The 56,203-nt window shown below is 71.4% G+C and carries 50 protein-coding genes and 1 riboswitch (2 of these 51 cut by a window edge); of the genes, 20 read left to right on the top strand and 30 right to left on the bottom strand.

Going from position 1 to position 56,203, the window contains the following annotated elements:
* Nucleotides 1-147: the final stretch of an Rv0361 family membrane protein gene (locus tag ABD093_RS16955; RefSeq protein WP_343925977.1), read on the top strand. The gene continues 336 nt to the left of window position 1, outside the view; only the last 147 of its 483 coding nucleotides appear in the window; its start codon lies off the left edge, out of view; the stop codon is at nt 145-147.
* An 82-nt stretch (nt 148-229) separates the two neighbouring features.
* Nucleotides 230-1,444, top strand: a complete 1,215-nt coding sequence (locus ABD093_RS16950) for a DNA recombination protein RmuC (protein WP_226851068.1) — start codon at nt 230-232, stop codon at nt 1,442-1,444.
* A 21-nt stretch (nt 1,445-1,465) separates the two neighbouring features.
* On the opposite strand, the gene ABD093_RS16945 is transcribed toward ABD093_RS16950, so the two are convergent.
* Nucleotides 1,466-2,470: a 4-hydroxy-3-methylbut-2-enyl diphosphate reductase gene (locus ABD093_RS16945; RefSeq protein WP_343925974.1), complete on the bottom strand. Its 1,005-nt coding sequence runs from the start codon at nt 2,468-2,470 to the stop codon at nt 1,466-1,468.
* Between the two features lie 262 nt (nt 2,471-2,732).
* On the opposite strand from ABD093_RS16945, the gene xseA reads away from it, so the two are divergent.
* Nucleotides 2,733-4,040: an exodeoxyribonuclease VII large subunit gene (xseA, locus tag ABD093_RS16940; RefSeq protein ID WP_343925972.1), complete on the top strand. Its 1,308-nt coding sequence runs from the start codon at nt 2,733-2,735 to the stop codon at nt 4,038-4,040.
* A gap of 80 nt (nt 4,041-4,120) precedes the next feature.
* Nucleotides 4,121-4,423 (top strand): exodeoxyribonuclease VII small subunit, encoded by a 303-nt coding sequence (locus tag ABD093_RS16935; protein WP_193119500.1) that lies wholly within the window; start codon nt 4,121-4,123, stop codon nt 4,421-4,423.
* Nucleotides 4,424-4,492: 69 nt separating this feature from the next.
* Here the strand turns inward: ABD093_RS16935 and ABD093_RS16930 are convergent, their stop codons facing one another.
* Complete coding sequence (locus tag ABD093_RS16930) at nt 4,493-5,131, bottom strand: DUF4245 family protein (RefSeq protein WP_343925970.1); 639 nt, start codon at nt 5,129-5,131, stop codon at nt 4,493-4,495.
* Nucleotides 5,132-5,267: 136 nt separating this feature from the next.
* On the opposite strand from ABD093_RS16930, the gene ABD093_RS16925 reads away from it, so the two are divergent.
* Nucleotides 5,268-6,179 (top strand): carbohydrate kinase family protein, encoded by a 912-nt coding sequence (locus ABD093_RS16925; RefSeq protein ID WP_319021715.1) that lies wholly within the window; start codon nt 5,268-5,270, stop codon nt 6,177-6,179.
* Between the two features lie 137 nt (nt 6,180-6,316).
* On the top strand, nt 6,317-7,732 hold the full coding sequence (locus ABD093_RS16920; RefSeq protein ID WP_343925968.1) for a class II fumarate hydratase: 1,416 nt from the start codon (nt 6,317-6,319) through the stop codon (nt 7,730-7,732).
* Between the two features lie 281 nt (nt 7,733-8,013).
* Here ABD093_RS16920 and ABD093_RS16915 read toward each other — a convergent pair whose 3' ends face one another.
* The 3 genes from ABD093_RS16915 to ABD093_RS16905 all read right to left on the bottom strand — a co-directional run bounded on the left by ABD093_RS16915 (nt 8,014) and on the right by ABD093_RS16905 (nt 11,978).
* The gene (locus ABD093_RS16915) at nt 8,014-8,931 is read right to left on the bottom strand and encodes an endonuclease domain-containing protein (RefSeq protein ID WP_343925966.1); all 918 of its coding nucleotides are present in this window, start codon (nt 8,929-8,931) and stop codon (nt 8,014-8,016) included.
* A 520-nt stretch (nt 8,932-9,451) separates the two neighbouring features.
* On the bottom strand, nt 9,452-10,912 hold the full coding sequence (gene phoH2, locus ABD093_RS16910) for an RNA 5'-3' helicase PhoH2 (protein ID WP_226849824.1): 1,461 nt from the start codon (nt 10,910-10,912) through the stop codon (nt 9,452-9,454).
* Between the two features lie 307 nt (nt 10,913-11,219).
* On the bottom strand, nt 11,220-11,978 hold the full coding sequence (locus tag ABD093_RS16905) for an isoprenyl transferase (RefSeq protein WP_193116856.1): 759 nt from the start codon (nt 11,976-11,978) through the stop codon (nt 11,220-11,222).
* A 249-nt stretch (nt 11,979-12,227) separates the two neighbouring features.
* On the opposite strand from ABD093_RS16905, the gene trhA reads away from it, so the two are divergent.
* On the top strand, nt 12,228-13,181 hold the full coding sequence (gene trhA / locus ABD093_RS16900) for a PAQR family membrane homeostasis protein TrhA (RefSeq protein ID WP_193116855.1): 954 nt from the start codon (nt 12,228-12,230) through the stop codon (nt 13,179-13,181).
* Nucleotides 13,182-13,213: 32 nt separating this feature from the next.
* Here the strand turns inward: trhA and ABD093_RS16895 are convergent, their stop codons facing one another.
* Entirely contained in the window at nt 13,214-13,714 is a 501-nt protein-coding gene (locus tag ABD093_RS16895; protein ID WP_193116854.1) for a hypothetical protein, read from the bottom strand.
* Nucleotides 13,711-14,622: a mycothiol conjugate amidase Mca gene (mca, locus tag ABD093_RS16890; protein WP_343925962.1), complete on the bottom strand. Its 912-nt coding sequence runs from the start codon at nt 14,620-14,622 to the stop codon at nt 13,711-13,713. Before mca ends, ABD093_RS16895 begins: the two co-directional genes overlap by 4 nt.
* 208 nt (nt 14,623-14,830) lie before the next feature.
* On the opposite strand from mca, the gene ABD093_RS16885 reads away from it, so the two are divergent.
* A complete protein-coding gene (locus ABD093_RS16885; RefSeq protein WP_343925960.1) occupies nt 14,831-15,223 on the top strand; it encodes a DUF4307 domain-containing protein in 393 nt (130 codons plus the stop codon).
* Nucleotides 15,224-15,553: 330 nt separating this feature from the next.
* Nucleotides 15,554-16,042 carry a transcription elongation factor GreA gene (gene greA, locus ABD093_RS16880; protein ID WP_193116851.1) on the top strand — a complete coding sequence of 163 codons (489 nt, stop codon included), beginning with the start codon at nt 15,554-15,556 and terminating at the stop codon, nt 16,040-16,042.
* A gap of 131 nt (nt 16,043-16,173) precedes the next feature.
* Here the strand turns inward: greA and ABD093_RS16875 are convergent, their stop codons facing one another.
* Nucleotides 16,174-17,505 carry an AI-2E family transporter gene (locus tag ABD093_RS16875; protein ID WP_343925958.1) on the bottom strand — a complete coding sequence of 444 codons (1,332 nt, stop codon included), beginning with the start codon at nt 17,503-17,505 and terminating at the stop codon, nt 16,174-16,176.
* Between the two features lie 155 nt (nt 17,506-17,660).
* Between ABD093_RS16875 and ABD093_RS16870 the strand changes: the two genes are divergently transcribed.
* A complete protein-coding gene (locus tag ABD093_RS16870) occupies nt 17,661-18,599 on the top strand; it encodes an ABC transporter ATP-binding protein (RefSeq protein WP_343925956.1) in 939 nt (312 codons plus the stop codon).
* Entirely contained in the window at nt 18,584-20,296 is a 1,713-nt protein-coding gene (locus ABD093_RS16865; protein WP_343925954.1) for a hypothetical protein, read from the top strand. The genes ABD093_RS16870 and ABD093_RS16865 overlap by 16 nt, the downstream gene beginning before the upstream one ends.
* A 471-nt stretch (nt 20,297-20,767) precedes the next feature.
* On the opposite strand, the gene ABD093_RS16860 is transcribed toward ABD093_RS16865, so the two are convergent.
* The 7 genes from ABD093_RS16860 to glmS all read right to left on the bottom strand — a co-directional run bounded on the left by ABD093_RS16860 (nt 20,768) and on the right by glmS (nt 27,785).
* Nucleotides 20,768-21,217 (bottom strand): GNAT family N-acetyltransferase, encoded by a 450-nt coding sequence (locus ABD093_RS16860; RefSeq protein WP_343925952.1) that lies wholly within the window; start codon nt 21,215-21,217, stop codon nt 20,768-20,770.
* Nucleotides 21,218-21,341: 124 nt separating this feature from the next.
* On the bottom strand, nt 21,342-22,037 hold the full coding sequence (tsaB, locus tag ABD093_RS16855; protein ID WP_343925950.1) for a tRNA (adenosine(37)-N6)-threonylcarbamoyltransferase complex dimerization subunit type 1 TsaB: 696 nt from the start codon (nt 22,035-22,037) through the stop codon (nt 21,342-21,344).
* Nucleotides 22,037-22,753 (bottom strand): tRNA (adenosine(37)-N6)-threonylcarbamoyltransferase complex ATPase subunit type 1 TsaE, encoded by a 717-nt coding sequence (gene tsaE / locus ABD093_RS16850; protein WP_377802340.1) that lies wholly within the window; start codon nt 22,751-22,753, stop codon nt 22,037-22,039. Before tsaE ends, tsaB begins: the two co-directional genes overlap by 1 nt.
* A complete protein-coding gene (alr, locus tag ABD093_RS16845) occupies nt 22,750-23,922 on the bottom strand; it encodes an alanine racemase (protein WP_343925948.1) in 1,173 nt (390 codons plus the stop codon). The genes tsaE and alr overlap by 4 nt, the downstream gene beginning before the upstream one ends.
* A gap of 13 nt (nt 23,923-23,935) precedes the next feature.
* Nucleotides 23,936-25,423: an NAD(P)H-hydrate dehydratase gene (locus tag ABD093_RS16840; protein ID WP_343925946.1), complete on the bottom strand. Its 1,488-nt coding sequence runs from the start codon at nt 25,421-25,423 to the stop codon at nt 23,936-23,938.
* Complete coding sequence (locus tag ABD093_RS16835) at nt 25,420-25,863, bottom strand: holo-ACP synthase (RefSeq protein WP_343925944.1); 444 nt, start codon at nt 25,861-25,863, stop codon at nt 25,420-25,422. Before ABD093_RS16835 ends, ABD093_RS16840 begins: the two co-directional genes overlap by 4 nt.
* A 53-nt stretch (nt 25,864-25,916) precedes the next feature.
* On the bottom strand, nt 25,917-27,785 hold the full coding sequence (glmS, locus tag ABD093_RS16830; RefSeq protein WP_343925942.1) for a glutamine--fructose-6-phosphate transaminase (isomerizing): 1,869 nt from the start codon (nt 27,783-27,785) through the stop codon (nt 25,917-25,919).
* Nucleotides 27,786-28,086: 301 nt separating this feature from the next.
* On the opposite strand from glmS, the gene coaA reads away from it, so the two are divergent.
* Nucleotides 28,087-29,043 carry a type I pantothenate kinase gene (gene coaA / locus ABD093_RS16825; RefSeq protein WP_343925940.1) on the top strand — a complete coding sequence of 319 codons (957 nt, stop codon included), beginning with the start codon at nt 28,087-28,089 and terminating at the stop codon, nt 29,041-29,043.
* Nucleotides 29,044-29,400: 357 nt separating this feature from the next.
* Here the strand turns inward: coaA and glmM are convergent, their stop codons facing one another.
* Nucleotides 29,401-30,747: a phosphoglucosamine mutase gene (gene glmM / locus ABD093_RS16820; RefSeq protein ID WP_343925938.1), complete on the bottom strand. Its 1,347-nt coding sequence runs from the start codon at nt 30,745-30,747 to the stop codon at nt 29,401-29,403.
* Between the two features lie 141 nt (nt 30,748-30,888).
* Here glmM and ABD093_RS16815 point away from each other — a divergent pair, with 141 nt between their 5' ends.
* Nucleotides 30,889-34,242: an SNF2-related protein gene (locus ABD093_RS16815; protein ID WP_343925936.1), complete on the top strand. Its 3,354-nt coding sequence runs from the start codon at nt 30,889-30,891 to the stop codon at nt 34,240-34,242.
* On the opposite strand, the gene ABD093_RS16810 is transcribed toward ABD093_RS16815, so the two are convergent.
* The 4 genes from ABD093_RS16810 to truA form a co-directional block, all read right to left on the bottom strand.
* A complete protein-coding gene (locus ABD093_RS16810; RefSeq protein ID WP_343925934.1) occupies nt 34,235-35,545 on the bottom strand; it encodes a CoA transferase in 1,311 nt (436 codons plus the stop codon). The two genes, ABD093_RS16815 and ABD093_RS16810, sit on opposite strands and share 8 nt — an antisense overlap.
* Nucleotides 35,546-35,693: 148 nt before the next feature.
* Nucleotides 35,694-36,206, bottom strand: a complete 513-nt coding sequence (rpsI, locus tag ABD093_RS16805) for a 30S ribosomal protein S9 (protein WP_193116837.1) — start codon at nt 36,204-36,206, stop codon at nt 35,694-35,696.
* A gap of 50 nt (nt 36,207-36,256) precedes the next feature.
* Complete coding sequence (rplM, locus tag ABD093_RS16800; RefSeq protein ID WP_343925932.1) at nt 36,257-36,700, bottom strand: 50S ribosomal protein L13; 444 nt, start codon at nt 36,698-36,700, stop codon at nt 36,257-36,259.
* A 349-nt stretch (nt 36,701-37,049) separates the two neighbouring features.
* Nucleotides 37,050-37,934, bottom strand: coding sequence for a tRNA pseudouridine(38-40) synthase TruA (truA, locus tag ABD093_RS16795; protein WP_343926001.1), 885 nt, complete (start codon nt 37,932-37,934; stop codon nt 37,050-37,052).
* Nucleotides 37,935-38,232: 298 nt separating this feature from the next.
* Between truA and ABD093_RS16790 the strand changes: the two genes are divergently transcribed.
* The 3 genes from ABD093_RS16790 to ABD093_RS16780 all read left to right on the top strand — a co-directional run bounded on the left by ABD093_RS16790 (nt 38,233) and on the right by ABD093_RS16780 (nt 41,422).
* Nucleotides 38,233-39,072, top strand: a complete 840-nt coding sequence (locus tag ABD093_RS16790; RefSeq protein ID WP_343925930.1) for a 5'-3' exonuclease — start codon at nt 38,233-38,235, stop codon at nt 39,070-39,072.
* Between the two features lie 80 nt (nt 39,073-39,152).
* Nucleotides 39,153-40,508 carry a phosphoribosylamine--glycine ligase gene (purD, locus tag ABD093_RS16785; protein WP_343925928.1) on the top strand — a complete coding sequence of 452 codons (1,356 nt, stop codon included), beginning with the start codon at nt 39,153-39,155 and terminating at the stop codon, nt 40,506-40,508.
* Entirely contained in the window at nt 40,505-41,422 is a 918-nt protein-coding gene (locus tag ABD093_RS16780; protein ID WP_343925926.1) for a phosphoribosylaminoimidazolesuccinocarboxamide synthase, read from the top strand. The genes purD and ABD093_RS16780 overlap by 4 nt, the downstream gene beginning before the upstream one ends.
* Before the next feature lie 27 nt (nt 41,423-41,449).
* Here ABD093_RS16780 and ABD093_RS16775 read toward each other — a convergent pair whose 3' ends face one another.
* The 4 genes from ABD093_RS16775 to ABD093_RS16760 form a co-directional block, all read right to left on the bottom strand.
* Complete coding sequence (locus ABD093_RS16775; RefSeq protein ID WP_343925924.1) at nt 41,450-43,975, bottom strand: ATP-binding cassette domain-containing protein; 2,526 nt, start codon at nt 43,973-43,975, stop codon at nt 41,450-41,452.
* Entirely contained in the window at nt 43,965-44,600 is a 636-nt protein-coding gene (locus ABD093_RS16770) for an ECF transporter S component (RefSeq protein WP_343925922.1), read from the bottom strand. The genes ABD093_RS16775 and ABD093_RS16770 overlap by 11 nt, the downstream gene beginning before the upstream one ends.
* Nucleotides 44,597-45,385, bottom strand: a complete 789-nt coding sequence (locus tag ABD093_RS16765) for a YkoF family thiamine/hydroxymethylpyrimidine-binding protein (protein WP_343925920.1) — start codon at nt 45,383-45,385, stop codon at nt 44,597-44,599. The genes ABD093_RS16770 and ABD093_RS16765 overlap by 4 nt, the downstream gene beginning before the upstream one ends.
* 38 nt (nt 45,386-45,423) lie before the next feature.
* Nucleotides 45,424-45,532: riboswitch (TPP riboswitch) on the bottom strand.
* Nucleotides 45,533-45,671: 139 nt separating this feature from the next.
* Complete coding sequence (locus ABD093_RS16760; protein ID WP_343925918.1) at nt 45,672-46,388, bottom strand: MBL fold metallo-hydrolase; 717 nt, start codon at nt 46,386-46,388, stop codon at nt 45,672-45,674.
* A gap of 327 nt (nt 46,389-46,715) precedes the next feature.
* On the opposite strand from ABD093_RS16760, the gene purS reads away from it, so the two are divergent.
* Both purS and purQ read left to right on the top strand, forming a co-directional pair.
* On the top strand, nt 46,716-46,985 hold the full coding sequence (purS, locus tag ABD093_RS16755) for a phosphoribosylformylglycinamidine synthase subunit PurS (RefSeq protein ID WP_193116828.1): 270 nt from the start codon (nt 46,716-46,718) through the stop codon (nt 46,983-46,985).
* Nucleotides 46,985-47,710 carry a phosphoribosylformylglycinamidine synthase subunit PurQ gene (gene purQ / locus ABD093_RS16750; protein ID WP_193116827.1) on the top strand — a complete coding sequence of 242 codons (726 nt, stop codon included), beginning with the start codon at nt 46,985-46,987 and terminating at the stop codon, nt 47,708-47,710. Before purS ends, purQ begins: the two co-directional genes overlap by 1 nt.
* 412 nt (nt 47,711-48,122) lie before the next feature.
* Here purQ and ABD093_RS16745 read toward each other — a convergent pair whose 3' ends face one another.
* Together ABD093_RS16745 and ABD093_RS16740 are read right to left on the bottom strand one after the other, a co-directional pair.
* The gene (locus ABD093_RS16745) at nt 48,123-49,415 is read right to left on the bottom strand and encodes a class I SAM-dependent methyltransferase (protein WP_343925915.1); all 1,293 of its coding nucleotides are present in this window, start codon (nt 49,413-49,415) and stop codon (nt 48,123-48,125) included.
* Nucleotides 49,416-49,419: 4 nt separating this feature from the next.
* Complete coding sequence (locus tag ABD093_RS16740; RefSeq protein WP_343925913.1) at nt 49,420-50,466, bottom strand: pirin family protein; 1,047 nt, start codon at nt 50,464-50,466, stop codon at nt 49,420-49,422.
* 94 nt (nt 50,467-50,560) lie between these two features.
* Here ABD093_RS16740 and ABD093_RS16735 point away from each other — a divergent pair, with 94 nt between their 5' ends.
* Nucleotides 50,561-51,667: a serine hydrolase domain-containing protein gene (locus ABD093_RS16735; RefSeq protein ID WP_343925911.1), complete on the top strand. Its 1,107-nt coding sequence runs from the start codon at nt 50,561-50,563 to the stop codon at nt 51,665-51,667.
* 221 nt (nt 51,668-51,888) lie between these two features.
* Here ABD093_RS16735 and ABD093_RS16730 read toward each other — a convergent pair whose 3' ends face one another.
* Nucleotides 51,889-52,713: a MerR family transcriptional regulator gene (locus ABD093_RS16730; protein WP_343925909.1), complete on the bottom strand. Its 825-nt coding sequence runs from the start codon at nt 52,711-52,713 to the stop codon at nt 51,889-51,891.
* 34 nt (nt 52,714-52,747) lie between these two features.
* On the bottom strand, nt 52,748-53,143 hold the full coding sequence (locus tag ABD093_RS16725) for an MmcQ/YjbR family DNA-binding protein (RefSeq protein WP_193116823.1): 396 nt from the start codon (nt 53,141-53,143) through the stop codon (nt 52,748-52,750).
* Nucleotides 53,144-53,205: 62 nt separating this feature from the next.
* Between ABD093_RS16725 and ABD093_RS16720 the strand changes: the two genes are divergently transcribed.
* Nucleotides 53,206-54,192, top strand: coding sequence for a nucleoside hydrolase (locus ABD093_RS16720; protein WP_343925907.1), 987 nt, complete (start codon nt 53,206-53,208; stop codon nt 54,190-54,192).
* Between the two features lie 105 nt (nt 54,193-54,297).
* Here ABD093_RS16720 and ABD093_RS16715 read toward each other — a convergent pair whose 3' ends face one another.
* Together ABD093_RS16715 and ABD093_RS16710 are read right to left on the bottom strand one after the other, a co-directional pair.
* Nucleotides 54,298-55,329, bottom strand: a complete 1,032-nt coding sequence (locus tag ABD093_RS16715; protein WP_319021530.1) for a MaoC/PaaZ C-terminal domain-containing protein — start codon at nt 55,327-55,329, stop codon at nt 54,298-54,300.
* On the bottom strand, nt 55,326-56,203 hold the 3' portion of the coding sequence (locus ABD093_RS16710; protein WP_343925904.1) for a 3-oxoacyl-ACP reductase. The gene runs 481 nt beyond the window's last position; only the last 878 of its 1,359 coding nucleotides appear in the window; its start codon lies beyond the right edge, outside the window — the gene reads right to left on this strand; the stop codon is at nt 55,326-55,328. The genes ABD093_RS16715 and ABD093_RS16710 overlap by 4 nt, the downstream gene beginning before the upstream one ends.

Raw genomic sequence — 56,203 nt, 5'->3', positions numbered from 1 at the left:
GGGGACCGGGCGACGGTGCGCGTCTCGGAGACGCTGACCGATGGTTCCGACGTCTCTGAAGGGGCCTTCGACTGCATCCTCGTCCGCCAGGACGGCTCCTGGCTCCTCGATGACATCCAGATCGTCGAGGAGACGGACGAGAGCTGAACGACCGCTCCGGACGCCCGGTGCACAGGCCGGGCAGGCGTGGCGTCGCTCGTCCGTCACACCCCCGTGATGTGCTGACACCATGACCGGTACACAGATGCTCCTGCTGGGAATCGCGCTGGGTGCGGCGCTCGGAGCCGTCGTCAGCTGGCTCGTGATGCGCGAGCGTGTCCGGACGCTCGACCAGCAGCAGCGCGCCGGGACGGACGCCTCCGGTCACCTGCTGCGTCTGGCCGACGAGCGCCACGAGCGCGATGTCGCCCGCCGCGACGCGGCCGAGGAGGAGCGCGAGGTCGAGCTGCAGCGCACACTTGCCCCCATCACCACCACCCTCGCCCACCTGGAGCGCTCGTTGGCCCGCTCCGAGGCCGCCCGGCTGGAGGCCGAAGGGGCGCTGCGCTCCCACCTCGCGCAGCTCGCGCAGCGGGCGCAGTCCCTGGAGACCGGCACCAGCGCACTCACCGCAGCACTTCGAGCCCCGACGGCGCGCGGCCGCTGGGGCGAGGTGCAGCTGCGCCGGATCGTCGAGGCCGCCGGGATGCTCGAGCACGTGGACTTCACCGAGCAGCTCGCCGGCACACGGGCCGACGGGAATGCCGGGCAGCGGCCCGACCTGGTCGTGCATCTCTCCGGGGACCGGCACGTGGTGATCGATGCGAAGGCCCCGATGGACGCCTACCTCGACGCGACCGAGGAGACCGATCCCGTGCGCGCCTCGACCCGTCGGAAGGCTCATGCGAAGGCGCTGCGCCACCACGTCGGCGTCATCTCCTCCAAGGCGTACTGGAAGGCGCTCGGAGACACCCCGGAGTTCACCGTGCTGTTCGTGCCCAGCGACGGGGTGCTCGCCGCAGCGCTGGAGACGGACCCGACCCTGCTGGACGACGCCTTCAGCAAGGACGTCGTGATCGCCTCCCCCGCCACGCTCGTGGCACTGTTGCGCACGGTCGCGCACACCTGGCGCACCGACGCTCTGAACCGTGATGCCCGCGAGGTGCTCGACGCGGGTCGCGAGCTCCACCACCGCCTGGGCACGTTCACCGGTCACCTGGGCAAGGTGGGCCGCTCGCTGGACTCCTCGGTCGCCGCGTTCAACGAGGCCGTCGGATCCTTGCAGACCCGGGTTATGGTCACCGCTCGCCGCTTCGAGGACCTGGGCCTGACCGGCACCGCGGTCGACGAGGTCGACCAGCTCACCCGTCGCGCCCGCACCTTGGAGGAGGCAGAGATCGCGGATCTCGCCGCGCCCGCGTCGGCCCCGAAGTCCCTGCCCTCGCGTGAGAACCGCGCGGGCTGAGCGGCCTGCGCGATCTGCAGGTCAGGACTCTGCGGTGGCGCCGTCCCCGGTGGGCTTCGTACGGCGGTCGGCCACACCCCGGGTCTTCATCTCCTGGCGCAGCTCGCGCGGCAGGGAGAACATGAGGTCCTCGGTCGCAGTGCGCACCGGCTTCACGTCGCCGTAGCCCCTCTCCGAGAGCTCGGCCAGCAGCTGCTGGACCAGCACGTCGGGCACGGAGGCACCGGAGGTCACACCCACGGTCCCGACGCCCTCGAACCACTCGTCGCGCAGCTCGGACACGGAATCGATGCGGTGGGAGGCCTTCGCACCGGCCTCCTTGGCGACCTCCATGAGGCGCACGGAGTTCGACGAGTTCGGGGAGCCGACGACCAGCACCAGATCGGCGTCCGGGGCGATCTTCTTGATCGCGACCTGGCGATTCTGGGTGGCGTAGCAGATGTCGTCGCTGGGCGGGGCCTGCAGCGTGGGGAAGCGTTCGCGCAGGCGGTCGACGGTCTCCATCGTCTCGTCGACGCTGAGGGTGGTCTGCGAGAGCCAGACGACCTTCTCGGGGTCGCGCACGGTCACGTTGACCGCATCCTCGGGCGAATTGACGATCTGCACGTGCTCCGGGGCCTCGCCGGCAGTGCCCTCGACCTCCTCGTGGCCCTCGTGGCCCACCAGCAGGATGTCGTAGTCCTGCCGTGCGAAGCGCACGGCCTCCTTGTGCACCTTGGTCACCAGCGGGCAGGTGGCATCGATGGTGCGCAGGTTCCGCTCCTCGGCCATCTCCCGCACCCTCGGCGAGATGCCATGGGCGGAGAAGATCACGAGGGCACCCTCGGGGACCTCGTCGACCTCCGTGACGAAGACGGCGCCCTTCTCCTTGAGACGGTCCACCACGAACTTGTTGTGGACGATCTCGTGGCGCACGTACACGGTCTCGTCGAAATGCTCGAGCGCTCGTTCGACGGCGACCACAGCCCGGTCGACTCCCGCGCAGTAGCCGCGCGGTTCGGCAAGAAGGACGGTTCCATTGCTCACCGCTCCATCGTAGGAGGTGGCGCCGGACAACGGCAGAGAGGTGCGGCAAGACTCACCACACCTCCACAGGGACGTCACCGGTACGAGGGCCACGCCGGGCAGGGTTCCCTCAGCGCGAGTGCCTCGCGAGCGTCTCGCGAACGCCTCGCGGGGCCATGCCGATGCCGCCGACCCGCATCCGACGCTTCCTCCCCACCGGTCCGTCGTCCCCGATCCGGCGCTCGACGAGCGAGCTGTCCCACCGGCGTGCCAGAGTGTTCCCATGACCGAGACGAGTTCCGCGCAGGAGGCAGGCGACGGCGACGCCCCCCGGCCCGCACCGGCCGCCACCGCCGCTCAGACCACGGCGGAGAATCCCTGGCCGCTTCGACAGCTGTCGGTGAAGGTCGGCGAGTACGTGGCCCGGATGTCCCCGCTGTGGGTCGAAGGCGAGATCGTCCAGCTCAACCGCCGCCCCGGAGCCGGGCTGAGCTTCATGACGCTGCGCGACATCGATGTGGACATGTCGTTCTCGGTCCCGATCCGTGAGCACGTGCTGCGCGCGCTGCCCATCGAGCCGGTCGCGGGTGCGCGAGTGGTCGTCCACGCCAAGCCGACCTTCTGGACCAAGCGCGGATCGCTCCAGCTGGAGGCCGACGACATCCGCCCCGTGGGCCTCGGCGAGCTGCTGGCCCGCCTCGAGCAGCTCAAGCGAGTCCTCTCCGCCGAAGGGCTCTTCGCGGCCGCCCGCAAGCAGCCGCTGCCATTCCTGCCCCGGGTGGTGGGGCTGATCTGTGGGCGTGAATCCGCCGCCGAGCGCGACGTGGTCGTCAACGCCCGTCGCCGCTGGCCCGCCGTGGAGTTCGAGATCCGCGAGGTCGCGGTCCAGGGCGTCAAGGCGGTGCGAGAGGTCTCCGCCGCGCTGAAGGAGCTCGATGGCCGGGACGACGTCGACGTCATCATCATCTCCCGCGGCGGCGGCTCCCTCGAGGACCTGCTCCCGTTCTCCGACGAGCAGCTCACCCGCCTGGTGGCCGCGGCGAAGACACCTATCGTCTCCGCCATCGGCCACGAGGTGGACACGCCCCTCATCGACCTCGCCGCCGACGTCCGCGCCTCCACCCCCACCGACGCCGCCAAACGCGTCGTCCCCGACATCCAGGCCGAGCTGGACCAGCTCGACCTGGGACGCACCCGCCTGCGCTCGGCGATCCGGGCCCGGCTCGAGCGGGAGCAGTCCGCGCTGGACGCGATGCGGTCGCGGCCCGTGCTGGAGAACCCCGCCACGATCCTCTCCGGCCGGGCCGACGAGATCCGGTCCCGGATCGCCCTGGCCCGCACGCTGGTCGGAGCCCGCCTCGACCGGGCGGCCGACGAGATCGACCACCTCGGTCGCCAGGTGCGCTCCCTGAGCCCGCTGGCGACCCTCGAGCGCGGCTACGCCGTGGTCCAGAGCCCCGACGGAACGATCGTGCGCTCCCCCGACGCGACCGCTGTCGGTGATCCGCTCTCCGTCCGGGTCGCCGGCGGGCGCTTCGGCGTCGAGCACGTCGACACCGACCCGTACACGCCCCCGGCACCCCCGACCTGATACCAGGCTCAGGCATCCGCCCTGCTCCGGCATCTGCCCTGCTCCAGCACCCGTTCCGATCCAGCGTCCGAGGAGTCCCCATGACCCAGTCCCCCGCCGAGAACCCACCCCTGGACCCCGAGGTGACCGCATCGCCGGCCCCCGAGGTCACACCTGCTGATGATGCGCCGCTCCCCGCGGACATCGCCGAGCTGTCCTACGAGGCCGCCCGGGACCAGCTGGTCGAGGTGGTGCGCCGACTCGAATCCGGGCAGGGCGGGCTGGAGGACTCCATCGGGCTGTGGGAGCGCGGCGAGATGCTCGCCCGCCGCTGCCAGCAGTGGCTCGACGGCGCGCGGGTCCGCCTGGACGACGCGGTCAACGCCCGCCGTCAGGACAGCTGACCCACGCCGCCGAGCTCTGCCCGTGAGACGAACTCGGCCGCTGAGACGAACTCAGCCCGTGTGACGAGCTCAGCCCGTGATATCGGCGAGCGCGGCCTCGGCCAGCACGGCCAGCTCCTCGCGGTCCGTCTCGCCGTGGACCAGCAGTCCGAAGTCCTCGCCCTCGCAGGAGATCCCGACCGTCTCGGCGCCGTCCTCGCCGCCGCTGAGCGCCTTGCAGTCGGTGCCGCCGATCGTCAGCTCCTCCTCGACCACGGTTCCGGGGAGCGCGGCGGACAGCATCGTGGCGCTCACCTCGGACTCCTCGGTGAGGGTCACCAGCGAATCGCTCGGAGAGGTGTAGTCCACCTGCCAGCGAGGAGTGTCGCCGTCAGCGAAACGGGCGGACCGCTCCGACCACTCCTCCCCCATCGCCGGCGCGGCGACGGGGAAGCCGGCGACGTCCTGCGCCCGCTCGGCGCTCGCCGCGACGTCGAGCTCCGAGTTCTCCAGCGGGGTGCGGTCGCTCGTGCTCCCCACCCCGAAGAATGCGATCGCGATGACGACCACGAGGGCCATCGTGAGCGCGATCGCCCACACCATGTTCCGCAGCACGGTGTTCTTCCGGGACGGCAGCTCGTAGGCGGACTTCGGCTGCGGAAGCGGCTGCGGAAGCCCCGAAGAAGACTCGTCGGGCGTCTCGGGGGCGTCGTCAGGGGGCACGTGCATATCCCCTATTGTGCCGGTGCAGCGAACGCCCGTTCACAGGATGGTGCCGGGCCCGTACGAGGCGGTCGCCTCGCCGCTGACCGTGGCACCGCCCCTTCCGTTCGCCCAGACCGGGGAAACCTGCAATGATCGTGCGGTGACTGCGAGATTCCTCATCGCCGGAGAAGCCCTCACCGACATCGTCGTCGAAGCCGACGGTTCGCGTCGTGAGCATCCCGGTGGATCCCCCCTGAACGTGGCCGTGGCCCTCAGCCGCCTCGGCCACGATGCCCACCTGCTCACCCGCATCGGCCCGGACCCCCGGGGCGATGCGATCCGTGCCCACCTCGCCGACTCCGGGGTCCGGCTGACCCCGGGAAGCTCGATCCAGGACCGCACGTCGACCGCCGAAGCCACGCTCGACGCAGACGGCGCCGCGACCTACACCTTCGATCTGGTGTGGGATCCGGACCCGTCGGGTCTGCCCGGCGAGGTCGACGCGGTGCACACCTCCTCGATCGCCGCCGTGATGTCCCCCGGGGCCACGACCATCGAGGACGTGCTGCGCCGCAGCCGCGACCGCTCCACGATCAGCTACGACCCCAACGCGCGCCCCACTCTCATGGGCGACCCGGCCTCGGTCCGCGGACAGGTCGAGGCGAACATCGCCCTCAGCGACGTCGTGAAGGCTTCCGACGAGGACGTGGCCTGGCTGTACGGCACCGACGACCTCGAGGACGTCGTCGCGTCCTGGTTGCACCAGGGCCCGTCCCTGGTGGTCATGACACGCGGCGGCGAGGGTGCCGTGGGCTTCAACGGCTCCGGCCGGGTGCAGGTCGCGCCGGTCGTGGTCGACGCCGTCGACACTGTCGGCGCCGGAGACACCTTCTCCGCCGGCATCCTCGATGCCCTCGCGGCGAAGAGCCTGCTCGGTGCCGAGCACCGGGAGCAGCTGTCCACGCTCCCCTCGGACGAGATCGCCAGCGTGCTGCGTCGGGCCGCGATCCTCGCCTCCATCACCGTCTCCCGGGCCGGGGCGAACCCGCCGTGGAGCCACGAGCTCGGCTGAACCGGCTCCAGCACCGGCTCAGTCCCGCACACACCCCGTCGACGTCAGATCTCACGTCGTCCCCACGTCCCGATCTTCTTCCTCACCGACCACTCAGAAACCGCACCACCGAACGACCACACCAGGGAGGCACATCCATGTCCCAGTCCACGCCCGCCGCCTCGCAGGACGGCTACCGCATCGAGCACGACACCATGGGCGAGGTGCGGGTCCCCGCCTCGGCCCTGTACCGGGCACAGACCCAGCGTGCGGTGGAGAACTTCCCGATCTCCGGACAGGGCCTGGAGCCCGCCCACATCCACGCCCTTGCACAGGTCAAGAAGGCTGCTGCCCGCGCCAACCAGGACCTCGGCGTGCTGGACGGCGCCATCGCCGATGCGATCGTCGCTGCGGCGGACGCCGTCATCGCCGGAGGCCACGACGACCAGTTCCCGGTGGACACCTACCAGACCGGTTCCGGCACCAGCTCGAACATGAACATGAACGAGGTGCTCGCGACCCTCGCGTCCACCGACTCCCTCGAGGTCCACCCCAACGACCACGTGAACTGCTCGCAGTCCTCCAACGACGTCTTCCCCACGTCGGTGCACGTGGCCGTCACCGCCGGCGTCGTCGAGAAGCTGCTGCCCGCCCTCGCCCACCTCGCCGAGTCGCTCGAGACCAAGGCCGAGGCATGGAAGGCCGTCGTGAAGTCCGGCCGCACCCACCTGATGGACGCCACCCCGGTCACCCTCGGCCAGGAGTTCGGCGGGTACGCCGCCGCGGTCCGCTACGGCATCGAGCGCGTCGAGGCTGCCCTGCCCCGCACGGCAGAGGTCCCCCAGGGCGGCACCGCCGTGGGCACCGGGATCAACACCCCCGCCGGCTTCCCGCAGAAGGTCATCGCGAACCTCGCCGAGCAGACCGGACTGCCGCTGACCGAGGCCCGCAACCACTTCGAGGCGCAGTCCGCCCGTGACGGCCTGGTGGAGATGTCCGGTGCGCTGCGCACCATCGCCGTGTCGATCACGAAGATCTGCAACGACCTGCGCTGGATGGGCTCGGGGCCCAACACCGGCCTGGGCGAGATCTCGCTCCCGGACCTGCAGCCGGGCTCCTCGATCATGCCGGGCAAGGTCAACCCCGTGATCCCCGAGGCCGTGCTCATGGTCTGCGCGAAGATCGTGGGCAACGACGCGGCCATCGCCTGGGGCGGTGCCCAGGGCGCCTTCGAGCTCAACGTGCAGATCCCGCTGATGGGCACGAGCCTGCTGGAGTCGATCCGTCTCCTCGCCAACGCGAGCACCGTGCTGGCCGACAAAACGGTCGACGGGCTCACCGCCAACGAGGAGAAGGCCCGCTTCTACGCCGAGGCCTCCCCCTCGATCGTGACCCCGCTGAACAAGATCATCGGCTACGAGAGCGCCGCGAAGATCGCCAAGCACGCCGTCGCCGAGCAGATCTCGGTGCGCGAGGCCGTGGTCGCGCTGGGCTTCGTGGAGCGCGGCGAGGTCACCGAGGAGCAGCTCGACTCAGCCCTGGACGTCCTCTCCATGACCGCGCCGAAGGCCTGATCGACGCCCTGGCGGCCCGCTGACCGCCCTCAGCGGGTGCCGGGCACGCCAGGCGCCGGGCCCGCCAGGCACCAGACCCGCAAGGCTGGCGTAGACGGGCTGATGGTGATGTGACCTGGCGATATCGACAGGTCACCTCACCATCGGCCCAGCCGTGTCGCATCGGATCGAAAGCCGGCAGGGCAGGGCAGGCCATGCCAGCTCAGGGCAGGCCAGCCCAGGGCAGGGCAGTACCAACCACACAGCACCGGACCAGACCGCCGTGGCACCGAACCAAGCTGTCATCGGGGCAGGGCACGGCGGTGGTCCCGACGTCGGAGCATCGTCTGCAACATTTGCGCGGTTGCTTTCCAGTTCAGGAACACCTGCTCCCACGTCAGCCTCGTGACCCGGAACCCGTGTGCCGACAGCGCCAGATCTCTCCGTCGATCCTCCTGATACTGATCTGGATCGTCGTGGAACTGCCGACCGTCGCATTCGATCACCCAGTTGGTGCCCAGGAGCAGATCGACCCGGACGTCGGGCAGCAGCTGCACCTGGCTGCGGACCTGGACGCACCGTTCCTCCAACCACCAGCGCACCGCCGTCTCCGTACCGGACTGCGCATCGGAGCGGACTCGGGACAATGGCAACCGGTAACGCTGAGGGAGACCCGTAAGCAGACGCTCCCGTTCGACGGGGCTGAGGAGATGCTGATTCAGCGCGGACTCGACGAGGATCGCCGTCTTGACGACCGGTAGGCAACGAGCGGCGTGGCCCAGGATCTGAGGGACGTCGGGGACCGGATCGACATCCACCCACGCCCGTAGACGCGGCGCGTGCAGCACCAGCGGTTGCAGGGTGCTCTGAGGCCCGCCATCCTCCGGGTCCTTCAGCGGGATCAGCGTCTTCGTCTCAGGGTCGAGCCGACGTCGTATCGGGATCGCAAGCGCCGCTGACGACGCCTCGACTGATCGAGGACGATACGCATGGACACCGCTCCCGAGGGGCACCCATAGTCCGTGGAGAGCTGCAGCATCCAGGCACGTGGGGCGCACACCCAGCTCCAGCACCGCGACGAGATCCTCCGGAGCCTCCGGGGTCACGTACCACTGTCCCACCGCCCTGATCTGCCCGGAACGCAGCCAGGCACGACGGCGACGGGGACCCGGCTCGATGCTCGTCAGCTGAGTCTTGAGGATTACGCCCTGAATCTGCATACCGAGAGCAGACCACTCCCGCATGGTCGCCTGGGAAGCGTCGCGAGTTGTGTGGATGACGTGGCATTCGGGAGGAGAGGTCGGCACCGTCCATCGCCCTGCCACTGCCCCGAAACTGGCCGTAGCTGAGCATGGGGCCATGTCGCCGGGCGGCCCACGGGCCAACGTCGGTCACGCCATTTTCCACGCGCCGTGGCCGGTCCGCTCCCTGCGCCAGGCGAGCGCGGCCCCAGCACCCCAGGTTGCCGCTCCACCCCGGCAATCGGGACAGTCGCCTCCCCCGCGCTGAAGGGAGCGAACGTGGGCGGGCCGTAGGTGAGGGGAGGTGGCTGATGTGCCAGCTCCCGTCACCAGCGGTCCGTCCGCGTTACGGCCAGGCTCGGCTAGCTCAGCACTGAGCCCAGCCCGGCCTTGGCCTCAGCCCCTCGGAGCCCGGCTCCCGGCTCCCGACTCCCGGCTCCCGGCTCCCGGCTCCCGGCTCCCGGCTCCCGGCTCCCGACCCAGAACATCGGCTCTCGGCTCAGAACACCGGCTCGTCCAGCACGTGGGTGACCAGCTCGGCGACCTTGGAGCGCTCGGAGCGCTGCAGGGTCATGTGCGCGAAGAGCTCCTTCTCCTTGAGCGCTTCGACGACCGAGGCGATGCCGTCGTAGCGGCCGATGCGGAGGTTGTCCCGCTGGGCCACGTCATGGGTGAGCACGACGCGGGAGTTCTGGCCGACGCGGGAGAGCATCGTCAGCAGCACGTTGCGCTCCAGGGACTGCGCCTCGTCGACGATCACGAAGGCGTCGTGGAGGGAACGGCCGCGGATGTGGGTCAACGGCATCACCTCGAGCATGCCGCGTGAGAGCACCTCGTCGATGACGTTCTGGGAGACCATCGAGCTGAGGGTGTCGAACACGGCCTGGCCCCAGGGCCCCATCTTCTCGCCCTGGTCACCGGGCAGGAAGCCGAGCTCCTGGCCGCCCACGGCGAACAGCGGGCGGAACACCATGATCTTGCGCTGGGTGCGCCGTTCGAGGACGGCCTCGAGGCCGGCGCACAGGGCGAGCGCGCTCTTGCCGGTGCCCGCGCGACCGCCCAGGGAGACGATCCCGACGGACTCGTCCTGGAGCAGATCGATCGCGACGCGCTGCTCGGCGGAGCGGCCCGAGACACCGAAGACTGTCTGGTCGCCCTGGACGAGCGTCACCTGGTGATCGCGGGTGACCCGTCCCAGCGCCGAGCCTCGCGGGCTGGTGATCGTCAGCCCCGTGTGCACGGGCTGGTGGGCGACCTCGGAGATCTCGACCGTCTGACCGTCGTAGAGATCGGTCATGGTCTGCTCGTCGACCGAGGTCGTGACCATGCCTGTGTACCCGCGGTCCCGGGCGAGCTCGGCTCGGTACTCCTCAGCATGGATCCCGGAGGCGGAGGCCTTGATGCGCATCGGCAGGTCCTTGGAGACCAGCACGACGTCCTTGCCCTCGAGCTGCAGGTTCTTGGCGACCGCGAGGATCCGGGTGTCGTTGTCCCCGAGGCGGAAGCCGTCAGGCAACGAGGCGGTGTTCATGTGGTTGAGCTCCACCTGCACGTGCCCGCCGTCCTTGCCGATCGGCAGCGGCACGGAGAGGTTCCCGTGCTGCTCCCGCAGATCGTCGAGCAGGCGCAGCGCCTGCCGAGCGAAATAGCCGAGGTCCGGGTGGTGCCGCTTCGCCTCGAGCTCGGTGACGACCACGATCGGCAGCACGACGTCATGCTCGGCGAAGCGGTGCAGCGAGAGCGGGTCCGACAGCAGCACCGAGGTGTCCACCACGTAGGTGATCACACCCGTCTCCACGCCCGAGAGGATCTGCTGCGCTCCCCCGGGACGCAGCGACGGCACCACCGGCGAGCCGTCCCTGTTCGCGGCTCCGATCACCCCCGACCTGAACCTCGTACCGGAGCCTGCGATGTCCGTCTGTGCGGACATCGTCTCGCGGGCTGTGGTGGTGTCGTCCATCGGAGCCTCCCGAAATCGCGCGGATGCCTGGACCCTAGCGGGGTCCTCACCCGCTCACGGGCACGTCCCGCCGTCGGCGGGTTCGACGTTCACCCGATCGTCATCGGGAGTTCTGCCGAGCTCCCGATGACCCCAGTGTGCCACCGGTCGCATGCCCAGGGCGGGAGGTGCGGACACTCGATGTGCAGCCGTCGGGCCGGTCCGGGCCGACACCAGGGCCGAGGTCCGAGCCGCAGACGTACGGCGACAGGCATCGGGTGCCGGGCCCAGGCACCAGCGACAAGCGACAGGCGTCAGGCGCCGACCATCAGGCGCCGAAGCGTCGCTCTCGTCGGCAGAAGTCGCGCAGCGCGCGCAGCAGGTCGATCCGACGGAAGCCCGGCCAGTAGGTCTCGCAGAACCAGTACTCGGAGTGGACCGACTGCCACAGCAGGAAGCCGGAGAGCCGTTGCTCGCCCGAGGTGCGGATGATCAGATCGGGATCCGGCTGACCCCGGGTGTAGAGGTGCTCCGCGATCGAGTCGACGCTGATCGCCGCGGCGATGTCCTCCGGGGACCTGCCCTGCGCACCGAGGTCGCGCACCAGCTCCTGCACGGCGTCGACGATCTCCTCGCGGCCGCCGTAGCCGATGGCGACGTTGACTGTGAGCTCGGAGTCCGGGGCGGCGCGCTCCTGGATCCGGGCGATACCGGCGCGGACGTCGTCGGGCAGGGCCTCGGCGGTGCCGGTGAGCCGTACGCAGTAGCCGGCCCCGGCGATCTGTTCGACGGTCGAGGCGATGATCTCGTAGAGCGCGACGAGTTCCTCGGGCGGGCGGCTGAGGTTGTCGGTGGACAGCATCCACACGGTGACCAGGGGGATCTTGAGATCTTCGCACCAGGAGAGGAACTCGACGATCTTCGCGGCGCCAGCCCGATGGCCGTGCTCGGTGGACTCGCCGGCCTCTTTCGCCCAGCGACGGTTGCCGTCGACGATGACCCCGAGATGCTGCGGGAGCTCGAAGGCCTCGAGCTCCTTCGTGAGCCGACGTTCGTAGACGCGGTACAGAAGGCCGTCGTCATCCATTGCAGCCTCCGATCCCCCGGGTCGGATGCGGTGACCCGGCCGCCCTGGGGCGCCTGGCCCGTGCACGGCACGCGCTGTGCGGCCCGACCCATGACGCCGCACCCCTCCAGTATCGACGATGCCCGACCCCGACCTCGCCGTTTCCTCGCAATCCACACCGGATCGTCACGTGGAGCGTCACCTGGCGCACGCCGTGGAGCACGTCGAGGAGAGCCCCGAGGTTACGTTGCCGTAGGTTACGATTTCGCCATGACTAACGGGCCGCGACCCGAGGACTCCGACCGCTCCTCGACGACCACTCCATCGGACGACGCGAGACGGCAACCCGCCGCTGCGTCCAGCTCCTCACCCGCAGCCCGGACGGCCCTGTCGGCCGAGGATCCGGCGCTGCAGGAGGCCGCGGAGGCAGTGGCCGAGTCCGGCGCTCCGAGCATCGACCCCGACGCCGAGACCCCCTCGATGTTGCCCTCGACGCAGCTCCCCTCGGAGCAGATCCCCACGGCAGAGACTCACCCCTTCGCCCCGAGGACCTTGACGCGGGCGATGGCCGCTCGGGCCACCCAGCTCGGGCTGCAGCTGCCGAAGCCGCGGATGCGCGGCGTGCTCCACCTGATCGCGTTCCCCACCTCGCTGGTGGCCGGGCTGCTGCTGGTCGCCTTCGGCGAGACTCTCGCAGTGCGTCTGGCGTGCGCCGTCTTCGTGCTGACCGCGGGGATGCTGTTCGGCGTCAGCGCCGTCTACCACCGCGGCACCTGGACACCTCAGCGCGCCATCATGCTGCGCCGCTTCGACCACGCGAACATCTTCCTCATCATCGCCGGCACGTACACCCCGATCGCGGTGTCGATGCTCGCCCCGCGCCAGGCGATCACCCTGCTCAGCATCGCCTGGGGCGGTGCGCTGGTCGGCGTGTGCTTCCGTCTGTTCTGGACGAACGCCCCGCGCTGGCTGTACGTCCCGGCCTACGTCGCCCTGGGCTGGGTGGCGGTCTTCTACATGCCCGCGCTCCAAGCCTCCGCCGGCTGGTCCGTCGTCTGGCTGCTGTCCATCGGCGGCCTGGCCTACACGGTCGGCGCCGTCGTCTATGCGCTCAAGAAGCCCAACCCGTCCCCGGCCTGGTTCGGGTTCCACGAGATCTTCCACGCGGGCACGCTGATCGGCTTCGGCTGTCACTTCGCGGCGGTCGCGACCGCCGTCGTCTGAGCGACGCGGCGCGGCGCAGTCTCCGAGTCACCTCAGCGGCGGTCGTCGCCGCCCGGTTCGTCGGTGTCATCATCGGCGTCGTGATCGGCGTCGTGCGCCGGCGAGGGCCGGGGATCCGCAGGGATCCCCGCCACGTCGCCAGACGTCTCCAACGAACTCTCCTCCGCCGTCCCCCGCGGGGCCTGACCCTCGGTGTCATCAGCGCCGGAAGGACCGCCCGAGCTCGTGGACCCCGCAGCGTCGTCCGGGGCGTCCTCCCCCTCGGCAGCCGCTGCCGCGGCGTCGCGCTCGGCCTGCTCGGCGTCCATGCGCTCCTGCACTGCGGCGCGGGCCTTCACGCGTCGCGTGCGTCGGGTCATGTCGAGCACCAGCAGCACCACGGCCACCGCGAGGATGAACATCGCGATGAAGCCGGGCAGGCCCGGAGAGACGGTGACGGAGTTGAAGCCGCTGCCATCCGAGGGGCCGCCGTCCGAGGGGAACGGACCGGCCAGGAGCACGCCGGCCGCCGACGAGAGCTGCGCACCGATCATGCGCGAGCCTCGATCGACTCGTCGCGCAAGCCGGCGAACAGGTCGTTCTCCGGCAGCTTCACGCCGATCCGGGAGATGTGCAGCTCGTAGTCCTCGGTGCCCCACACCGCGGTCTCCACATCATGGGAGATCCGGAAGAACGGGCCGTCGGGATCCACCTGCGTGGCATGTGCGCGCAGGGCGTCGTCGCGCACCCCGAGGTACTCACGCACGTCGATGCGCGTGGTCAGCAGCCGGTCCGTCGACTCGTCGAAGCGCTCCATCATCTGCTCGAGCTCCTCGTTCGGAGCGCCGGCGGCCCGCAGATGCCGGGCGACGGCGGAGAACCGCTGACGATGGAACCCGTTGATGTAGTAGAGCTTGGCGACCTCCCAGGGCTCTCCGAGCTCCGGGGCGAACTCCGGATCCGCGGCGAGGCCGAAGGCCGCGACGCTGATCCGGTTGGTCTGGATGTGATCGGGGTGGGGGTAGCCGCCGTTCTCGTCGTACGTGGTCAGCACGTGCGGGCGCAGCCGACGGATGGCCTCCACCAGCGGGCGGGCCGCCTCCTCGGGGCTCAAGGTGGCGAAGCTCCCCTCGGGGAGCGGGGGCAGCGGGTCGCCCTCAGGCAGGCCGGAGTCGATGAAGCCCAGCCATTCGTGGTCCACGCCGAGGATCTCCTGGGCCGCGGCCATCTCCTGCCGGCGCACCGCCGGCAGGACGTCGCGGGTCAGGGCAGGATCGTCGCGCAGCCGTGGGTTCAGCACGTCCCCGCGCTCCCCTCCGGTGCACGTGATGACCGTGACCTGCGCACCCTCTCGGGCATAGCGAGCGGTCGTGCCGGCACCCTTGGAGGACTCGTCATCCGGGTGCGCGTGGACGGCCATCATCCGCAGGGTCTCATCGGGCGCAGGCAATTGGACGGTCACGGTTCTCCTCGGATCATCGGCTCGGGGACGAGGCACCCCGGGGCCCGGCAGCGGCATCTCGGGCGTGCCGTTCCAGCGTCCGATCGTACGCCACCGGGCCTGGGGGTTCACGGGGCGGCGGGCACAGGGCCGACGGACGTGACCGGGCCCTCCCGCCGCCCGCGCTCCCCTGGGAGGTCGGCGACCAGAGGTCTGGGAGGATGGCCCCATGAACGGCACCCTGCAGCGCCCGGCCGATCGCTACGGCGCACCGACGATCTCGAAGCGCACCTCCCGGATCCTCGTCGCCCTCGTCGCTGCTGTCTTCCTCGCCGTGGTCGCCCTGGTCGGCTACTGGGTCGCGAGCCCGCCCATCCGTGCCGACATGGTCGGCTACGACCACGTGGCCGACGATGTCATCGCCGTGCAGTACTCGCTCACGATGGATCCCGGCACCGAGGCCACCTGCCGCATCCAGGCCCTCAACGAAGGCCGCGCGCAGGTCGGATTCGTCAAGACCACCATCCCCGCGCAGACGGAGCGCCAGACGGTGCACTCCGTGGAGATCTCCACCCAGGGCGAGGCCGTCTCGGCCGAGATCGTGGCGTGCGAGCCCGCCTGATCGATCCCGCCTGATCGGTCCCACCCGACCGATCGCACCCGACCGATCTCGTCGGCGTCGCCCCCGCCTGAACAACCTCGCCCGCTCGCGGCGACCCCCAGGAAGCGCACATCCCCGGAACGGGCGCTCGAATTACTCGCAGCGCGAAACTCCTTGAACATTCGGGGAACCCTGAATTGTGCGGTGTAGGGTATCCCGAAACCGGCATCGAGCCGGTGATCATCACCCGCACCACGGGGCGCATGAGGACATGTGCCCCGTGATTCGCGTATAGGGGGCTCTTTCATGATGTCCCCGATGCGCACGATCCCAGACGACAGGAGTGAACCGATGAGCAGCCAGCCGAATGGCGCCTGGCTCACCCAGGACGCGTATGACCGCCTCACCCAGGAGCTCGCAGAGCTCGAGGGACCGGGCCGTACCGAGATCGCGGAGCGCATCGCCGCTGCCCGTGACGAGGGCGACCTCAAGGAGAACGGCGGCTATCACGCGGCCCGTGAGGAGCAGGGGAAGCAGGAGTCGCGCATCGCCGACCTCCAGCGTCTCCTCAAGAACGCCGTGGTGGGCGAATCGCCGAAGGACGACGGTGTCGTCGAGCCCGGCATGGTCGTCGTCATCACGATGGCCGGCAAGGAGCGCACGTTCCTGCTCGGAAACCGGGAGATCGCGGAGAACGCGGACCTGGAGGTGTACTCCTCCGAGTCGCCGCTGGGCGGCGCGATCCATGGCTCGAAGGTGGGCGACACGGTGGACTACACCGCGCCGAACGGGAAGTCGTTCGCGATCGAGATCCTGAGCGCGAAGCCCTACACCCCGTGACGTGATGCGCCGCGTGCGCAGCGCTCCGTCCGGAGCATGACGAGAATGGCCCCCGATCCGGCATCAGCCGGGTCGGGGGCCACTCTCGTGCCCTGGGAGGTGCTCCGGGTCCGCAGGCCCGGAGCACCTGGTTACTCCTGAGTCGGTTTCGTCGGGAACTCGGGGGCCTGCTCGGGCGCCTGCTCCGACGGGGCTGCGGACGTCGCTGCCGACGGCACGTCGGACCCGGTCACCGACTGCGCCGGTGAGTCGCTCGCGTCCTGGTCCTCGGGCCCGCCGACGCCAGCATCAGCATCGTCGAGATGCGGGTGATACCCCGTGGCGATCGCCGCGAAGTGCTCCTGGGATGCCCTGTCCACACCCAGCTCCGGGCTGGGGTCACGGCCCACGATGTACAGCAGGGTGGCGTTCACGAACGCGATCAGCGGGATCGCGAACAGGGCGCCCGGGATCCCGGCGATCATCGCGCCGCCGGCCACGCCCAGGAACACCGCGAGCGGGTGCAGCTCGACGGCCTTGCCCATGAGCAGCGGCTGGAGGACGTTGCCCTCGAGCTGCTGCACGAGCAGCACGATGCCCAGCATGATCAGGGCGAAGATCCAGTTCTGCAGCACCAGCACGAGCAGTACGGCGATGATGCCTGAGGCGATCGCGCCGACCAGCGGGATGAAGGAGAACAGGAACACGAGCAGCCAGATCGGCACCGCGTAGGAACCCAGGCCGAGGGCGACCATGCCGATCGAGATGCCCACGGCGTCCACGGCGGCCACCAGGATCTGGGTGCGCACGTAGGCCGACAGCGCCTTCCAGCCCCGTCGGAACGCCTCATGGGTGCCGGTCCGGGCGGCCGGCGGCATGAGGCCGACGACCCAGCGCCAGATCGTCGGCCCGCTCGAGAGCAGGAAGAAGAGCGTGAACAGCATGATCAGGACGCCGGTGACGAGGTTGCCGAGCACCGCGGCCGTGCTGACCGCCGAGTTGAGCAGCGTGTCCGCGTTCTCCTGCAGCTTGGCCAGGCCCTCGTCGAGGGCCGAGTTGATCATCGGGGTATCGATCTGGAAGGTCGTCTTCGCCCACTCCGACACGGATTCGAAGCCCGTGACCAGCTTGTCCTGGATATCCGCCCACTTGGCGATCAGCTGCCGTCCGGCGAGGGTGAACATTCCCGCGACCACGAGGAGCAGTCCGAGCAGGGCGACCCCGCTGGCCGCCGCGCGGCCCAGGAACGTATAGCGGGTGAGCAGCTTGACCACGGGGGTCAGCAGCACGGCGAGGAGGACCGCGAGCAGCACCGGGATCACGATCCCGGTCACCTGGAGCAGGCCGTAGAGGACCAGGGTCGTGGTCGCGACGATCACGAGGATCCGCCAGGACCAGGCGGCCAGCCGTCGGATGCCGAGCGGGATCTCTTCGACCTCCTGAGACAGGCCAGGCGCGCGCGGAGAGGGGCGCAGCTTCGACATGGGATTCCTTCCCTCGGTACCAGGACAACTCCTGCGCATCCTAGTTGCCCAGCGCCCTCCGGGACGCCTCCCGGGGCGCGCACCCGACGAAGGTCGGGCCTGTCCTCACCGACCGGGGGACCCCGCGTCGACCAGCCGCTCGGTAGCGTGATCCCATGCACTCAGCCGACCCGTCCTCCTCGATCCCGTCCGGCTCCCCCGATCCGTCCGCGGCCGGTCCGTCAACGGCCGATCCGTCCGCGCCTGTCCCGTCCGGCTCCCCCGATCCGTCCGCGCATGCGCCGGCGGCGCCGGTCACGGGAGCCGCGGCGCCCGTCGGAGCCGACACCGCCCTCCCGACGCAGTCCGCGCTGTCGATCCGCGGGCTGCGCAAGACCTTCGGCAAGACCGAGGTCGTCCACGGGATCTCCCTGGACGTGCCGCGCGGATCCTTCTACGGGATGGTGGGCCCCAACGGTGCGGGCAAGACCACCACTCTCTCGATGGCGACCGGTCTGCTGCGGCCCGACGCCGGCACCGCGCACGTCCTCGGCACGGATATGTGGGCCGACCCCACCACGGCGAAGGCCCAGCTGGGAGTGCTCGCCGACGGCCTGCGCACCTTCGACCGGCTGACCGGGCGCGAGCTGCTGACCTACGTCGGCCTCATCCGTGGCATGGAGGCCGACGTCGTCGACCAGCGCAGCGCATCGCTGCTGGCCGCCCTGGACCTCGAGGGCGAGGACGGCAAGCTCGTCGTCGACTACTCCGCCGGCATGACCAAGAAGATCCTGCTGGCCTGCGCGCTGCTGCATGCTCCGCGCCTGCTGATCCTCGACGAGCCCCTCGAGGCCGTCGACCCGGTCTCCGCGCAGGTGATCCGGAAGATCCTCACCGCCTACGTCGACGGCGGCGGCACCGTGGTGCTGTCCAGCCACGCGATGGAGCTGGTCGAAGGTCTGTGCAGCCACGTCGCGATCATCGCGGACGGCGTGCTGATGGCCGACGGGACGCTCGACGAGGTCCGCCAGGGCGGCAGCCTCGGGCAGACGTTCATCGATCTCGTGGGCGGTGGCGACGTCGCTGAAGGGAGCCTGTCGTGGTTGGAGTCCTGAGCAGCGAGCACACCGCGACCGCCTCCGCAGCAGGCGTCCACCACGGCGCGGTCTCCCAGAAGTCCCTGATCCGCCTCCTGGTGACGCTGAAGTGGACCCTGTGGAAGCGCTCCTACCGCAAGAACATCGGCAAGCTCGTCGGGACGATCCTCGGCGGCCTGTATGCGCTCGGCGGTCTCGTCGGCCTGGTGTTCGCCTTCCTCGGCGCGACGCTGTGGAGCGGCGAGGGTGATCTGTTCCCGATGATCATCCGCGGTCTCGGCGCCCTGACCGTTCTGCTGTGGTTCCTGATCCCCGTGCTGGCCTTCGGCCTCGACGACACGCTGGATCCACGCCGCTTCGCCCTGTTCCCGCGCAACGGCAAGGAGCTGCAGCCCGGGCTGCTCGCTGCGGCCATGCTCGGCCTGCCCAGTCTGTTCACCCTGGTCGCGCTGGTCATCGCCACCGCCTTCGAGGTGCTGTGGCTGGTGCTGTTCGGGCAGGGCGTGGGATGGATCATCGCCGCCCTGGTGCTGCTGATCCCGGCGAACCTCGCCGGCCTCGCCCTCTGCCTGCTGCTGCCGCGCGCCTGGTTCGCGCACTCGGCGAGCCGCGCCTCGTCCCGCAGCGGGCGCGAGCTGGGCGGGATCATCGGCATGCTGGCCATGTTCGCCGTGATCTACGGCTTCTCCCTGGGCATGCAGAAGGTCTCGGAGATCGACGTCGACTTCGTGATGCGCTGGCTGCCCACCGTCATCGATGTGCTGACCTGGACCCCCTTCGGCGCACTCTTCGCGGTGCCCATGGACCTCGCCGAGGGTCATATGGTGCCGGCGCTGCTGCGCCTCGTGATCGGGGCGGGGACGATCGCGCTGACCTGGCTGTGGTGGCGTCGTTCGCTGGACGCCTCGCTGACGTCGGCTCTGACCGGTGACGCCTCCTCCGGGACCACGAAGGTCTCCGCCCTGGTGCCGCGCTTCGTGAAGCCGTCGGCCTTCGGAGCGATGATGGGCAAGTCGCTGCGCTACTGGCGCCGCGACACCCGATACCTGGCCGCGATCGGCATCTATCCGCTGATCATCGTGTTCCTCGTGGCGATGGGGATGATGCTCCCGGAGTCGCGGTCGATGATGCTCGGCATGGTGGTGCTGATGTGCGGTATCAGCGGGATCACCCTGTGCAACGAGATCGGGTTCGACGGCCCCTCGGGCTGGGTGAACATCACCGCGAACGTGCCGGCACGGGCGAACCTGCTGGGCCGGGTCGCGGCGATGGCCCTGCTCATGGTGCCGCCGGTGATCGTGATCTCCGTGGCGATGCCGCTGCTGTACGGCCTTCCTGACCTCATCCCGCTGGTGGTGCTGGCCAGCCTCGGCACGATGGGCACCGGGTGGGGCGTATCCGTCGCGATCGGGGCCATCCTGCCGTACCCGGCATCGGCCCCCGGCACGAACCCGATGAAGGACAAGTCCGCCTCGAGCACGAACGCGATGCTCACGATGACGATCGCCATGGTCGCGGTGTTCGTGCCGCAGATCCCGACGGTCGGCCTGGCGATCTGGGGGCTCGTGGTGGGCAGCGATCTGCTGCTGCTCGTCGCCGGGATCCTCTCGCTCGCCGTCGGCATCGTCGCCTTCCTGGTGGGCCTGCGCATCGGAGTGGCGCGGCTGACCAGCCGCTATCCGGATCTGTTCCAGAAGGTGCGCGACTTCCTCTGAACGCACGCTCCGGCCCGCCCCACCCAGGGCTCCTGCGGACCTGCCCGCTCACGCCCCCAGCCGATGCGCCCGATCAGGCCCGGCCAGGCCCCTCAGCCGATGCGCCCGATCAGGACCGACCAGGCCCCTCACCTGACACGATCGATCAGGCCCGACCAAGCCCCTCAACAGACACCGTCGATCAGGCCTGACCAGGGCCCTCGACCGACACGCCCGCCCAGTCCACCGAAACGTCCCGCTCGCGGCACGAAACGGCGGATTCGGCAGGCGCCCACGGGTGTGTCGCGGGCATCTGCCCGAGCGGAGGCGCGTTCCGACGAGTGGCGCGACGACGGCGGGTAGGACGGGTGCCTGCGAGGAGCACGACGCACGCCCGCAGCACGAAGCAGTCGCGCAGCGTGACGCTGGCCCGCAGCACGACACGAGCGCGCAGCGTGACGCTGGCCCGCAGCACGGTGCAGGCGAGTCGGCTCAGGCTCGGAGGTCGCGCTGCATGACCAGGGCGTCGATGCGTCGGCCGCGGATCCGGTAGTAGCCCTTTCGGCGGTCGATCTCCTGGTAGCCGGCCCGGGTGTAGAAGGACCTGGCCCGATCGTTGTCCTCGCGCACCTCGAGGAGAAGCCGCTCCGCTCCCCCACGCCGCGCCTGCTCCTCGCACCAGGCGAGCAGGGCGCGGCCCATGCCGACGCCCTCGCGCAGGGTGCCGATGGTGTGCAGGTCCGCCAGGTCGCCGGCCAGCATGATCCCGGCGTAGCCGAGCAGCTCTCCGCTCGCGTCAGCACCCGCGGCGGCAATCACGTAGCGCCGGTCGGGGTGCTCGATCTCCTCGGCGAGCTGGAAGACATTCCAGGCCTCGTCGGGGAACAGCTCGAGCTCGGCGAAGGCGATCTCCTCGACATCGGCGGGGGTCGCGAGGCGCAACGCCCATGCCTCCGGGGTCGTGCCGTCGGGCGATGATATTGCCCCAGCCCCAGCACCAGTCGGAGCGCCAGTGCCAGCACCAGCCCCGGTGCCGTCTCCGGTCGTCATCTCCGCTGCCCCGAGCTCAGCGACCCAGGGCGCTCTTGCGCGCGGTGGGCTTGGCGGCGTCTGGCTCGCGCAGGTACATCGGCTCGGTGCTGGAGAGGTCGATTCCCTGGCCGGCCAGCTGGGCGGCGGCGAGGATCAGGTGCCCCGCGTCCACATGGGCCATCTCCACGGTGGCCGGGAGCAGCTCCGGGTAGATCGCGGTGCCGGAGCCGACGAGCAAGTCGCAGGCGGTCAGCTCAGCCGAGACCTCGGCCGGGAGGTCGACCGCGGGCTCGCTGGTGCGGGTCACCGTGCCGCCCTCATCGCGACGGTAGCGGGCGTGGTAGACCTCGCGGCGCCGTGCGTCCAGTGCCACGCCGACGGTCGCCGGCGAGACATCGGCGGTGGCCAGGGCCTGGTGGGCGAGGGCATCGAGCGAGCTGAGCCCGTGCAGCGGGATCCCGAGCACGCCGGCGATGCTGCGTGCGACGACCAGCCCCACGCGGAGACCGGTGAACGGGCCCGGGCCCCGCCCCACGACGATCCCGGTGAGGTCGGAGCGCTGTACGCCCACCGCCTCCATCGCCTCGTCGACGAGGGACAGCAGCACCTCGTCATGATGACGCGAGCGCTCGTCCGCTCGCACGGTGAGGATCTCCGGTGTCGTACCGTCGAGGGCGCCGCGCGCCACGGCGACGCTCACGGCCCCGGAGGTGTCGATTCCCAGCAGCATCAGCGGTTCTCCTCAGTGGTCGATCCGGCCGCGTGACCGGTCGGGGCATCCCCCGGTGAGTCCGGCGCGGCGGAGCCGTCGGTCTCCACGGCGTCCGGCGGGGACAGGGCACCGAGCAGCTCGGCACGGGAGCCCGTGTCCCAGCGCGGCCCAATCGGGGTCAGGCGCAGGGTGCGGGGCTCGTCGGGGTCATCGGGGTCATCGACCTGGTCGGGGCGCTCGAGCTCGAGCAGCAGGTAGGAGTCCACGAGATGCTCCACGCGACCCCGCCCCCATTCCACGACCGTGACGGCCTCGTCGAGGTCCGCCTCCAGGTCGAGATCGTCGATGTCGCCGTCGGCTCCCAGCCGGTAGGCGTCCACGTGCACGAGGGCAGGGCCGCCACGGAGGCTCGGGTGCACCCGCTCGATGACGAAGGTCGGGGAGGCGACAGGCCCGCGCACCTCCAGCCCGGCACCGAGGCCCTGGGTGAAGGTGGTCTTCCCGGCGCCCAGGGGCCCGTCGAGGATCAGCACGTCGCCGGGCCGCAGCACGCCGGCGAGGGCGACCGCGACGGCGCGGGTCCCGTCGGCGTCAAGGGTCCGGACCTCCAGGGTGCGGGCGTCGAGAGGCTGGGGTTCCAGGGTCTGAGCGCCGGGGTCCTGGCCCTCGAGGCCACGTGCACCGAAGGACCCGGCCTCGGGGTATCCGGCCTCATGGCCGCCTTGGCGGGTCATGCGCGCACCTCGCGGGTGACGCGACCGGAGACGGAGGTGAGGACCTCGTAGGGGATGGTCCCGGCGGCGCGCGCCCAGTCGTCGGCGGTGGTGGCGGAGGGCTCCGTGGGGGCCTCCCCGGCGTCGCCGAACACGAACACCTCGTCGCCGGCGCTGGCGTCGGTGTCGGGCCCCAGATCGATGACGATCTGGTCCATGCTGATCCGTCCCACCTGCGGCGCGCGATGATCGCCGGAGGCGGTGCGCACGAGCACGTCGCACTGGTCGCTGCCGGCGCGGTGCAGCCCGTCGGCATAGCCGATCGGCACCAGGCCCAGTCGGGTGCGACGGGAGGTGGAGCGGATCCTGCCGTAGCCGATGCTGTGCCCCTCCGGGACCTCCTTGACCAGGGCCAGGCGGCTGGTGAGGGTCATCGCCGGGCGCAGCGGGACGTCGGTCGCCACGGGCGGGTAGCCGTACAGGGCGATACCCGGTCGCACGAGGTCGCGATGCAGGTCGGGGCGGGTCAGGAGCGCGGCGGAGTTGGCGAGGTGCTGCAGCGGGATCGGGCCGACCTCGTCGGCGAGCGCGTCGCAGGCCGAGTCGAACAGCGCCACCTCCTGGTCGGTGGAGGGATCCGTGGGATCGTCCGCGCTGGTGAGGTGGGTCCAGGCGGCGACGACCTCGATGAAATCGTCCTCGCGCATCGCGGCGCCGATCTGTCGGATCTGCTCGGGCAGGACACCGTTGCGTCCCATGCCCGTGTCGATCTTCAGGTGCACGCGGGCGCGCCGGTCGGCCTGGCGGGCGGCGTCGGCGACCAGCGTGAGCATCTCGGGCGAGCCGACGGACACGTCGATCCCCGAGCTGATCACCTCGGGCAGCACGATCGCCGCGGTGTGCGGCTCGTACAGCCAGGTCAGGATGTGCACGTCGAGGCCGGCGCGGCTGAGGGCGAGCGCACTGGCGGGGTGGGCGACACCGAGCCAGGTGGCACCGCCCTCGAGGGCGGCGCGGGCGGCGGTGAGCATGCCGTGCCCGTACCCGTCGGCCTTGACCACGGCCATGAGGGCGGTGTGCTCCTCGAGCAGACCGGTCAGGTCGCGGGTGTTCTGGGTGATCGCCGAGGGGTCGATCACGGCCCGGTTGGGCACGTGCCGAGGGTCCTCAGCTGGGATCGGGATGGTCATCGGGCTCCTAGGATCACGACAGGGCGTCCGCCAGGATATCCCCGAGGGCATGGGGCAGGTGATCAGCGACGTCGAGGGCGACGAGCGGCAGACGCCCTCCGAGGGAGGCGAGACGGCCCGCTCGGCCGTGCAGGATCGCGGCGAGCGCCGCGGCGTCGGGACCCTCCAGACCGGCCGCGAGGAAAGTCCCCAGCACGCCGGCGAGCACGTCCCCGGTGCCCGCCGTGGCGAGCTGCGCGGTGGCGTCGTCCTGGCTGCGGAGCGGCCCTCCGCCTCCCGGGGCGATGAGCGTGATCGCCCCCTTGAGCAGGACGGTTGCCCCGGTCCGCGCCGCGAGGGCGGCCACCAGATCGGGCCCGGAGAGGTGCGCGTCCAGGTCGAGCCGTTCGGCGAGGCGGTCGGCCTCTCCGCGGTGCGGGGTGAGGACCACATCGGCGCCGAAACGCTGCTGCGGCGTGATCGCCGCGAGCCCGCCGGCGTCGATCACGCCGCGGTCGAGGCCCCCGCCGACGGCGAGCAGGGCCACGCCGGTGCGGGTGCGAGGATCCTCACCCGGGAGCCCGGGGCCGACGACGAGCGCGTGCGTGCGCCCGATCTCCTCGAGATCGACGGTGCCGGTCCGGTGGCCGACGATCTCGGGGCGCGCACGCAGCACGAGGTCCAGGACCTCCTGCGGGGCCACGCACCGGACCATGCCGGCGCCGGCCCGGGCGGCGCCGGAGGCCGCGAGCACCGCCGCTCCGGGGAAGCGGATGCTGCCCGCGGCGAGGGCGACCACGCCGCGGGAGTACTTGGTCGCGTCCCGCCCGGGGTGGGGCCAGAGGGCGCGCACGTCCTCGTCCTCGAGCCGGTGGACCGCCGGGACGGAGGGCAGATGCTCCTCCAGCCCGAGATCGACGGGATGGATGCGGCCGGCGCGCTCGGCACCGCCGGGCAGCAGCAGCCCTGCCTTCAGCGCCCCGAAGGTCACCGTCTCCTGGGCCGCGAGGGCACCGGGTGCGGCCCGGCCGGTGGTGGCGTCGACGAAGCTGGGGAGGTCGACCGCGAGCACGGGGACACCGGCGGCTGTGACCGCCTCCAGCACCGGGACGAGGTCCGTGGGGACCTCGGGGCGCCCGCCGATGCCGACGATCGCATCCAGCACGAGGTCCGCCTCGGCGAGCAGGGCGCCTATGTCCTCGGGAGCGAGCTGTCCCAGGGCATGGATCATCCCGTCGGCGGCCCGCAGCGCGGCGGCTCCCTCCTCGTGGAGCGTGGCGGCGGTGGCGATCGCGTCCGCCGTGATGCCCTCACCGCGCAGGATCGCCGCCGCATGCAGGGCATCGCCGCCGTTCGCGCCGCTGCCCACCAGCGCGAGCACACGCGGTGCCTCCGGCGTGCGCAGCCGCTTCGCGACGTGGCCGGCCAGGGCACGGGCGGCGCGCTGCATGAGCGGCCGGCCCGCGTCGACCAGCGGGCGCTCCGCAGCACGGATGTCCTCGGCGGTGTAGGCGCTGATCATCGGTGCTCCCGTTCGGCGACCACGATCGCCGTGGCGATGTCCCCGTCGTGCGAGAGCGAGAGGTGCAGGTGGCGCACGCCTGCCTGCTCGGCGGCCCGCAGCGTCGCCCCGCGCAGCCGCAGATAGGGGCGGCGCGTCGGCGTCTTCTGCACGGTGACGTCCTGCCAGGAGAAGTCACCGGGGGCGCCGAGCGCCTTGCCCACGGCCTCCTTCGCGGCGACCCGGGCGGCCCGCGAGGCGTCGGAGAGCCCTCGCTCCCCCGGCGTGAACAGGCGCTCGAGCAGGGCCGGGGTGCGGTCGATCATCGCGGCGAGCCGGGAGATGTCCACGACGTCGATGCCCACCCCCGCCACGGTGCCGTCATCCGCGGGCGCGAACGCCCGGCCTCCGAAGCTGTCCTCGGGGCCGGGCGCCGTGGTCGCGGTGGGAATGCTGCTCATCCCCGAAGTATCACACCCTGACCCGGGTGCCTGCCGAAGCGCAGGTCAGAATCTCATTCGACGGTGACGGACTTCGCCAGGTTGCGCGGCTGGTCCACGTCCAGACCCTTCGCCGTGGCGAGCTCGCAGGAGAAGATCTGCAGGGGGATCACGGTCAGCAGCGCGGCGAACAGGGTGCGCGTCGCGGGCACCCGGATCACCTCGTCGGCGTAGGGGAGCACCGCGTCGTCGCCCTCCTCGGCGATCACCAGGGTGCGAGCACCGCGGGCGCGCACCTCCTGGATGTTGGAGACGACCTTGGAGTGCAGGGAATGGCGGCCGTTGGGCGAGGGCACGATGACGAACACCGGCTGCCCCTCCTCGACGAGCGCGATCGGGCCGTGCTTGAGCTCGCCGGCGGCGAAGCCCTCGGCGTGGATGTAGGCGATCTCCTTGAGCTTGAGCGCGCCCTCCATGGCGGTCGGGTAGCCCACGTGGCGGCCCAGGAACAGCACGCTGGTGGCGTCCTTCATGTCCTGGGCGAGCTTCTCGACCTGCGCGGAGCTGTCCAGCACCTGCTGGATCTGCTCGGGGATCTGCTCGAGGTCGCCCATCAGCGCGGCGATCTCATCGGGGTAGAGGTTGCCGCGCACCTGCGCCAGGAACAGGCCCAGCAGGTAGCAGGCGGCGATCTGCCCCAGGTACGCCTTGGTGGAGGCGACGGCGATCTCGGGGCCCACGTGCAGGTACAGGGCGGCGTCGGACTCGCGCGGGATGGTCGAGCCGCGGGTGTTGCAGATCGCGATCACCTTGGCGCCCTGCTCGCGGGCGTGGCGCACGGCCATCAGGGTGTCCATGGTCTCGCCGGACTGCGAGATCGCGACCACGAGGGTCTTCTCGGTGACGACCGGGTCGCGGTAGCGGAACTCGTGGGCGAGCTCGACCTCGGTGGGGATGCGGCACCAGTGCTCGATGGCGTACTTCGCCACGGCGCCGGCGTTCGCGGCGGTGCCGCAGGCGACCACGACGATCTTGTCGACGCTGCGCAGCACGGAGGGATCGATGTCCATCTCGTCGAGCTTGAGGGAGCCGTCCTCGAGCCGGCCCAGCAGGGTGTCGGCCACGGCGCTCGCCTGCTCGTGGATCTCCTTGGCCATGAAGGACGGGTAGCCGCCCTTCTGCGCGGCCGCGGCGTCCCACTCGATCGTGTAGCGCTTGGCGTCGGTGACCTCGTGGCCCTCGAAGTCGAAGATGGCCACGTCGTCCGCGGTGACGGTGACGACCTGGTCCTGGCCGATCTCCAGGGCCTCCTTGGTGGAGTCCACGAAGGCGGCGACGTCGGAGCCCAGGAAGTTCTCGCCCTCGCCCAGTCCCACGACCAGCGGGGAGTTGCGGCGGGCGGCGACGACCGTGTCGGGGGCGTCCTGATGCACGGCGAGCAGGGTGAAGGCGCCCTCGAGCGAGGCGGCGGCGCGGCGCATGGCCTCGGTGAGGTCCCCGGCGGTCTCCATCTCGCGGGCCACCAGGTGGGCGGCGGCCTCGGAGTCGGTCTCGGAGGTGAAGGCGTACCCATCGGCCTCGAGCTCGGCACGCAGGTGGGCGAAGTTCTCGATGATGCCGTTGTGCACGACGGCGAGCTCGCCGTGGCGGCCGCCGAGGTGCGGGTGGGCGTTGGTATTGGTGGGGCCGCCGTGGGTGGCCCAGCGGGTATGGGCGATCGCGACGCGCCCGGTGGTCTCGGCGCCGCCCTCGAGGGCGGCACGGAGGTTCGCGAGCTTGCCCGCGCGCTTGGTGACGCGCACGGAGCCGTCATCGATCACGGCGACACCCGCGGAGTCATAGCCGCGGTACTCGAGGCGGGCGAGGCCCTGGAGGGCGACGTCCACGGGACGGGAGGAGGGGGCCTGGGCCTGCGGGCCTGCATATCCGACGATTCCACACATGCCGCTCACGCTAGTGATCCCGGCCGTGGATCTCGTCCTGCGGGCGGAATCCATGGGAGTCGTTCCTCACTGTGGTGGGGGCCCGTGCACGGGCCTGGCGGAACGTGCGCAGGGCCGGTCACATTCGCGCACAGGGCCTCGCAGGGTGCCGGGAGAATCCACGCCGTGTGCCGGAACGGCCCTCGGGGCCCACCCGAGAACTGCCTCCGAGTGCTCCGACCGGCGCCTCGGGAGGTCGCGCCGGTCTCATCTGACAGCTCGGTGGCGAGTTTCGGCTCGCAGTGCTGGAACAATCAGCGCTATGAAGGCCGCTTCAGCGTCGAGCACCGTCACCCCGTTCGAGGAGATCCCGCGGGATGACTGGGCCCGACTGTCCCAACAGACCCCGCTCCCGCTCTCCGAGGACGACGTCGTGCGCCTGCGCGGTCTCGGCGACCGGATCGACCTGCAGGAGGTCGACGCGGTGTACCGGCCGATCTCCCGCCTGCTCAACCTCCAGGTCGCGGCGGCGCAGAGCCTGCGGCGCGACCGTGAGGGCTTCCTCGCCCAGCCCCAGCAGCGCACCCCGTACATCATCGGGGTGGCCGGGTCCGTCGCGGTCGGCAAGTCGACGACCGCCCGCCTGCTGCGCGAGCTGATGGCACGCTGGCCCGAGACGCCGCGCGTCCAGCTCGTGACGACCGACGGGTTCCTGCTCCCGAATGCCGAGCTCGAGAACCGCGGGATCATGCACCGCAAGGGCTTCCCCGAGAGCTACGACCGCCGCAAGCTGCTGCGCTTCGTCTCCGACGTGAAGTCAGGGCAGGACAGGGTCGAGGCACCGGTCTACTCGCACCTGACCTACGACATCCTGAAGGACGAGAAGGTGGTCGTCGAGCAGCCCGACGTGCTCATCCTCGAGGGGCTCAACGTGCTGCAGCCGGCGCGCCCCCGCCGCGACGGGCGACTGGGCATGGCGGTCTCGGACTTCTTCGACTTCTCGATCTACGTGGACGCCCGTGCCGAGGACGTGCAGCGCTGGTACGTGGATCGGTTCCTGCAGCTGCGCCGCACCGCCTTCTCGGATCCGCGGTCCTACTTCCGCCGTTACGCGGACCTCACCGACGAGGAGGCCGTGCAGACCGCGCAGCGGATCTGGCGCACCATCAACGGCCCCAACCTCACCGAGAACGTGCTTCCCAACCGCGGCCGCGCCGATATCGTGCTGCGCAAGGACAGCCAGCACCGCGTGCACTCCGTGCTGCTGCGCAAGGTCTGAGTTGCTGCGCACGGTCTGACGCTCCCCTCGCCACGGGTCAAACGCACCGATTCCCCCGAAACGTGCCGCTGAGGACACGTTTCGAGGGAATCGCGAACAGCCGCAGCGGTCGCGAGCGCCAGACACTCGGGGGGCAGTCGCGAGCGCCAGACACCCCGGGGGCAGCCACGAGCGCCAGACCCCCCGGGGCGGTCACGAGCGCCAGACACCCGGGGGCAGCCACGAGCGCCAGATTCCCCGGAAACGTGCCGCTGACGAGACGTTTCCGAGGAATCGGGAGCGAGGCACCACGACAAGACACGGACTCCCCGGAAACGTGCCGCCGAGGACACGTATCCGGGGAATCCGAGGGAGGGGTCAGAGCCCCACGCGGTCGCGGACGACGGTGGCCAGGCGCTCGGCGATCGTGGACGCCGTCTCGTCGGACGGAGCCTCGACCATGACGCGCACGACGGGCTCGGTGCCGGAGGGGCGCAGCAGCACGCGGCCGGTCTCCCCCAGCTCCTGCTCGGCGGCGTCGATCGCGTCGGCGACCCCGCGGTCGATGGTGGCCTTGGCCTTGTCGACGTTCTTCACATTGATCAGGGCCTGCGGGAGGCGGGTCATGACGTCGGCGAGCTCGCGGGAGGTGCGGCCGGTCTCGGCCATCCGCTGCAGCAGGTGCAGGGCGGTCAGTTCGCCGTCGCCGGTGGTGGCGTGCTCGGCGATGATGACGTGGCCGGACTGCTCGCCGCCGATGGAGAACCCGCCGAGGTTCATCTCCTCGAGCACGTAGCGGTCCCCGACCCCGGTCTGGCCGAGGTGGATGCCGTGCTCGCGCATGGCCAGCTTGAGGCCGAGGTTGCTCATGACGGTGACCACGAGGGTGTCCTCGTGGAGGCGGCCGCGCTCCTTGAGGTCGAGCGCGAGGATCCCCATGATCTGGTCGCCGTCGATGATGTCGCCGTTCGCGTCGACCGCGAGGCAGCGGTCCGCGTCGCCGTCGAACGCCACGCCGATGTCGGCGCCGTGGGCGCGCACGGCGTCCTGGAGCGGGCCGAGGTGCGTGGAGCCGACGCCGTCGTTGATGAGGCCGCCGTCGCTGCGGTCGCCGATCACGTGCACGGTCGCGCCGGCGCGGCTCAGGGCCAGCGGACCGGTGACGCTCGCGGCGCCGTTGGCGCAGTCGGCGACGACGGTGAGGCCCTCGAGGGAACGGTCCAGGGTGCCCACGAGGTGCTGGACGTAGGCCTCGATCGCGCCCTCGTACGGGGTGATCGTGCCGACGTCGGTTCCCTGCGGGCGCTCCCACTCCTCGCCGAGGCGCGCCTCGATGGCGTCCTCGACCTCGTCGGGCAGCTTGGTGCCGCCGCGCGCGAAGAACTTGATGCCGTTGTCCGGGTGGGGGTTGTGGGAGGCGGAGATCATCACGCCGAGGTCCGCCCCGGTGGACTGCACGAGGAACGCGAGACCGGGGGTGGGCAGCAGGCCTGCGTCCTCCACGTCGACCCCGGCGGAGGCCAGCCCGGCGCACACGGCGGCGGAGAGGAAGTCGCCGGAGGGACGCGGGTCGCGGGCGACGATGGCGCGCGGGCGGGAGCCGTTGAAGGCGCCCAGGGTGCCCAGCACGTGGGCCGCGCCCACGGAGAGCTCGACCGCGAGCTCCGCGGTGATGTCGCCGTTCGCGCGTCCGCGCACTCCATCGGTTCCGAACAGTCGTGCCACAGGGTTCTCCTCACGAGACGGGTTGCATCGTCCTGGCAGGGACGCGAAAGGTGCGATCCGGGCCGGACATTCGCTGTGAGACTACCCGCTGAGGGGGCGTCGACCCGTCACCGGTGGGCTGTCGACGATACTTTGGTAGCTATGCCTGATCCTGTCCTGCTCCCCCGTCTGCTGCCGTCGGCCATCAGCCACCACGTCGGTGACCGGTCCGCCGGTCGCGGGCTGCACCGCGCGCGGGCCGGCCGCGTCGAGGGCCTCGCCTGGGATCCCGACACCTCGATGGTCTCGGCGACGGTCACGGACGACGCGGGCACGGTGCAGCGATCGCAGGCGCTGCTGGACGAGTACGCCGAGGACTCCGTCTCACGGCGATTCCTGCCGTCGGCCCCCGGAGGGCTCTGGCGACCGCGGGGATCGCAGTGCAGCTGCCCCGCCGACGGCAGCTGCGAGCACGTCGCCGCGATGCTCTACCGGCTCAACGACCTCGGCGACCGCGCCGAGAAGTCCGCTCCCCCGGCGGAATGGCGCAGCGTGCTGCGGCCCCTGCTGACCTCAGGGAGCTCGGGCGGCACGAGCTCTGCGGACGGCTCCGCCCCGACGGGTTCTGCCGGTGCTGCGGGCACGGCTCCGCGACCGCTGGCGATCCGCTTCGATCTCGAGGCCGGCGCCCCGGGCACGGCGGCATCCCGCCAGAGCCGCGAGCCCGCCACGGCGGCGGACCTCGAATCCGGGGCCGACCTGTGGCTGGGGCTGCGCCCGCTCACCCGTGGCCGCAAGGGCACCTGGATCAAGGGCGAGCTCTCCTGGCGCAACTTCGAGGGGCGGCTGCTGGGACGCGAGTACGACGCCGTGCAGGCCGAGGCGCTCACCCGGGTCTTCGCCTCGGCCTCCACCGAGCGCTCCTACTCCAGCGGTGCGATCGACCACCTGTGGGTGAACACGATCACCTCGCCGCTGCTGTGGCAGTCCCTGGTGCACGCACGCGACGCCGGCATCGAGTTCCTCCCTGGCTCCGGGCTGACCTCGATCACCCTGCTCGGCAGCGCCGATGCGGGCCTGGATCTGCAGGTGGCCGACGAGTCCCAGGACCTCGAGGTGCGCCCCCGCATCGACCTCGAGGGCGAGCGCGCCCCCGGGGCCCGGCTGCTGGGCGCGGCCGGGGTGCTCGACGTCGAACCGCACGGCGCCGACGCCCTCGCCGCGCGCATCGCCCCGCTCGGGAACCCCGTGCCGCGGGCGCTGCGCACCCTCCTCCAGCGCCGCCGCCCGTTGCGCGTCCCCGCCGCGGACCGCGAGGCGTTCCTCGAGATCGCCTACCCTCAGCTGCGCTCCCGCACCACCGTGACCAGCCTCGACGGGAGCGTTCCACTGCCGGCGGCTCGTCGCCCCACCCTGCGGCTCACGGCCTCCTATGCCTCCGGTGACCGCCTCACCCTGCGCTGGTCGTGGCACTACCACGATCCCGACCGGATCCTGCCGATCGATCAGCGCCAGGGCGCGCACCGCGACGTCGCCCACGAGGAGGAGGTGATCGCGGCCGCCATGACGCTGTGGCCGACGGCCGGCTCCGAGTCCCCTGATCTGCTCAGCGGCCCCGACACCGCGCTCTTCTCCGAGCACGTGCTCGACCAGCTGGACGAGATGGACCATGTCGAGACCGAGGTGGTCGGCACCCGCCACGAGTACCGCGAGCTCGACGGCGCCCCGAAGGTGCGGGTCACCCAGCAGGCCTCCCCGGGGAAGCACGACTGGTTCGATCTCGGCTTCGAGGTCACCATCGAGGGCCGCACGATCCCCTTCCCCTCGCTGTTCATCGCCCTCGCCCGCGGCCGCAGCACGCTGCTGATGCCGGACAAGACGTACTTCTCCCTCGAGCATCCCGCCTTCGACAGCCTGCGCGAGCTGATCCGTGAGGGCGAGGCGCTCGCGGAATGGGAGCCCGAGCGCCAGAGCATCAGCCGCTTCCAGGTCGAGATGTGGAACGACCTCGAGGAGATGGCCGACGAGGTCGACGAGAGCGCCGACTGGGATCGCACCGTCGGCCGCCTGGCAGAGCTGCCGCGTGCTGCCGCGCCCGCCCTCCCGGCCGGGCTGGACGCAGACCTGCGCCCCTATCAGCACGACGGCTTCGCCTGGCTGGCCGCGCTGTTCTCGCTCCGGCTCGGCGGCGTGCTCGCCGACGACATGGGCCTGGGCAAGACGATCCAGACCCTCGCGCTGATCGCCCATGCCCGCGCAGCCGACCCGGACGCGCCGCCGTTCCTGGTGGTCGCACCGTCCTCGGTGCTGCCTGTGTGGCGGCGCGAGGCGGAGCGCTTCACGCCCTCCCTGGACGTGCGGATGCTGGACCGCACCAGCGCGAAGCGCTCGACCGATCTCGCCTCCCAGCTCGCCGGGGCGGACGTGGTGGTCACGAGCTATGCCGTGCTGAGGATCGACGAGGAGCTCTTCGCCGCGCAGACCTTCCAGGGCTTCGTGCTCGACGAGGCGCAGTTCGTGAAGAACCGCCGCTCCCGCACCCACCGGGCCGCCAAGGGCGTCCGCGCCGATTTCCGTCTGGCGATCACGGGCACCCCGATGGAGAACTCCCTGGACGATCTGTGGTCGATCTTCGACCTGGTGGCCCCCGGGCTGCTGGGCGGCGCGAACGGATTCCGGCAGCGGTACACGATGCCGATCGAGACCGGGGAGCACCCGGAACGCATGGAGCTGCTGCGCCGGCGCGTGCGGCCCTTCCTGCTGCGGCGCACCAAGGAGCTCGTCGCCACCGAGCTGCCGCCGAAGCACGAAGAGGTGCTCACGGTGACGCTCGGCCAGGAGCATCGTGCCGTCTACGACTCCGTGCTCCAGCGTGAGCGCAAGAAGGTCCTCGGTCTCATCGAGACGGATCTGGACCGGCAGCGGTTCGTCGTGTTCCGCTCCCTGACCCTGCTGCGGATGATGGCGATCGATCCGTCGCTGGTGGATGCGGAGGCCTACGCCGACGTGCCCAGCTCGAAGCTCGAGGCCCTGTTCGACCGGCTCGAGGAGGTGGTCGGGGACGGCCACCGCGTGCTGCTGTTCAGCCAGTTCACCTCCTACCTGGATCGGGTCGCCGCAGAGCTCTCCGCACGCGGCGTCGGCTATGCGCATCTGGATGGTTCGACCAGGGACCGCGACGGTGCCGTGTCCGGGTTCCGCGATGGCGACGCCCCCGTCTTCCTCATCTCCCTGAAGGCGGGCGGCTTCGGCCTGACCCTGACCGAGGCCGACTATGTGTTCCTGCTGGACCCGTGGTGGAACCCCGCCGCCGAGGCGCAGGCCGTGGACCGCGCGCACCGGATCGGCCAGGACCGCCAGGTCATGGTGTACCGGATGGTCGCCGAGGACACGATCGAGGAGAAGGTGCTGGCGCTGCAGCAGCGCAAGGCCGAGCTTTTCGACGCCTTCACCGACGGCGGGGAGGCCTTCCGCTCCGCCGTCACGGCCGACGACATCCGCGAGCTGCTCAGCTGACCCCGTCCTTCCAGGCGAGCGGCGAGGCGGCGTAGACGCCGACGGGCAGGTCGAGGGTGGATCCGTCGATCCGCAGCGGCGGCGGCACGGCGTCCAGGCGCAGGGCGCCCGATGTCGTGGCCACGAGCGGGACGGCCAGCTCCGCCGCCCGCTCAGCAGGAGGCTCCGGAGCCTCGAGCAGCGTTCGGGCGGCGCCGAGCAGGCTGAGATGGAACGTCGCGGCCCGGGACCGCGCCAGGGCGGTCAGCACCTGCGCCGCCAGGAGGTGGCCGGTGGCGTGATCGAGAGCCTGGACCGGCAGAGCTCCGGGCCGCCCGTCCGCGCCGCAGGCGTCGGCGATCCCGGTGGCGGCCTGCACGATGGAGTCGAAGCCGGGCCTGTTCCCCCAGGGCCCAATCTCACCCCAGGCCGAGAGGGAGACGAGGACGGCGGTGGGGGCGAGCTCCTCGAGGTCCTCGGTGCCCAGACCGTGCGCTGCCAGCGCTCCGGGTCGGTAGCCGTCGAGGACCACATCGGCCCCGGCGGCGAGGGCCCTCACCTGCTCGGCGCTCTCGCGCAGGTCCACCTCGGCGGAGCGTTTGCCCATCCCGGTGGACAGGTGCTGGTCCAGGATCTCGGGACGCTGCGGCGGATCGATCCGCAGCACGTCGGCCCCGAGGGCGGCGAGCAGCTGGGACCCCGTCGGCCCGGCGATCACGCGGGTCAGGTCGAGCACCCGCACGCCGCGCAGCAGGCCCGGCGAGGCCGGTCCACGGCCTGCGGCGGGCACCCCGCCTGCCGCGCTCACGCCGCCGCTCCTCCCGAGATCAGGCCGCTCACCACGGTCCGCGACGTCCGCCCAGGGGGCGTCCGACATCGCCCGGGACTGCGGGTGCCGCTGCCACTCCTCGCGGGTGCGCACGGCCACCGCGATGCCACCGGCGGCAGCGATCTGCTCCTCGATCTCGGCGGCGTCGCGTCGGGCGCACTCGCGCTCCAGGCCCGCACGGTCCTCGATCCCGAGCACGGAGCGGATCACGGCGGCGTGGTGGGGATAGTTGCCGTGCAGACGCACCCAGCCGTCCCGCGCGGCGACGACGCCGGACAGCTCCGCCCAGGCGGCAGGCGCCCGGCCGTCGACCCGGAGGTGATCGACTGCGGCGAAGGAGGCGGCGACGAGCTCGGGCGTGGTATCGATCGCGAGGTCGAGACCACGAGCGACGGCGAGCTCCCCGGCGGCGTCACGGGCCGCGGTGACAGCGGACCAGGCCAGGCGCTCGACATCGAACGGCCCCTCCCACCAGCGACGCGGCATCGGCTCCATGGCGGAAGCCTATCGGGAGCTCATCCCTCGTCGGCCGCCGTGAGGACGAGCGGGCGCACGCCCGCCGAACACGACGATGCCCCCGACCCGGAGGTCGAGGGCATCGTGCATCACGCAGGAAGGGTGCGGAGCAGTGCTCCGCGACCGATCAGCGCTTGGAGTACTGCGGAGCCTTGCGGGCCTTCTTCAGACCGGCCTTCTTGCGCTCGATGATGCGCGGGTCGCGCTTCAGGAAGCCAGCCTTCTTGAGGGTGGCGCGGTTGGCCTCCTCATCGATCTGGTTCAGCGCGCGGGACACACCGAGGCGCACGGCGCCGGCCTGTCCGGACGGGCCGCCGCCGTGGAGGCGGACCCAGACGTCGAAGCGTCCCTGGAGATCGAGGACCGTGAACGGGTCGTTGATCTCCTGCTGGTGCAGCTTGTTCGGGAAGTAGTCATCGATGGCGCGGCCATTGATGATCCACTGGCCGGAGCCGGGGACCAGGCGCACGCGGGCGATGGCCTGCTTGCGACGGCCGGTGCCGTAGCCCGGCTCGATCGCCGACTGGCCGCCGCCGACGGCGGACTCGCCGGTCGACTCGGTGGTGAAGCTCGAGGGAGCGGACTCGTCGGTCACGGTCTCGAGGTTCTCGGTGGTATCGGGGGTGGTGGTCTCAGTCACGGTTCTCCTTGGTTCGTCCGTGCGGCAGGGCGGAGTGGCGGGGCACCCGCTTACTGCGCCACCTGATCAATGGTGAAGGGGACGGGCTGCTGAGCGGTGTGGGGGTGCTCGGCGCCCGAGTAGATCTTCAGCTTCTTGATCTGCTGATCAGCAAGCTTGTTCTTGGGGAGCATGCCTCGGATGGCCTTCTCCACGGCGCGCTCGGGGTTCTTCTCGAGCAGCTCGGAGTAAGGGACGCTCCGGAGGCCGCCGGGGTAACCGGAGTGGCGGTACGCCAGCTTGGCGTCCCGCTTGTTGCCGGTCAGGGCGACCTTGTCAGCGTTGATGATGATTACGAAGTCGCCTGCATCCATGTGGGGTGCGAAGACCGGCTTGTGCTTTCCGCGGAGGAGCTGTGCAGCCTGGGAAGCGAGCCGGCCGAGGACGACATCGTTTGCGTCAATGACGTACCAGGAACGCTCGACATCGCCGGGCTTCGGGGTGAACGTACGCACTCGTGCCTTCTTCTCTCGTCATGGTGCCCGGGCGGCAGATCGCCGACCAGGCACGGTTCGATGGACCGTGGGCACGCTTCCTTCGGGTAAAAGCATGGCCCTGTTGCTGCACCCGGACCGCTCCGCTGACTATGCGACGGCGGTCCTGGATGTGTGTGAGATGCCCTGACGCGCCGGACGTGAGAGAACGGCTGCGGGTTGGGCACACATCGAGGCACAACGACCGCTAACAATAGTTCCCGCACGGAGCCAGCGTCAACGCGGGGAGGGCCAGCAGGGTGTGATCTCCGGCTCCCGTCCGTCGCTCGCCAGGCACTCATCCGACGCCGGTGGCGGGCCCGCTGTGCACTCAGACCCGTCGGGCCCGTGCGATCGCGGCGCGCGCGGCGAGCTCCTCGTCGGGCGGATAGGCCACGTGGTCGAGCGTGAGGCCCTGGGGCGGGCAGATCGGTGCGGACCCGGTGCCGTCGCGGGTCGCCGCGTCCCGGGTGCGGGCCGCCAGGACGCCGGCGGGCCAGTCGATGTCGCGCCGCCCCTCACCCACGCCGATCATGGCGCCCACCAGGGAGCGCACCATGTGATGGCAGAAGGCATCCGCGATGACCGTCGCGACGATCAGGCCTTCGTCGGCGCGCCCTTCCCCCGGGCGCTCCCAGCTCAGCTCCCGCAGCGTCCGGATGGTCGTCGCCCCCTCGCGCGGGCGGCAGAAGGAGAGGAAGTCGTGCTCGCCCAGCAGGGTGCGGCTGGCGCGGTTCATCGCGTCGACGTCCAGGGGGCGGCGGTGGCGCAGCACGTCCCGGCGCAGCGGGTCATGCGTGGCCGGGCCGTCGGAGAGCCGATACCGGTACCGCCGCCACAGGGCCCCGAAGCGGGCATCGAAGTCGAGCGGGACCTCGCGGGCGGCGTGCACGACGATGTCGCGGGGCAGCACCCCCGCGAGCCGGGTCACGAGCGCCTCCTCGGGCCGACGGTCCGAGCGCCCCGGCAGGGTGGCGAGGATCGAGCGCGGCACGTCGAGGTGGCAGACCTGACCGCGGGCGTGGACGCCAGAGTCTGTCCGGCCGGCGACGGTCACGCGCAGCGGCACGCGGGCGATCTGTGCCAGGGCCCTCTCGAGCTCGCCCTCCACGGTGGGATGCCCCGGCTGTGCGGCCCAGCCGTGATACCCGGTGCCGTCATAGGAGAGGTCCAGACGCAGTCTCGCGGTCGTCGCCGGATCGGCGCGCCGTCGCATCACCAGGTCATCGGCCCCCGCCGGAACGGTCCAGTCCACCGGGGTCGCGGTATTCACCGGGGTCGCGGACGCGGCAGGGTCCGGGGGAACAGCAGGCATGGCCCTGATCGTAGCGGTGGGCACCCGAAGTCAGTGTCGGCGGTCGACTGACGTCCGTGGCGCTAGGCGCGGCACTGCGCCCGAGCTAGGCTGGTCTCACATTTTCTGGCCCAGGCGGTTCGCTGCCGACGGTGCCGGACCCCGGCGTCAGCACGTCTGACGCGCCCGGGTAGGACGACTATCCCTACCGGAGCGCGCCATGACCCCACAGACCATCGCCTACGTCGACGGAGCCCAGATGCTCTACCGGGCCGAGTTCGGGTTCCCGACCCGGATACGCACCCGCCGTGGACAGGACATCACCGGCACCTTCGGCTTTCTCGCCCTGATGAGACAGGCCCTGCACCGCTCACCTGTCGCACCCACCGATGCGCTCGTGATCTTCGATGCGGACGCCCGGTCTCCACGCACGCAGCTCGACGCCCGGTACCGCGCTGAGCGCCGAGCCGAGCCCCCGGACAGCCCGAGCAACCCGTTCCGTCACCTGCCTGCCATCCTGCGCGCCCTCAACCATTGGGGGATCACCCACGTCACCCATGACGCTTCTGAGGCCGACGATGTGATCGCGACCCTCGTGGATCGCGATCGCGTCGCGGGCCGCCGATCCATCGTGATCAGCAGGGATAAGGACTTCCATCAACTTCTGCAGGGCGCCGTCCACCAATGGGACTCTGCGCAGGGCCTGCGCCGCGGATGGATCACGGAGAACACCGTGGTCGAGCGATACGGGATCCACCCTTCACGCTGGTGCGACTATGTCGCTCTCGTCGGCGATCGCGCGGACAGCATGCCCGGGGTCCGCGGGGTGGGCCCGGTTACCGCGCGACGGCTTCTGGACGAGGGCCGTTCGCTCGACGACATCAGCCAGGAGCTCTCCCCCGCCGACCACCTCGATGCGCTCCGCCAACGCGGTCTCCATCGCCTGGATCGACAGGTTCCCCTGCCCGCAACAGCACCGTCTCCACTTCCGGTCGACGGGTTGCTCCGGGCTGCAGCCGTGCTGGAGGCCTTGTCGCTCTGGGACGCCCCGTACCCCTGAGGAACCGTGTTCCGATGACCCGGAATGCCGGAGTGCGGGCACTTCTCCGGCGACGGTGGCCCGCTCGGTACCCTGACCGCGTGAAGATCCTCGTCATCGGTTCCGGAGGCCGCGAGCACGCGATCATTCGTCGTCTCGCCGCCGACCGCCCCGCCCCTGAGCTCCATGCTGCTCCCGGCAATCCCGGGATCGCGCAGCTCGCCACCTGCCACGACATCTCCGTCGATGACCTCGACGGCCAGGTGCGGCTCTCCCAGGAACTGGCCCCCGATCTCGTCGTGGTCGGCCCCGAGGCCCCGCTGGTCGCGGGCAGCGCGGACCGGCTGCGGGAGGCGGGCTTCGCGGTGTTCGGCCCGTCGGCCGCCGCCGCGGTCCTCGAGGGCTCGAAGTCGTGGGCGAAGGAGATCATGGCGGCGGCCGGCGTGCCGACCGCCGCCTCCGTGACCGTGACCGCGCCCGACCAGCTCGACGCGGGACTGGACCGCGTGAACCCGCTCGGCGATGTGCCGTTCGTGGTCAAGGCCGACGGCCTCGCCGCCGGCAAGGGCGTCGTGGTCACCTCCGATCGCGCGGCCGCCGTCGAGCACGGCGAGGCGGTCCTGGACGCCGGCGGTTCCGTGGTGCTCGAGGAGTACCTCGACGGCCCCGAGGTGTCGCTGTTCTGCGTGAGCGACGGGACCCGCGTGGTCCCGCTCGCCCCGGCTCAGGACTTCAAGCGGGCCCTGGACGACGACGAGGGCCCCAACACCGGCGGCATGGGTGCCTACTCACCGCTGCCCTGGGCTCCCGAGGGACTGGTCGACGAGGTCATCAGCACAGTCGCCCAGCCCACGATCGACGAGCTCGCCGCACGCGGCATCCCCTTCATCGGAGTGCTGTACTGCGGCCTGGCGATCACCTCGCGCGGCATGCGAGTGGTCGAGTTCAACGCCCGCTTCGGCGACCCCGAGACGCAGGTCGTGCTCGAGCGCCTGGCCTCCCCCTTCGCCCCGCTGCTGCTCGCCGCCGCCCAGGGCGACCTGAGCACCGCGCCAGCGCCGCAGTGGCACGACGCCGCCGCCGTGACCGTGGTGGTCGCCTGCTCCGGATATCCCGCAGCGGCCCGCACCGGCGATGTCATCGCCGGGATCGAGGCCGCCGAGATGCTCGGCACGCACGTGATCCATGCCGGCACGGTCCGCCGCACCGAGGACGGCGCGCTGCTCAGCAGCGGCGGCCGGGTGCTGTCCGTCGTCGCCTCCGGCGCGGACCTCGAGGAGGCTCGTGTCCTCGCCCTCGCGGGCGCCGAGGCGATCGCCCTCGACGGGTGCCAGCACCGCCACGACATCGCCCGCACCGCCGCTCGGGACGCCCGGGACGCGCTGAGCGCGTCGAGCGCGCAGCACAGCCCCGACGCGCACCCGGCACCCACCCCTGACGACGGAGCCTCCGCATGAGCACCACCACCGCCACTCCCCTGATCGAGGCCCCCGATCTCCCGGGCTGGGACCACGTCGTCTCCGGGAAGGTCCGCGAGCTGTATGTCCCCGCCGGCACCGACCCGTCGGCCGCTGCCGAGGTGCTCGTGGTCGCGACCGATCGCATCAGCGCCTATGACCACTCCCTCCAGCCCGGCATCCCGGACAAGGGCCGGGTGCTCACGGCGATCAGCACGTTCTGGTTCGAGCAGCTGGCGGACATCGTCCCGAACCATGTGATCTCCGCGAGCGACGTGCCGCAGGCCGTCGCCGGGCGGGCGCTGCGCTGCCAGGGCCTGGACATGGTGCCGCTGGAGTGCATCGCCCGCGGCTATCTCACCGGATCGGGTCTGGCCGACTACCGCGCCGGCGGCTCCGTCGGCGGCCACGTGCTGCCCGGCGGTCTGGTGGAGGCCTCGCGCCTGGACCCCGCCATCTTCACGCCGTCCACGAAGGCCGAGGCCGGCGAGCACGACGAGAACATCACCGTCGCCCAGGCCCGCGACCTGTTGGGGTCCGAGCTCACGGATGATCTGGAGGAGCTCACGCTCGCCGCCTACGAGAAGGCGCGGACGATCGCCGCCGAGCGCGGCATCCTGCTCGCCGACACCAAGTTCGAGTTCGGCCACTCGCGCACCGACGGCACCCTGATGCTGGGCGACGAGGTGCTCACCCCCGATTCGAGCCGCTTCTGGTCCGCGGACACCTACGTCGAGGGCCGCACCCAGCCCAGCCTGGACAAGCAGTTCGTACGGGACTGGCTGACCTCCCGCGCCTCGGGCTGGCACAAGGGCTCGAACACTCCCCCGCCCGAGCTGCCCGCCGAGGTCATCGACCAGACCCGGGCACGCTACGTCCAGGCCTACGAGCGGCTCACCGGCCGGTCCTTCTGACCCGCTGAGCAGCCCGAACCCTCGGGATCAGCTGAGCACCACCACGGTTCCGATCGCTGTCGCCACGGCGACCGCGAGCAGCAGGTCCGCCCGATCGCACGGGACCGGGCGCCAGATCGTGCGCGGCCCCTCGCCGAGCCCCCGGGACTCGAGGGCGAAGGCGAGACGTTCCGCGCTGCGGATCGCGTCGACCAGCAGGGAGAAGGCGCACCGCACGAGCTGCCGGGGGCGGAGCCTGCCCACCGTGCCGTCCGTCCGCACCGGCAGGCGCGCCCGATGGGCACGCGTGATCGTCGCCCAGCGCGAGGGCAGATCATCCAGAAGCCTCCGGCCGGCCAGCAGGGCATAGGCGTACCGGGCCGGCAGGCGGGCATGCTGCTGCAGGCTCACCATCGTGCGGCGCGGATCGGTGGCGCGGGCCACGGCGAGCGCCCCGAGCCCGATCACCAGGGCACGCAGGGCGAGCGCCGTTCCCAGCACGAGCCCCTCCTGCGTGACCCGTACCGGCAGCTCGGGCCACGGTTCGCGACCGGGCCGGCTGAGCACGTTGACCGTGAACACCCCCACGGCGAACACCATGAAGGGCACCTGCCCCCGCAGCAGCGCGAGCGGCCGCATCCGACAGCCGGCGAGCGTCGCCGCCATGAGCAGCACGTACAGCGCGACCAGCGGCACCGGGTCGGTCAGCGCGATGCACACGATGCTCAGCGCCGTGAGCAGGCCGAGCAGCACGGTCGGGTTGCGTCGGGACAGCCAGCCGTGCGGCACGAGAGGCGGGTCGGCCGTGCCCGCTCCTCCCCTGTCCTCGCCGGCGCGCTCTCCCCGGTCGTCGCGCTCGGGCCTGCCCGTCTCCGCCGAGGGGGACGCGACGAGCCCGGCCCGACGCAGCAGGTCCGCGTCGGCCAGCAGCTGCGCCGGTGGCATCGGACCGTGCACGCGACCATCGGCGAGCACCGCCACGGCGTGCGCCTGCTCGACGGCCCGCAGATCATGGGTGGTCATGACTACGGCGCGCCCGTTCGCCGCGCTCTCCCGCAGGAGCTCGTGCACGGAGTCCTGGGCCGCCTGATCCAGCCCGAACCCGGGTTCGTCGGCCAGGAGCACGGGGCGGCCGGTGAGCAGCATCGCGCCGAGGGAGAGTCGCCGCTGCTGCCCGCCCGAGAGCCGGTAGGGGCTCGCCTCCGCCCGGTCATCCAGCGCGAGCTGCTCCAGCATCTCGCCCACCGCGGCCTCCTCCGCGCCGGACGCCCGGAGCTCTCCGACCACGGTGGAGCTGATGAACTGGGCCTCGGGACGTTGGAAGACCAGTCCGGCTGCGGCGCCGGAGATGGCGCCTGCATGGGGCTGGTCCAGTCGCGCGAGGGCGGTCAACAGGGTGGACTTGCCGGAACCGTTGCGGCCGACGACCGCCAGCACCTGACCGGATCGCACCTCGAGGTCGACGCCCTCGAGCAGTCGCCGGCCCTCGTAGCCGAGCGCGACCCCGTCCGCGGTCAGCAGCGGTCTGCCCGGGTCGGCCGCACGGCCCGGCGCCACCGTCTCCTCAGGGGTCTGCTCCTGCTCAGAGGCCCGGGATCCTCGCGGCGCAGCAGGCGGAATGCCGGCCGGGGTCGCTGCCTCGGCTGGCTCGTCGAACGATTCCTCGGGCGGCCTCTCGAGCATTCTGTTGAGCGATCGCTCGAGGTCGCGAGGAAGCCAGCATCCTTCCGCGCGCAGCGTCGCCCCGTGCCGGAGGAGCACCTCGTGCGTCGGCCCGTCGGCGAGGACCCGCCCGGAGCGATCCAGCGCGATCGTGCGCGGAGGGAGGGCGGCGAGGCCGTCTGCGCCCGCCCACTCGTCGAGACGGTGCTCGACGAGGATCGCCGCGGTCTCTCCGTCCTGCAGGGCCGCCTGGACGCTCCCACGCACCGCGGCGATGCCGCCCGCATCGAGCATCGCGGTGGGTTCATCGAGCAGGAGGAGCCGGGGCTCTGCGGCGAGCACCGCGGCGAGTGCGGCGCGCTGCAGCTGCCCGCCCGAGAGGGTCGAGGCCTTCCGGGATGCGAGGCCTTCGGCGCCGGCGGCAGTCAGCGCCGCGTGCACCCGACCCCCGATCTGTGGGGCCGGGACCTGACGGTTCTCCAGCGGCAGGGCCACGTCGTCGGCCACATCAGGCAGGCAGACCCCGCTGGCCGGGTCCTGCCCGAGATAGCCGACCGTGCGCGAGGCCGCGACCACACCGTCGGCCACCGGGTCGATCCCGCCCACGCGGATGCTCCCGGTGACGCGGCCGTGCTGGTGCGAGGGGATCGCGCCGGCGAGGGTGCGTAGCAGCGTCGACTTCCCGGCCCCGCTCGGGCCGATCAGCAGCACGTGGTCCCCGGCCGCGAGGGTGCCGCTCCACGGTCCGACCCCGTCCCCCGAGGGCAGCACCACCTCGAGGTCCTCTGCCTCGAGGAGTGAGGCAGAGGGGGTCGCGGTGGTGGAGTTCGAGGTGGCGAAGTTCGCGGTGGAGCGGTTCGAGGTGGAGGCGACCGCGCCCCTCGACTCGCCGTGCGTGGTCTCAGCGGACACGTCGCTCCACGACGTCCTGCGCCTCGTGCGGTGCGGCGCCGATCGCGAAGTCGTCGAGCACTCCCGTGCGCCGCAGCGCACCGACGATGGTCTTCGCGAGCAGCCCGCCGAGAACGATCCCCGAGAGCACCTGCACGCCCAGGCGCAGCTCGAGCAGATCCTGCCCGTACCAGCCCATCCGATATGCGGTCCAGAAGAACACGAGCGCGGCGCCGAAGGCGCCCGAGGCGGCGAACACGCCCCAGCCGAAGCGACGGTACCGGGTCAGGGCGAAGGGCAGCTCGCTGCCGATCCCCTGCAGCAGCGCCGAGAGCACCAGCAGCGGGCCGACGGGGCTGCCCAGGAACACCACCTCGACGACCGCCGCGATCAGCTCGGCGAGGATGCCGCTGCCGGGCCGTCGGAGGATCGCCACGGCGATCGGGCCGACGAGCAGCCAGGACCCGAACAGGACGTGCTGGGCGAGGTCGCCCGCGGGGCCCATGGCGATCGCAAGGCCGTTCCATGCCTGGACGAAGACCCAGTACAGGAAGCCGAACACGACGCCGAGCACGACGACCAGCACGATCTCCCGCAGGGTGAAGCGGGACCGCCTGCGGGTCGGGCCCGCCTGCACCGCGGTCATCGGGTCACCTCGTCCAGGGTGCGCGTGGCGTGCGAGGGGCTGTTCAGCGAGATCGTGAGGTGGCTGGTCACGTGCTGGACGCTGCGTCCCACCAGCAGCCATCCGGCGATCGCGGTGGCCAGGACATCGCCGACGTCGCCCTCGAGGCGGGTCACGAAGTGCTCGGATCCGCGGAAGGTGCCCAGCTCGCGGGCGTGGTCGATCGCGGCGTAGATGTCCCGCATGTGGTCCGGGAGCGTCCCGTCGGCGAGAACCTGGTCGGCCAGTGGGTACAGCGCCCATTCCGCCGAGGCGTAGCGGCCCGTACGGCGGGGCTCGGGGACCTCCACGCCGCGGGGCCCGGCACCGCCGGGCAGCTCGCAGGCCACCTCTCCCGGGCATCCCCGGGACAGCAGCACGGAGATCGTGGCGTGGTGCTCGGTGCGGGCGAGATCCTCGGCGAGGTCGATGAGATAGCGCTGCAGGTGCGCCTCGTGGCCGCCGACGTAGGTGGAGACGTCCCCGGTCTCGCGCACGAGGCCGGTGTCGTCGAGGCGGGAGAGGATGCCGCGCAGGAGCGACGCGTAGTCGTCGGCCATCACGGCGGCGCTCACCCGGGCGCCGACGCCGAAGCCGAGCGGGGTCGCGGTGGGGTCGGCGGCGTGTTCCGTGGGATTCGCGGCGTTCTCCGTGGGATCCGCGGCGTTCTCTGCGGGATCCGTCGCGTTCTCTGCGGGAGCGGAAGCGGGCCCCGAGGCGGCAGGAGGAACGCTCCCGGGAACAGGGGGTGGGAAGGAGACGATCATGGTCCGTGCCTTTCACGAAGGGCACGGGCACACGGCGGATCTCGCCCGGCGGAGCTCCCTGCGCCGGCATGATCCGGGTCAGGTTCTACGGTCGGAGTTGGAGAACTCCCTCTCAGCCCGGCCTACCGGACTCCCGTGCACGGGGCCACTGTAGACGGCACCGTGGGCTCGCCGACCATCACGTCCACGGCGCCCGGCGCCCGCATGGTCGTGGACGCGGGCGCGGGCGTAAGTCGTGGGTGCTGTCGCGGTCGAGGTCCAGAGCTCAGTGCTCAGAGCTCAGAGCTCAGAGCTCGACGATGCCGTCCTCCGGCCAGTCGCGCACCTCGGTGCTCTCGGGCGAGAGCGCACCCGACTGGCGCAGGAAGATCGGTCGACCCGCGGCGCTGGCCACCGCGTCGTGGACCGGCAGGGCCACGCGCGGGCGCACCGCACGCAGGAAATCGATGGTCTCGGACATCTTGGACCACGGCGCCACCACGGCGAAGGCCAGGGCGTCGATCCCATGGAACTCCTGCAGTGGCTCCAGGGAGTCCCCCGTGATCCCGAGCTGCGGCCCGCCTCCGGCGGAGAGCACGAGGCCCACGTTGCCCACGCGCGGGATATCGGGATGGATGATCGCGTGCTGACCGCCCGCCGCCGCGATCCGCAGCGCCTCGTGCCCGTCCAGCGCCGGGAACTCATGGGCCTCGCCCGCGCTGAGCGGCAGCAGGCGCTCGGTCGAGATCGCGGCGCCGTCCTCGCTGCTCTCGGCGAGCTGCGCGGCGGTCTCCGGCTCGGCGATCACGACCGCCTGCGCACTCGCGCCCAGGACGTGGTCCAGCAGGCCGCGATCGAGATGATCCGGATGCTGATGCGTGATGGCGACGGCGTCGACGCCCGCGAGCACCTCGTCATCCAGCGTTCGCACGGCGTCGGCGCTGAAAGTCCCAGGGTCCACGAGGACCCGCCGCCCGGCCATCTCGACGAGCAGGCAGGAGTGGACGAGGTGACGGATCTTCATAGCTGCCTCCAGGGTCTGCGGAATCGGATGCCCCCACCGTACGACCACGGGACCACCACGCCAATGCCCTGCGGAGACGGCTCGGCTCCCTTGCCGATCCAGCTCGATTCCCCTGTACAGCCGGCACGACTTCCCTGCCGATCCCTCTCGGTACTCCGGCGGATCCGGATCACGTGGGCACTCCCCCGCCGAATGCCCCCGGCTCGGTACGATGGGGGCGTCGGCACCGATCCGTCGGTGAGCCCGGGAGCTTCTCCCGCCCCGCCCTGCAGAATCATCCCGTCCGGCCCGCCCCGAGCGCGGCCGTCGTCCTCCAGGAGAACGCCCATGCCCCGCGTCGTGGTCCATGTCATGCCGAAGCCGGAGATCCTCGACCCCCAGGGCAAGGCCGTCGCCGCGGCCCTGCCCCGCCTGGGCTTCGAGGGCATCAGCTCCGTGCGCCAGGGCAAGCGGTTCGAGCTCGAGGTCGAGGGCGAGGTCACCGACGAGGTGCTCGCCTCCCTCCGCGAAGCCGCCACCACCTTGCTGTCCAACCCCGTGATCGAGGACGTCATCGCCCTCGAGGTCGAGGATCCCGCCACGGAGGGCCAGGCCTGATGCGCGTCGGTGTGGTGACGTTCCCGGGCACGCTGGATGACCGCGATGCCCTGCGTGCCGTGCGGATCGCCGGCGCCGAGCCGGTCGCGCTATGGCACGGCGACGACGAGCTCGCCGATGTCCAGGCGGTCGTGCTGCCTGGAGGCTTCTCCTACGGCGACTACCTGCGCGCCGGGGCGATCAGCCGCTTCGCGCCCGTGATGGAGAAGGTCGTCGACGCCGCCAACGGCGGTATGCCGGTGCTCGGCATCTGCAACGGCTTCCAGGTGCTCTGCGAGACCCACCTGCTGCCCGGCGCGATGATCAAGAACGCGCACCGCTCGTTCATCTGCCGCGACCAGCCGCTGCGGGTCGAGAACACGCGCACCGCCTGGACCTCCGACTACCAGCAGGACCAGGTCATCCGGGTTCCGCTGAAGAACCAGGACGGGCAGTACGTGTCCGACGAGCGCACGCTCTCCCAGCTCGAGGACGAGGGCCGCGTGGTGTTCCGCTACGCCGCCGGCGCCACCCACGGTCCGGCCGGCTTCGAGTCCAACCCCAACGGCTCGCGCAACGACATCGCCGGCGTCACCAACGCCGCGGGCAACGTCGTGGGCCTCATGCCGCACCCCGAGCACGCGGTCGAGGCCGGCTTCGGGCCCGACGAGCCCGGCGCGGGGACCCGTACCGGCACTGACGGCCTGGGCGTGTTCACCTCGGTGCTGCGCAGCCTCGTCGCCTGAGACGCGGCGCCTCCCCCGGCATCTCGCCTGTGCCTCCGCACAGTGCAGTGGTGCCTCCACGCCGTGGAGTGGCGCCCCCACACAGTGCAGTGGCGCCTCCGCACAGTCGAGTAATGCGCCCTGAGGACCGATCCCGGCACGAACATCGGTCCTCAGGGCGCAGAACTCGGGAGCACGGCGTGCGCCCCGCGCTGACGTCCGACCGGCACTACTCGGCCCGCACTGACCGTCCTGCCCTGCTCGTCCAGCGCTACTCGGCCCGCACTGACCGTCCTGCCCTGCTCGTCCAGCGCTGCTCGGCCCGCGCTGACCCTCCGGCACCGCCCGACCCGCCCTGCTCGTCCAGCGCTGCTCAACTCGCACTGCTCGACCGGCCCGGAGTCCAGCCGACGGGGTCGGACGCAAGGCGGCGTCAGACGCGCTCGGCGGAGAGCACCGTGAAGCGACGGTCGCGGGCCCGCTGACGCACCGGACCGACGCGACGCTCCACCTCGGTGCGGTACCGCAGGTGGGAGTTGTGCACGAACCACAGCTGCCCGCCGGGTCGCAGCACCCGCGAGGCGGCGTCGAGCAGCCCGTCCACGAGCGTCGCATCGATCGCGGTGCCGTCGTGGAAGGGCGGGTTCAGCAGCACCAGGTCCAGGCTGCGATCTGCCACCTGGGAGAAGGCGTCGTCCCAGACCAGTTCGATGTCCTCCCGCTCGAGATCGTTCGCGGCGAGAGTGGCCCGGGTCGAGGCGACCGCGTCGGCGTCCTCGTCGCTTCCCAGCACCGAGGCCTCGGGCAGCGCGGCCGCGAGGTAGGAGGTCATCAGGCCGTTCCCGCAGCCGAGATCTGCCGCAGAGCGCACCGGCGACTCCTCTGTGGCGAGCTCCCCGGCGGCCACGGCCTGGTCCAGGGAGGACAGCAGCAGGAGGCTGCCGGCGTCGGCCCCGGACCCGCCGAACACGGTGCCGACGCCGCGCAGCGACAGGGACCGCTGCTGGCCCCGCACCACGATCCGCGTGGTGCTCTCGGTGGGCGTCGGCCCGGCGGTCTGCTCCCGCAGGCCGGTGCCGATCAGCGCGCGGGACTTCCCGATGCCGCGGCTGGCCCGGACCTCGGTGAAGAGCTTCGCGAGCACGTCGTTCTGGGAACGCGTCATATGCTTGACCCGGCCACCGGCGATGAGCTCGAGGCCGCCGTCCCCGCGCCCGCGGACGGCCTCGGCCAGCCGGCGGGCACGGTCCTCCAGGGCGTGCAGAGACTTGGGCAGGCGCATCAGCACCATCTGGTGCCCCTCGACCCTCGCCGCGGCCGCGCCGAGCTCGACGGGCTGGGGTCCGACGGGGAGCAGCAGGCGGCCAGCCGCGAGCGGCGTCGCGAAGCGCTCCGCCAGGGTCGCTGCCAGCACCGTCGATGAGGTCCAGCTGAGCACCTTCGCGTCCTCGTGCTCGGCCACGGCGGCGAGCGCGAAGTCGGTCAGCGCGCCGGTCGCATCGTCCACCACGATGACGTCGCAGGGGCAGCCGATGCCGGCCTCCTCGGCCGCGGCCATGATCACTCGATCGGTCTGGTCCGCGCCCTGAGGCGTCTGCGCCGCAGTCGGTGCCGTCGGGTTCTGGGGTGACGCGGTGGATTCCGTCGCGGTGGAATCCGTCGCGGTGGCGGGCGTCGCGGTGGAGGCCGTCGCGGCGCTGTCGTCGGCTGCGGGGGTGTGGGGCACGGGATCAGTCCTTCGAGAGGCCGGCGCGACCGCGGGGGCGCAGCCGACCGTTGGGGAGCATGGGGGCGGGCAGAGCCGCAGGAGTGTGGGGAGCGAAGGGGCCGAACTGCTCGGCGTCCGCCGTCAGGCCGGCGCGCTCCCGGGCCACCGAGGCGATCGGGGCCTGGTCGAGCGTACCCTCCGCCTCGATCTCCGCCTGGTAGCGGGCACGGAACTGCGCGATCTCCTCATGGGTGCGACCCACGAAGTTCCACCACATGAGGATGTCCTCCCTCAGCGGTTCGCCGCCCAGGAGGATCACCCGCAGGTCCTCGTCCCCGGTGGCCCGGAGCTCGAGATGGTCGGCGCCGTCGGGCAGCACGGCGAGCTCGGCGCGGGCGGCCGCGGACTCCTGACCGCCGACGGCCAGATGCGCCGTGCCCCGATCCACCAGCATCCCGTGCTCGTGGCCCGGATCCAGGTCGATGCGCAGCCGATGCCCGGCCCGCAGCTCGATCTGTGCCATGGACAGGGCGGTGTCGGTGACCAGGGGGCTGGTGTCCTCGAGCACGGCCCCGTCCTCGTCGGCCGCCCGAAAGGCCCCCATCCCCACTCGCACGCGCACGGTCGACGTGGCCTGTTCGACCGGGGTGTGCACCGCGAACTCCTGCTTGCGGAACCGGGCCCGGTCCGGCAGGGCGTACCAGAGCTGCACGCCGTGCAGGAGCGTGGTGTCGAGGGTGGAGAACTCCGAATGGGTGATGCCGTAGCCGGCCACCATGAGGTCCACGTCGCCTGGTCGCACCAGGGCGTGGCTGCCGATCGAGTCGCGATGCGTGATCGCGCCCTCGAACAGCCAGGAGACCGTGGCGAGACCGGTGTGGGGATGCCGGGCGACCTGCATGCCACCGCCCGTGGAGACGTCGTCGGGCCCGAAATGGTCCACGAAGCACCAGGCCCCGATGAGAGAGGTCTGCCGCGCCGGCAGAGTGCGGAGCACGGTCATCCCGCGCGGTCCGCCGAGCGGCACGGCTCGCGGGCTGAGCAGGAGGACGTTCTCGAGGGCGCTCATGGCCCGAGTGTAGGGCCGTGCCAGCCGCACCAGCCGTGCCAGCTGTGCCAGCCGCGCCGGCCTGGCCCGGGGAGCTCCGGCGTACCCTGGCCGCATGTCGATGCCGACCTCCGGACCCGCACACCTGCTCGAGAGCTTCGTCGCGGACGGAACCGTCCCCGGTGGAGTGATCGCCCACGGGCACGACCCCGAGCCCCACGCCGCGGGGACGATGTCGATCGGTGGCTCTCCGATGCCGGCCGACGCGATCTTCCGCATCCAGTCGATGACCAAGCTGATCACCACGGTCGCCGCGCTGCGCCTCGTCGAGCAGGGCGAGCTCGCGCTCGACTCCCAGGTGGCGACCTGGCTGCCGGAGCTCGCCGAACCCGTGGTCCTCTCCCGGCCCGATGCGGAGCTCACCGACACTGTGCCCGCCGATCGGCCCATCACCCTGCGTCACCTGCTGACCAACACCTCCGGCTACGGCATGATCCTCGACGGCTCACCGCTGCAGCGCGCCATGGCCGACAGCGCCACCGAGGCCGGGCCCCTGCCGCCGGCGCTGGGGGCCGACGACTGGCTCGCGGCGCTCGCCTCCCTGCCCCTGGTCGGGCAGCCCGGGGAGGTCTGGCGCTATCACCACTCCTTCGGTTTGCTCGGCATCCTGCTGTCGCGGATCAGCGGCACCAGCGCCGGGGAGCATCTCGCGGCCACTCTGTTCGCCCCGCTCGGGATGCGCGACACGGGATACTTCGTGCCGCGGGAGACGGCGCACCGGCTCCCGGCGGCCTACGGGGTCGAGGGCGATGAGCTCGTGGAGCGGGAGCCCGCGGCCGGCGGCTTCCACGTCGGCCCGCCGCCTGACGACATGAGCCACAGCGAGCTGCTCTCGACGGCGCCGGACTACCTGCGGTTCCTGCGGGCGCTGCGCGACGGCGAGCTGATCGATGCGGAGCATCTGGCGATGCTGAGCCGGGACCAGGTGCCCGACGGCGCGAAGGACCCGAGCTCGTTCTTCCCGGGGTTCTGGGAGCACACCGGTTGGGGCTTCGGCGTCTGCGTGGTGGCCGACGGCCCGCACCGCGGCCGCTTCGGCTGGTCCGGCGGCGCGGGCACCGACTTCTTCGTCGACCCCGACGGCACGGTGGGCATCGTGCTCACCCAGGTGGAGATGGGCGGGCGGATCGCTCCCCTGCTCGAGGCCTACGGCGAGCTCTGAGCTCCGGGCGGCCACTCCCCCGAGACGCCGAGACGCCGAGACGCCGAGATCCGTCGCCCGCCCTCGGGGCGTCGCGAAAGGTGCCACTCCGATGGCACCTTTCACGACGCGGCACGACGATCTATCCGAGGGCCGACCCCGGAACGTCGGCCCGACAGTTCGACGTCCCGACGGGGCGACGGGGCTCTCCGTGGCTCACCCGCTGCGCGGCGTCTCAGCGCTCACTGCCAGGTCGCGGTCTCCGGGTCCACGCCCTGGGACCGGGCGCTCTCCTCGATCGCGCGCCGCAGCCAGACGGCGAGACCCTCGCCGCGCTCGTCGTAGTGCGCGGCGAATCTCGGATCCTCCGTGTACATCCGCGCCAGCACGACCTGCATCGAGGGCGTGCAGTCGTAGTGCCTCCCGATCGAAGCACGGTGGCGCTCGGCCAGCGCGTTCGCCTCCTCGCTCCCCGGCTCCACCCCGCGGCTCAGGGCCTCGGCGAGCGCGGCCTCGACCTCGTCGGTCTCGTCCTTGATCGTCTGCCACTGCGCCGCGTCCCAGGATCCGGTGCGGGCGGCGGACTGCTTCCAGGCGTCGGACCCGCCCCACCGCTCGCGGGCCTCGTCCTGGTAGGCGGGGTCCCAGTCGGTGCCGAAGATGCGGGCCTGCTCCTCGGGCGTCAGGCTGGTGCCCGTCGTGCTCTTCTCGTGCGTCATGTCGGTTCTCTCGATCATCTCGTCGACGGCCCGTGCCGTCTTCTCGAGCCGGTGGATCCGCTCCCGCAGGAGGGTCCGCTGGCGGTGGAGGTGCACGCCGGGATCGACGGATGGATCATCGAGGATCCGGCCGATCTCGGCGAGCGCCAGACCGAGCTCGCGGTAGACGAGCACCCGGTGGATCCGGGAGATGTCCTGCGCGTCGTACAGCCGATACCCCGACCAGGTGCGTCCGCTGGGACGCACCAGGCCGATCCCGTCCCAGTGATGCAGGGTGCGGACGCTCACGCCGACGAGGTCGGCGACGCGGCCCACGGTGAGGTCGTCAGGGGTGTGCTTCTCGGTCATGAGGACAACCTTCCGGCCTGACGTCGCGTGAGGGTCAAGCCCGGTCCTCGAGCTCCGCCACGAGGCGCTTCGGGGCCACCCTGCGATAGGACTCCTCGATCAGCTCGGCGAGCTCTGCGTCGGTGGTTCTCGCGTCCAGGTCCACACCGATCCAGCCGGACGCTCCGAGGTACGCGGGGGCGAAGGTGCGCGGATCCTCCGCCAGCGCGGCGGTCTCCGACGGCGGCAGGTGCACGAGCACCGCCTGAGGGTGCTGCTCCCACTGTCCGTCCACCTTCAGGGCCCCGCCGTAGTAGCAGTGGACCTTCACGGTGCAGAAGGCGGGTCGGCCATGGCTGATCTTCTCCTTCGCGCCGGGCAGGGCGAGCGCGACCGACCGCACGCGCTCCAGCATCGGATCGTCGTCGTCGAACATCTGTGGATGCGCCATGGGGAGATCCTGCCGTGATCGGCGGTGCTCCGCCAGCCCTCCGGTGGCTCTACGCTGGCCCGATGACCCTCCCCGTGCTGATCGACTGCGACACCGGCATCGACGATGCGATCGCCCTGACCTATCTCGCCTGCCGCCGTGACGTGGAGATCGCCGGCATCGTCTCCACCGGCGGCAACGTGCCCGTCCCCGCCGTGCACCGCAACAACCTCGCTCTGGCCGGGCTGCTCGACATCGCAGCGCCGATCTCGCTCGGAGCGTCGCACCCGCTCGCGCAGGAGCCGATGTATGCCGACGACACCCACGGCCCGCAGGGCCTCGGCCACGCCGTGCTCCCGGACCCTGAGCGCACCGAGGACCCCCGCTCGGGCGCACAGCTGTGGGTCGACATCGCCCGCGCGCATCCCGGCGAGCTCGTGGGTCTCGTGCTGGGCCCGCACACGAACCTCGCCCTCGCGCTCGAGATCGAGCCCGAGCTCCCGCGGCTGCTGAAGCGCCTGCACATCATGGGAGGGGCGATCAACCATCGGGGGAACACCGGGGCCACGAGCGAATGGAACTTCGCCGTGGATCCGGAGGCCGCCCAGCGCGTGCTCGCCGCCTTCACCGGCGCCCCGGCGCGCCCCGTGCTCGGGTCGCTCGAGGCCACCGAAGCGGTGCAGTTCCACCAGGACACCCTGGACCGGATCACGCAGCTCGGGGAGAGCACCGGCCACCCGGTGGCGATGATCCTCGCCGAGGCGCTGCGCTTCTACTTCGAGTTCCATCAGGCCGACGGTTTCGGCTGGATGGCGCATGTGCATGACCCGCTGGTCACCGCGCACGCGGTGACGGGGCAGTTCGCCGGGACGCGCCCGCTCCCGGTCGACGTCGAGCTCGCCGGTACCCTCACCCGCGGGCAGAGCGTGGGTGATGAGCTGGGCCGCTGGGGCCGGGAGCCGAACGTCGACGTGCTCACCGGCGTCCAGCCCAAGGCATTCATCGAGCACCTGCTCGCCACGCTCGAGGCAGGTCTCAGGGCGCAGGCGGCAGAGCGATCCGGCAACTGAGAGAGCACCCTGATCAGCGTGCACTCTCAGGGCGCTCTGTGAACAGGGGTCACTCTGACCAGGGATCTCTCTGGCCAGCGTGCCCTTGAACAGGGTGCTCTCTGATCAGCCGAGCGTGGTGACCGCGACCTCGAAGCAGCGACGCGGCCCCTTGTCCCCGGAGCCCGCACGCCAGCCCACGCAGCGCACGCCGCCGGAGCCGCGGTCGTCGCCGGAGCCCTGGGGGTCGCCGGAGCCGCGGTCATCGTCGTAGGCCACCAGCACCGTGCCCGGCAGCGTCACCGGGGCATCGAAGCTGACGTCCCAGCGCAGCGGCCGCGAGAGATCCACCCCGGATTCGGTGAAGGCCCGCGAGGCGGTGTACATCCCGTGGGCGATGGCGCGCGGGAATCCGAAGGCCTTCGCGCTCAGGGCGGAGAGATGGATCGGATTCACGTCTCCGGAGACGGCCGCGTATCGACGCCCGGTGTCTGCCGGGAGCTTCCACCGTCCGGTAGGACGGGGTGCCTCGAACGCCCGACGTGCGGAGTGCTCAGGGCCTCCGCTGCTCGTTGAGCCCGAGGCGCTGCCATCGGCGGCGCTCGCAGAACCGCTCTCCGCGCCCTCCCCCGTGATCAGGTAGGTGGAGACGTCGGTCGCGATGATCTCGCCATCCTGCCCGAGGATGGTGGAGACCGCCTCGAAGGTGCGGCCCTTGCGATGAGGCTGCAGATCCCGCACCCGGCACTCGACGTCCACCAGCTCCCCGACGCGCACGGGGCGGTGCTGCAGGATCTGGTTGCGCAGATGCACCAGACCCAGCAGTGCGAAGGGGACGTCGCGCCGGGCGAGGAGGGCGAGCGAGACCGGGAAGGCGAGCACGTGCAGCACGCCGGGATGGACCAGGTCGGTGGCCGGCCCACCCATCAGATGGTCGAAGTCGCGGGCGCGCTCGGCATCGATCCGCACCTTCCGCACCCGGTAGGCGATGCTCGGCAGGGTCGGATCGGCCTGCGGGGCCCGTCGGGCCCGTCGCGGATCCAGGGCCGAGCGGGGGTCCAGCGCCGCCGCATAGATGGCTGGGAACGAGGGGACCTCCGAGAGGTCCTTGATCCGCTCGCCCGTCTGGGAGGTCCCGGTGCCGGTCACGGCGCTCACTTCCCCACCATGTTCTGTCCGCACACACGCAGGGTCTCGCCGCGCAGGCCACCCGCTTCGTCGGAGGCGAGGAAGGCGATCGCCTCGGCGACGTCCACCGGAAGGCCTCCCTGCTGCAGGGAGTTCAGCCGTCGGGCGACCTCCCGGGTCAGGGCCGGCATCTTGGCGGTCATCTCGGTCTCGATGAACCCGGGCGCGACCGCGTTCGCGGTGCCGCCGATCGACTCCAGGCGGGCGGCGAGCGCACCGACGAAGGCGATCACGCCAGCCTTGGAGGCGGCGTAGTTCGTCTGCCCGCGGTTGCCGGCGATGCCGCTGGTGGAGGCCAGGGAGACGACGCGCGGCTGGTCGCCGAGCACGTCCCCGGCTTCGATCAGCGCCTGCGTGAGGGTGATCTGGCTGGAGATGTTCACCGCGAGCACGGGGACCCAGCGCTCCGGGGTCATGTTGGCGAACAGCTTGTCGCGGGTGATGCCGGCGTTGAGCACGGCGATGTCCAGGCTCAGCCCCCGCTCGCGCAGGAACGCCACCAGGCGGTCCCCCGCACCGTCGGAGGTGACGTCGAGCTGCACCGGTACCGCGCGCAGGTCGTTGGCCAGGCGCGAGAGCTCGGTGCCCGCGCCGGGTACGTCGAGGACCACGAGCTGGGCCCCGTCGGCCGCGAGGGTGCGGGCGATCGCCGCGCCGATCCCGCGGGCGGCGCCGGTGACCAGGGCGGTGCGCCCGGCGAGGGGCTTGGCGAGGTCCGCGGTGCGCGACCCGTCGGCGGTGGAGACCGTGAGGAACTGACCGGTGACGAAGGCGCTGCGGGCTGAGAGCAGGAAGCGCAGGGCCCCGGTCACGCCGGGGGCGTCGAGGTCCACGCCGTCGCGCA

The organism is Brachybacterium tyrofermentans (genome assembly GCF_039526165.1).
Lineage (GTDB): Bacteria > Actinomycetota > Actinomycetes > Actinomycetales > Dermabacteraceae > Brachybacterium > Brachybacterium tyrofermentans.
The sequence above is the reverse complement of the archived record's forward strand: the minus strand, read 5'-3'. Positions and strand labels throughout refer to the sequence as shown.

Bases quoted from the DNA above. Each gene is read 5' to 3' on its own strand.
- truA (WP_343926001.1), bottom strand. From the start codon at position 37,934: ATGCGACGGCGCGCCGATCCGGCGACGACCGCGAGACTGCGTCTGGAC.
- tsaE (WP_377802340.1), bottom strand. From the start codon at position 22,753: ATGACCCGCCAAGGCGGCCATGAGGCCGGATACCCCGAGGCCGGGTCC.
- greA (WP_193116851.1), top strand. From the start codon at position 15,554: ATGAGCAGCCAGCCGAATGGCGCCTGGCTCACCCAGGACGCGTATGAC.
- ABD093_RS16875 (WP_343925958.1), bottom strand. From the start codon at position 17,505: ATGTCGAAGCTGCGCCCCTCTCCGCGCGCGCCTGGCCTGTCTCAGGAG.
- ABD093_RS16780 (WP_343925926.1), top strand. From the start codon at position 40,505: ATGAGCACCACCACCGCCACTCCCCTGATCGAGGCCCCCGATCTCCCG.
- ABD093_RS16735 (WP_343925911.1), top strand. From the start codon at position 50,561: ATGTCGATGCCGACCTCCGGACCCGCACACCTGCTCGAGAGCTTCGTC.
- trhA (WP_193116855.1), top strand. From the start codon at position 12,228: ATGACTAACGGGCCGCGACCCGAGGACTCCGACCGCTCCTCGACGACC.
- ABD093_RS16790 (WP_343925930.1), top strand. From the start codon at position 38,233: ATGACCCCACAGACCATCGCCTACGTCGACGGAGCCCAGATGCTCTAC.
- ABD093_RS16725 (WP_193116823.1), bottom strand. From the start codon at position 53,143: ATGGCGCATCCACAGATGTTCGACGACGACGATCCGATGCTGGAGCGC.
- ABD093_RS16720 (WP_343925907.1), top strand. From the start codon at position 53,206: ATGACCCTCCCCGTGCTGATCGACTGCGACACCGGCATCGACGATGCG.
- ABD093_RS16810 (WP_343925934.1), bottom strand. From the start codon at position 35,545: ATGGAGCCGATGCCGCGTCGCTGGTGGGAGGGGCCGTTCGATGTCGAG.
- ABD093_RS16920 (WP_343925968.1), top strand. From the start codon at position 6,317: ATGTCCCAGTCCACGCCCGCCGCCTCGCAGGACGGCTACCGCATCGAG.
- purS (WP_193116828.1), top strand. From the start codon at position 46,716: ATGCCCCGCGTCGTGGTCCATGTCATGCCGAAGCCGGAGATCCTCGAC.
- phoH2 (WP_226849824.1), bottom strand. From the start codon at position 10,912: ATGGACGACACCACCACAGCCCGCGAGACGATGTCCGCACAGACGGAC.
- alr (WP_343925948.1), bottom strand. From the start codon at position 23,922: ATGACCATCCCGATCCCAGCTGAGGACCCTCGGCACGTGCCCAACCGG.
- ABD093_RS16760 (WP_343925918.1), bottom strand. From the start codon at position 46,388: ATGAAGATCCGTCACCTCGTCCACTCCTGCCTGCTCGTCGAGATGGCC.
- ABD093_RS16905 (WP_193116856.1), bottom strand. From the start codon at position 11,978: ATGGATGACGACGGCCTTCTGTACCGCGTCTACGAACGTCGGCTCACG.
- ABD093_RS16840 (WP_343925946.1), bottom strand. From the start codon at position 25,423: ATGATCAGCGCCTACACCGCCGAGGACATCCGTGCTGCGGAGCGCCCG.
- purQ (WP_193116827.1), top strand. From the start codon at position 46,985: ATGCGCGTCGGTGTGGTGACGTTCCCGGGCACGCTGGATGACCGCGAT.
- ABD093_RS16935 (WP_193119500.1), top strand. From the start codon at position 4,121: ATGACCCAGTCCCCCGCCGAGAACCCACCCCTGGACCCCGAGGTGACC.
- ABD093_RS16765 (WP_343925920.1), bottom strand. From the start codon at position 45,385: ATGATCGTCTCCTTCCCACCCCCTGTTCCCGGGAGCGTTCCTCCTGCC.
- ABD093_RS16895 (WP_193116854.1), bottom strand. From the start codon at position 13,714: ATGATCGGTGCGCAGCTCTCGTCGGCGGCCGGCGTGCTCCTGGCCGGT.
- ABD093_RS16770 (WP_343925922.1), bottom strand. From the start codon at position 44,600: ATGACCGCGGTGCAGGCGGGCCCGACCCGCAGGCGGTCCCGCTTCACC.
- tsaB (WP_343925950.1), bottom strand. From the start codon at position 22,037: ATGCTGCTGGGAATCGACACCTCCGGGGCCGTGAGCGTCGCCGTGGCG.
- coaA (WP_343925940.1), top strand. From the start codon at position 28,087: ATGAAGGCCGCTTCAGCGTCGAGCACCGTCACCCCGTTCGAGGAGATC.
- ABD093_RS16950 (WP_226851068.1), top strand. From the start codon at position 230: ATGACCGGTACACAGATGCTCCTGCTGGGAATCGCGCTGGGTGCGGCG.
- ABD093_RS16930 (WP_343925970.1), bottom strand. From the start codon at position 5,131: ATGCACGTGCCCCCTGACGACGCCCCCGAGACGCCCGACGAGTCTTCT.
- ABD093_RS16835 (WP_343925944.1), bottom strand. From the start codon at position 25,863: ATGAGCAGCATTCCCACCGCGACCACGGCGCCCGGCCCCGAGGACAGC.
- ABD093_RS16815 (WP_343925936.1), top strand. From the start codon at position 30,889: ATGCCTGATCCTGTCCTGCTCCCCCGTCTGCTGCCGTCGGCCATCAGC.
- ABD093_RS16740 (WP_343925913.1), bottom strand. From the start codon at position 50,466: ATGAGCGCCCTCGAGAACGTCCTCCTGCTCAGCCCGCGAGCCGTGCCG.
- ABD093_RS16730 (WP_343925909.1), bottom strand. From the start codon at position 52,713: ATGACCGAGAAGCACACCCCTGACGACCTCACCGTGGGCCGCGTCGCC.
- ABD093_RS16885 (WP_343925960.1), top strand. From the start codon at position 14,831: ATGAACGGCACCCTGCAGCGCCCGGCCGATCGCTACGGCGCACCGACG.
- glmS (WP_343925942.1), bottom strand. From the start codon at position 27,785: ATGTGTGGAATCGTCGGATATGCAGGCCCGCAGGCCCAGGCCCCCTCC.
- ABD093_RS16870 (WP_343925956.1), top strand. From the start codon at position 17,661: ATGCACTCAGCCGACCCGTCCTCCTCGATCCCGTCCGGCTCCCCCGAT.
- ABD093_RS16915 (WP_343925966.1), bottom strand. From the start codon at position 8,931: ATGCAGATTCAGGGCGTAATCCTCAAGACTCAGCTGACGAGCATCGAG.
- xseA (WP_343925972.1), top strand. From the start codon at position 2,733: ATGACCGAGACGAGTTCCGCGCAGGAGGCAGGCGACGGCGACGCCCCC.